Source organism: Paenibacillus helianthi (assembly GCF_001909055.1).
Lineage (GTDB): Bacteria > Bacillota > Bacilli > Paenibacillales > Paenibacillaceae > Paenibacillus_AQ > Paenibacillus_AQ helianthi.
The window spans coordinates 57,672-115,342 of the sequence record NZ_LVWI01000014.1; the positions used below are offsets into that span (position 1 = coordinate 57,672).

Here is a 57,671-nt window from a genome sequence, read left to right on the forward strand (position 1 = left end):
CGGGACTGGTCGTGCAGTCCGCTGCCTTGTCTTCCGATGCGCTGGAAGGAGCCGTCAGTCTGCTGCAAAGAGAACTGGCGGAAGAGCTTCAGGAGCCTGTTATTGTAATGGTCAGCGACCGGCTGACCGGTATGGCCGCCATCCGCGAGAGCTATCTGCAGACTCTTGAGGTGTGGAAGCTTAAGTACCAGAGAGAGCGCAGCGGGATTTTCCATTACAGTGATCTCAAGAAGTGCCGGCCGGAGAAAAGGATTCATGAAGAAGGGTTCACGGCACTTGTGAACAAGGTCAAGGCGGGTGAAGCAGCGAAGCTGCAGGTTTATGTCAAGGAGGCTTTTGCGGGGTTTGGTGGTAAGCTGTTCACGGTAGAAGAGGTCCAGGCAGAGGTTGCCCATCTGGAAATGACTCTATACCGCCATCTCAAGGAGATGAATGGTGATCCTGACATAGTGATGGGTAATCTCCAGGCTGAATTCGGAAATCTCGGAGGGCTTGGTGATTATTTTCTGCTGAGCAGTTATGTACACAGGCTGTGTACAGAGAGTACTGCCTATCTGGCGGAATTGAAGCAGGCCAACCAGGGAAACACCATATTTAACGTCATTCAGTATGTAGATCTTGAGTTCAGGGGGAAGCTGCAGCTTCAGGATCTGGCCAGGCAGTTTCACATGAATTCCACCTACCTGGGACAGTTGTTCCGCAAGGAGACCGGATGCAGTTTCAGCGAATATGTGAATGAGAAGCGGATTGAAGCAGCCAAGGGGCTGCTTAAGCGGACGCAGCTCAAAATATCGGATATCGCGCTGCAGGTCGGTTTTTCGAATACGGACTATTTCATCGAGAAATTTAAGGGAATGGTGGGGGTCCCGCCCTCCGTATACAAATATGCGGGCAACAATAAGCAGTTCTAAGAAAGCCGGTGCGTGCCATGGAGAAAAAAAGATTCCGGTTTGCTCATTTTGTGAATGATATTCCGCTGAACTATAAATTTTTTCTGATTTACTTCGTGGGTGTCCTGCTTCCCATCATGATCATCAACCTGGTCTTCCTGGACCGGATCACCGATCTGATCCGCTCAAGAGAGCAGCAGAATCTGGAGATCTCGCTGGAGCGGGCACGGAAGGATATTCATGATTATATCGAGGGCGGGGTCGCGGTGGCCTACACACTGTCCACGGACAAGAATCTGTATGAAATGCTGGACCGGGAGTACAAGGATTCCATCGACTTTTACGGTGCCTATGACGAACAACTCCGGGACCGCTTGAACAGCTATATGCCGGTGAACAACCAGATTGACCGGATCAGTATATTTACGGACAACCGCTCGATCGTATCCGGGGGCAACTATCAGGCCATGAACAATCGGGTCTGGAACAGTGATTGGTATAAGCAGCTGCAGTCTTCGCATAATCAGGTTGTTGTAACCGCTTACCGTACGATTGTGGAAGGAAATGCATCCGCTTCCATTCCAGCTCTCAGTGTGGTCCAGACTATGAACAACTTCAGGAATTACAATACATACGAGAAGCTGGTACGGATCGATCTGGATCTTACTGAAATCTATGATGTGATTGCCCGCGAAAAAGATTATCTCAGTCTGTATCTGGTCAACGAGCAGAATCAGATTGTCATGTCGGCGGACAGCGGCTATCAGCGGATCACCGACGAGCCCTACCCGCTGTTCAAACAGCTGGATGATGGATCCAAGGAGGATGTTCATATCGCACCCTTAGGCACAGCCGTCTACCTGAAGGGCTGGCGGATTGTCGGGATCACCCAGGGGGAGCGGATTACGCAGGCGGTGCTGGATATGCGGCTGTATGCCGCCTTTCTGGCGACCACGATTACCCTGCTGACCAGCGGTTTTATCTATGTGATGCTGAGATCGTATAACTACAGGGTTAAGCGGCTCTCCAGACATATGCAGAAGGTGACGAACGAGAAGTTTGAGCTGATCCGCATTGACGAAGGCCGCGACGAGATTGGAGGACTAATCCATAATTTCAACCGGATGACCACCCGGATCAATTCGCTGATCAATGACGTGTACAAGCTGGAAATTCAGAAAAAAAATCTGGAGATGGAACGTGTCAGGGCCGAACTCAATTTCCTCCAGAGTCAGATGAATCCCCATTTTCTGTTCAATACGCTGAATGCGATCCTGGTCGTCTGCACCAAAAACAATTACTCCGATGTGACGGATATTGTGAAAAGCCTGTCTAAGCTGCTCCGGAGGCTGCTGAGCTGGAAGGAGGATCTCGTGTCGCTGGAGGAAGAAATGTCGTTCATTGAGATGTACTTGAAGATCGAAAAATTCAGGTTCAGAGATAAATTCGACTATGTGTTCGAAATCGATGAGCAGTCGAAAAGGTACAAAATCCCCAAGCTGAGTATGCAGCCGCTGGTAGAGAATTCCTGCAAGCACGGGCTGCAGACCATTGAGGGCCTGGGTATTATTACGGTGAAAACAGCTGTTGAGGACAACCGCCTGCAAATTACAGTGTCCGATAACGGCAAAGGCATCGAGGCCGGGCGGCTCAAGGAACTGATGGGTGCCATAAGGAACGAGGATTCTTCGGGAGCAAATGTCGGACTGCGCAATGTATACCGCAGACTGGAGCTGTATTATCAGGATCAGGTCCGATTCGAGATGATCAGTACGCCGAACCAGGGGACCGTTGTGACCTTTGGGATTCCGCTTCGGCTACTGGAAAGGTTGTACCCGTTTGAAGGTGAGGGAGACGTATGAACTATAAAGTGCTTTTGATTGATGACGAACCGAGCAGCCTTGAGGGGCTGATGTTGTGGATCGACTGGGAGGCGCTTGGCTTCGATGTTTGCGGAACCTGCAGCAATGGCCGGGAGGGAATAGAGCAGATGCGGCGGCTGCAGCCGGATCTGGTGATTACGGATGTGAACATGCCTGTAATGAACGGTCTGGAGATGGTTGCTGCCTGGCGCCGGGAAGAGCCGGAGAAGATCAGATTCGCGATATTAAGCGGCTACAGTGAGTTCGAGTATGCACAGACGGCCATCCGGTACGGCATCCATCATTATTTGCTAAAACCGGTTTTTCCAGAGGAGACCGCGGAAGAGCTGAAGGCAATCCATCAGGAACTGGAAAGGAACAACCGCCAGCTGCTGATGAATCAGATGGCTTCCTCCGAAACGGTGGCTGCGGGAATGAAGAGGGTGCTCCTAAATAAGCCGGGTGATCAGCAGTTGCAAGAGCCTCCGGCGGGACTGCCCGAGGGAATGGACTGGTGGAATGTACTGCTGCTTCAAACCGTGAAGGAGCTGTATGCAGAGCTGAGGGGGAGAGTGGCGGCTCTTATCGCTGAGCAGCAAACGATGTATTTAATTGACCTGGAAGCAAGCAGCTTCGCTGTTGTGTACGGCTATGGAAGCCGCTTCCCGGCAACAGCGGCGGACGTGCTCGCCCCGCTGCAGCAGGAATATGCCGGCAAGCCCCTGTTGATTTCACTCGGAGCCGCAGGCAAATCCCCACTGTACCTGGCAGACAGCTACCGGACGGCGAAGGAAGCGGGGCTGCATTACTTTTACCGGACGCCGCCCGTCGGCCTTATATCCTATCAGGAAATTAACAACTATCCGTTTAACTATCACTATGACCATATCCGGCTGATGGATGCCATTCTGGCTCCGGTCAATACGCTGGATCCCGAGGGATTCAGGCAAGCGGTTGATTCGGCGGCCCATAGTTTTCTTGAACAGCATGTGGCACCTGAAGTGGTAAGGAAGCTGGTCATCCATCTCATGTACCAGATGATCGGGCTGACTCCGGAAGGCTGTGAACTCCGCGGGCCGTTCTTGCCGGGAAGCTGTGACGCTGCTGAAATGCCGCATGCCATGCTTAACTTAACGGGGTTAATGAAGCTGTTGTCCACCTGCGGCGAAGCCTGTATTGAACTGCTTGTACAGGTGCAGCGCCAGGGCTCCCATGGAATTGTCCAGGAGATTAATCAGTATATCGGAGAGCATTACCGCGAAACGCTGACGATACAAAAGCTGGCAGAGATTTTTTATCTGCATCCGGTGTATCTTGGACAGCTGCTCCGCAAAAAGAACGGTATTCCTTTCAATGAGCAGCTGCATACGCTACGGATTGAAAAGGCGGCGGCCCTGCTCCGGCAGAGTTCGCTGAAGCTCTCGGAGATTGCCGATCAGGTAGGGTATACGAATTATGGGCAGTTCCTGAAACAGTTTGAGAAGAAAATGGGCAGCGGTCCCGGGCAGTACCGCAATACAAAGTCCTAAACTTTTTGGGGGGTACACCTTTAGTTCGGTCGTATTTTCCACCCTGCAACACCTCTATAATTTAGGAATGTAAGTGCTTACAAGGTGGATATACAAAACCAATATGGAGGTGCCTTATGGGGGGCAAGTCGAAAAATATGTTCAAGCTATCCCTGATTGTCCTGTTATCCCTGAGCTTCACACTGACAGGCTGCGGTGGCAACAACAGCAACAACGGCAAGGATGCGGCGAAGAATGGCGGGGCTGCTGCAACAGAAACGGCAGCTAGCACGGATGGCAAGGTTGAGCCGTTTGACATCAGTGTCTTCATCGGTGAAGCGGGCCAGCCGCCGACACCGGATAACAAAATTTTCAAAAAGATTAAGAATGAAACGGGAGCCAAATTTAATTTCGAATATTTGGCCGGGGATATCAACCAGAAGCTCGGCGTTATGATCGCAGGGCAGGATTACCCGGATATGATGACAGGGAATACGAAGCTTACAGCGGCAGGAGCTTATATTCCGCTGGAAGATCTCATCGAGAAATACGCTCCTAATTTGAAAGCGCATTACGCAGATTATTGGAACATGATGAAGGACCCGAATGACGGACATATCTACATTTTGCCTAACTATGGTGTATATAACGGTGAAGTGAAGAGCTCCTGGTATTCAGGACCGGCCTTCTGGATTCAAAAAGCCGTGCTCAAGGAATTCGGTTATCCAAAAGTTAAAACACTGGATGAATATGTGGACCTGATTGCCAAATACAAAGAAAAATATCCGAAGATTGACGGAAGCCCGACTGTTGGCTTCGAAATACTTAACTATGACTGGAAAAACTGGGGTCTGCTCAACGCGCCTCAGCATTTGATCGGCCATCCGAACGATGGCGGTGTTGTTGTAACTGATGGAGTAGCGGAGATTTTTGCAGACAAGGATTATGCCAAGAAATATTATCAAAAGCTGAACGAAATGAACCAGCAAGGACTGATCGACAAAGAAACCTTCGTTCAGAACTATGACCAGTATATGGCAAAGCTGTCCAGCGGAACGGTTCTCGGAATGTTCGACCAACACTGGAACTTTAGTGCGGCGGAAGATTCCTTAACCACACAAGGGAAGATCGAGCGGACCTATGTTGGGCTTCCTCTGGTTTATGACGCATCCACCAAAGACTACTACCGGGATCTTGCAGTGCTGAACCTGAACAACGGACTCGGAATCAGCATTAATGCCAAGGACCCTGTGAAGATTATCAAGCTGCTCGAAACGCTGATCAGCGAGGATTGGCAGAAGACCTTCTCCTGGGGGATTGAGGGTGAAGATTACATTGTCAAGGACGGCAGATTTATGAAAACCCAGGAACAACGGGACAACGCCGCTGATCCGACGTGGCAAATGGCTAATAAAGCTAAGACTCTCTTCGGCTATCTCCCTAAGCTTGAGGGCAGCTACAGTGATGGCAACTCCACGGATGCGTCAGCACAGCCTGAAGAATATGCAGCCAGTGTGAAGCCTTACGACAAGGAAGTGCTTGCTGCATACGGATTTAACAGTTACGTGGATTTCTTCAGTAAACCGCCAGCGAACCCAGTCTATTACCCGGCCTGGTCCATTGACCTCGTGGAAGGCTCGGATGCGAAAATTGCCAACACTAAGCTGAATGAATTGTCCACCAAATACCTGCCGAAAGCCATTTTAGCTGATCCGGGTAAATTCGATTCCATCTGGAGCGATTATGTAGGGGACATCAAGAAGGCCAATGTGAAGGCTTATGAAGACAAGATCAATGAGCAGATCAAATGGAGAATTGATACCTGGAGTAAATAAGCTGCGGCGTTAAGAGGTTAGAATCACCAGGAGGTGCAGAGCCGTCAAGAGGGCCACTGCACCTCCTGAAATAAATGATTGTGTGGGGAGATAAACCTATATGGATGAGACCTTAGGGAAAGAAACCGTCGCCTTGCATCCAAAGAAAAGAAAGAAGCAGCCCATTACGTGGTCGCTGATCAAAAATCAGAATCAGCTGATTTGGATGTCTGTTCCCTTATTGCTGTATATTGTGCTTTTTGCGTATGTCCCTGTGTGGGGCTGGACCATGGCTTTCCAGAATTACCGGCCGGGCCGTTCCTTCAGTGAGCAGGAATGGGTGGGCTTCAAGCAATTTAAATTTCTGTTTACAGACGATAATTTCCTCCGTGTGCTGCGCAATACACTGGCGATGGGAATGATCAATCTGGTTCTCGGGTTTGTCACTGCCATTGTCCTGGCCCTGCTGCTGAATGAAATCCGCAAGATGTTCTGGAAAAGAATAGTGCAAACCATCTCCTACCTGCCCCATTTCCTGTCCTGGATTATCGTAACAGGTATTGTGGCTACGTCGCTCTCCATCAATGACGGGATTGTCAACATTGTTCTGATGAAGCTGCATATCATCAAGGACCCGATTCTGTGGCTCAGTGAGGGGAAATACTTCTGGGGCATCGTCGGAGCTTCGCATGTGTGGAAAGAGGTTGGCTGGAATACCATCATTTATTTGGCCGCTATTGCCTCCATTGACCCTGCATTGTATGAAGCCGCTGAAATCGACGGCGCCAGCCGATACAAAAAAATGAGATTTGTAACTCTCCCGGGGATTAAAGCGACAATTGTTATTCTGCTGATCATGTCTGTAGGACATGTACTCGAAGCGGGCTTTGAAGTACAGTATTTGCTCGGCAACGGGCTTGTAATGGATTGGTCGGAAACGATCGATATTTTTGTACTCAAATATGGGCTTGCCCAGGGCAACTATTCACTGGCCACTGCTGGCGGGATCTTCAAGACGGTCGTTAGCGTCACTTTGCTGCTGATGGCAAACTGGACAGCGAAACGGCTCGGGGAAGAGAGGTTATTATAGCATGGCGAACCAGCAAATTAGCCGAGGCACTACGCCAGGCCTATCCGTGAAAAAAAGCTTGAGACCCAGCGGACTGGAACCGGTTCTCTTCCATAGTTTTAATACGGTGTTCATGATCTGTCTGGTGCTCGTTACTTTATATCCATTCATAAATACGATTGCCGTTTCGTTCAATGCGGGGAATGATACTATCCGCGGCGGTATCTATCTGTGGCCGAGAGTGTGGACCACGCAGAATTACAAGGCCATCTTTGCTTCCGGTACCATCTATGATGCATTCTGGATCTCGGTGGCGCGGACCGTCATTTCGACAATCTTAAATATTTTTCTGACCACCATGCTTGCGTATACGCTCAGCCGAAAAGATTATGTTTTCCGCAAGCCGATCACCATTATCTTTGTGCTTACGATGTATTTCAGCGCCGGTCTGATTCCCAATTATTTTTTGATTAAGGATCTGAACCTGCTGGGCAGCTTCTGGGTCTACATTTTCCCTACGATGATCAGCGCATTCAACATGATCGTCATCCGCACCTATATTGGTACGATCCCGGAAAGCCTGCTGGAATCGGCCCGGATCGACGGTGCAGGCGACTTCAAAATTTTCATGCGTGTGGTACTCCCCCTGTGCAAGCCGGTGCTGGCGACCATCGCGCTATTTGTGGCTGTTGGGGCTTGGAACTCATGGTTCGACGCTTTTATCTACACCTCGTCCAAGCAGAGTCTTAGCACACTGCAGTATGAGCTGATGAAGCTGCTGTCTTCCACGATGAACTCCAACAGCAACCCGAACGTTGCCGCAGGTGTGGGGATGGACCGGGATTCCGCCAAAGCAATGGTAACCCCGCTATCCATCCGGGCAGCCATAACCATAGTGGCCTCCGTACCGATCCTGGTCGTATATCCGTTCATGCAGAAGTATTTTGTAGTGGGCCTGAACGTCGGCAGTGTAAAAGAATAAATTCGCCGCAAGTACAGCCGCCGAAAGACTTATGGAGCCTGCACTACAATCCTTATGCTTACACTACAGACATCGCTGATTTCGATCAGCGGTGTTTTTGTCATGGGTAGCTGGTATATCATTTTCAGATAATTGATGACACAGCGAAGAAAATACCTTATTATTTAAAGAGATTTTTAATAAAACAGTTTTTAAATAATGGTAATACACTTATTGGGAACAAGGGCTTTAGTCCAGGCGGCCTGAAAGGAGGGCTTCGTATTCTATCACTGAATGGAGTAAGCAAAGGCTTTGATCTGAAGGAAGGACGGTACCTTGCGGTGGATAAAGTCTCGCTCGAAGTTCGGGCTGGGGCCATCCATGGCGTCATCGGAGCCAGCGGGGCAGGGAAATCAACGCTGCTGCGGCTTATTAATCTGCTGGAGCGCCCGGATGAAGGTACCGTGTCCATAGACGGCAGACTGCTGACAGAACTGCCGGAGAAGCTGCTGCGTCAGGAGCGGCAGAAGACCGGCATGATCTTCCAGCAATTTAATCTGGTGGGCAATGCCTCCGTCAGCCGGAATGTCGCCATTCCGCTGGAGCTGGCCGGAGTGCCGCGGAGCGGACGGATAGAGCGGGTGCGGGAATGCCTGAAGTTCGTGGGGCTTGCGGACAAAGCAGAGCAGTACCCTGCCCAGCTTAGCGGAGGGCAGCGGCAGCGGGTGGCCATCGCCCGTGCGCTTGCGAACAGCCCGAAGCTGCTGCTGTGCGATGAGCCAACCTCCGCGCTGGACCCCGGGACCACAGCAGATATTCTGGGCGTGCTCCAGCATATTAATGACGTGCTGGGGGTAACTGTAATCATCGTTACGCATGAGCTGGATGTCGTCCGGAGGATCTGCACTGATGTTTCCGTGATGGAAGGCGGACGCATCGTCGATTCCTTTTCCCGGGAAGACGGCGGGTTCCTTGCACCGGAAGATCACATGGGCAGCTACCGTGAACGGATTACGGGCAAAGCGGGGGAAGCACATGTTTGAGGATATGCTGAAATACCAGGATCAGATGTGGTTGTCCATCGGGGAAACGTTTGTGATGGTGGGGATTTCGGTAGGCGCGGCAGTGCTGCTGGGGCTTCCACTTGGGACTGTTTTATACTTTTGCCGCAAGGGCCAGCTCTATGAGAACAAGACGTTGTCGCTAGTCCTGAACAGCATCGTCAACGTGGTCCGTTCCTTTCCGTTCCTGCTGCTGGTGGTTGCTCTGATTCCCTTCACCCGCTTTCTGGTGGGTACAGCCATCGGTACCATGGCAGCAACCGTGCCATTGTCCATTGTCGCTATCGCCTATTATTCGCGGCTGGTCGAGCAGTCTTTGCTGGAGGTTCCCAAGGGGACAATTGATGCTGCGTTGTCCATGGGAGCATCGAAGCCGGGCCTGATCTTCAAGTTCCTGTATGTGGAAGCCCGTTCGGGTCTGGTGCTGGGACTGACGGCTTCGACGATCAGCTTCATTTCATTCTCAACCGTGATGGGGGTGGTCGGCGGGGGAGGGGTTGGCGATTTCGCCATCCGCTACGGGTATCAGCGTTTTGAGACGGAGGTTATGGTCTATGCGATTCTCGTGATGATCCTCCTGGTGCAAATCATCCAGTTTGCAGGAAGCACGCTGGCAAGGCTGCTGGATAAACGCTGAGAGACCGTGGAGTTTCAGGAGCAAGATGATATCAAACTATAAAAATGGGGGTTCACTGCACCAATGAAAAAAACGTTGAAATATACATTTATTCTGCTCGTATTGGTCATGATTGCCGCAGGCTGCGGAAACAACAAGGAGGCCGAAGATACTCCGGCAGCAACCAGTTCCGAGCCTGTCAAAATTAAAGTAGCCTCGCTCATCCCGCCGATGACCGATATTCTTGACATCGTGAAACCGCTGCTCAAGGAAGACGGTGTGGATATGGAGATCGTCATCCTGTCTGACAATGTCCAGCCGAATGAGGCATTGGCGAATAAGGAAGTGGACGCGAACTTCTTCCAGCATGTGCCTTATATGGAGCAGTTCAATGCGAGCAAAGGCTCCAAGCTGGTAGCGGTTCAACCGGTATATGATGCGATCTACGGCGGTTACTCCAAGCGTTACAAGGCTATTGCTGATCTGCCGGAAGGTGCAACACTGGTTATGGCGAATGATCCATCCAATATCGGGCGTTCGCTGCAAATGTTCGCCAAAGCCGGAATGATTAAGCTGAAGGAAGGCGTGGGCATTCAAGCGACCCAGGCTGATATCACAGAGAACGCCAAAAACTTCAAGTTCAAGGAAGTTGACCTGCTGATGCTGGCCCGCACGCTGGATGATGCCGATCTGGTGGCTATGACTCCTGCTTATGCAAGTCCGCTTGGACTGACACCGAAGAAGGATGCGCTGATCACCGAAGGTAAGGATTCCGAATTCACCATTACACTGGTGGCACGTGAGGACAACAAGAACTCCGACGCTATTCAAAAGCTGGCGAAACGCATCAGCGGCCCGGAAGTGAAAAAGTTCCTTGAGGACAAATACGCAGATATTGCTCTGCCTGCGTTTTAAAGCAGTTAGCTGCGGCTTGCTCGTCGTATCTGTCTGCTTGTGATAATTGCATAGTATCCAATAAGCAAAGCAGCGCTCTCCATGGATGGGAGAACGCTGCTTTTGTTATAGCGGTAACGCTGCTTTTGTTATAGCGCTTTGACAGTGCAACAGGCTGTTCTAGGACATGAAAGTCCATGTCTGGATAAGTAAGCCTAGATCAATAAAGATGTCAGCCCAATACTTTACCGGACATAGCAACCTCATACTGCGCCGATTCGATCCAGCTGCCCGTGGTGAAATCCCGTCCCTTTACAAGTACTTTGTCGGGGTAGACTTCCACATAGAAACCTTGACTGCCGTTCTTGTGCTCATCTGCATTTGTCCAGAGGTAGGCCACAGAAGCGCTATTGAACATGGTAGCCTTCTCCCCGTTGCCGGGATACATTGTATTGTCTACTTCCAGTTCCCAGTGGGTATGTCCTGTAAAGAGCAGGGTCTGCGGATATTTGGACAGGATGGAGCGCAGCTCCTTGTCCTGTGTGACGCCATACCATTCCTGAGACTCCAATGATCCGGCTACAGTATCCTTGAGCGGCTGATGCAGGAAGAGAAAAACAGGCTGATCCAGCTTCGGGCAGCCGCTCACCGGCTGTTCCTTCAACAACTCTCCAGCTGGCGGCTGCCCGCTTGATGGTTGTCCAACCATTTGCCAGTTGTCCTTTGACGATCCCCCCGTCAGTTTTTCCCCGAGCTTCTGGTCCAGCCAGCGGAGCTGCTCGTCCGACAGATTGCAGAACGTTGGGAGGCCTTCCTCCGTCCCCATGAAAATAAAATGATAACCGCCGATCCAGTGGTCGTGGTAGGGGCCGGGCATTCCCATACGGGAGGTGTACATCGCCAGGCGCGATTCCCAGTGGCCGAGGCCGACGTCATGGTTCCCTAATGTGTAGCGGATCTCCGGGAGTGCTGCCTGGTGCAGCTTCAGGATACGGTGCACTTCATCGTACTCTTCCCGGAAGCCGTGATCTGTAATGTCCCCGATATGCATGATCCCGCTGCTGCCCTGAGCATGGTCCGCCAGATCTTGCAGCGCCCGCCCGAAATTCTGATTGTACTCATGGGAGGGATCGGCAGTAACATGGGTATCCGTGATGATCTGAAAAGTAAGCAGTGGCTGTTGTCCGCCCGGCAGGTTTGTACTCATTTACAAGAGCGCCTCCTTGGATGATGTATGGCTGCAAGCTGATTCTGATGCTTAAGAGAATGGCATACCTTCAATTCTATCGCGGCTGGCCTCCCTAGTGCCCTTTAGTGCTGATGTTCAAGCCCACAATTCCGGCTACAATAACGGTCACCCACAAGAGGGAGGACAGGGTCAGCCGCTCTTCAAAATACACCGCCCCCACCACGGAAATCAGGATAATTCCTGCACCCGACCACACCGCATAAGCTACTCCGACCTTAATGGAGGTGAGCGCCACATTGAGTGAGGTGAAGCTGATCCCGTAGAACAGGAACATCAGCACAGAGGGCCAGGGCCGGGTGAAGCCTTGGGATATCTTCATGGAGATGGTTCCGGAGAGCTCGAACAGAATCGCCATCGTGAGAAAAAACCAAGCCCACACCCCTTCGGCCCTCACCTTGCGTTCCTTCTAATACTGAGTTCTGTATAGGACTGCACAAGGATATCGGCATCCGGCAAAATAACGCCCACGTCTGCATCGCTATCCACGCCTGCTGCGTCCGCCTCGCCGGTAATCCCGATGGCTACGGCCGCGCCTGCTGCCTTGGACATTCTCATATCCCCGTTCGTATCGCCGATGACCGCGGCCGCGGCAGGCTGAACCCCAAGCCGTGTGCAGGCGAGCAGCACCATATCAGGGAACGGCTTGCCACGTTCTGCCTGATCGGTGCCGATCACAACGGAGAAATAATCGCGGATACCGAGCCAGCGGAGGTGGTTCTCCGCCGCTGCTGTTTCATCGGCGGTCACTACGGCCAGGAGAATGCCGCTGGCTGCGCAGTCATCAAGGAAGCGCAGCAGGCCGGGGAGAGGGAGCACCGGGCGGCTGCGCTCCAGCATGGCATCTGCTTCCCTGCGGCAGTGATCCACAAGTTCCATGGATTCAGCCCAGGACAAGCCAAGCAGATAGCCCTGCCAGCACAGAATGGCATACAGGTCGCTCATCGTTCCCATAGCCAGGGGGCCATTGCGGTCATAATCAGTAATTCTGCCTTCTGCATCGTGAATCGTCCCCAGCAGGGACGGCCGGTGCTGTGCCGGGAATTCAAGACCACGTTGTTGCAACTGACGGGTGAACTGTCCCAGGAAACATTCGCTCCAGCTTCCCCAGAGGGAGACAAACTGCAGAAGGGTGCCATCCTTGTCGAACAGGATCGCCGATATGGATTGATTCCCTTGCGGAGTAATGAGCTCAGGCATGCTGCCGCCCCCTTAGAGTAAATAATTCATGTTTTTGAATACGATAGTTGCCGCTTATTTTACTTTATCCAGTGCCGCCTGGGCGGTTTGCTGTGCCTCTTTCAGAGCCTCTGCCGCCGGAATATTCTCAATCTGCACCTTGTCCGCAGCGATGGTCAGCGCATCGTTGATTTTGCCGCCGGTAGGGTCCTGGAAGGGGGCAGAGGCGTGCGAGGCCTGCATCAATGGAATTTTGATCTGCGGATGGGTCTTACTGAACGAGATGAATGCCGGATCTTTGAGCGCAGACTGGCGGACGGAAATATATCCGGTGTTAATCGACCAGAAGGCAGTATTCTCGGAGTTCGTGAAGTAGCTCAGCCATTTCATCGCTGCTTGTCTCTCGGCATCTCCGGCCTTGGCGGGAATACCGACCATAATCGCCTGTGCCACCGGCTTGCCTTCGCCAGCCCCGGCCCAGCCCGGCTGCTCCATGGCTGAGACGATGCTGAAATCGAGATCGCCCTGGTCGCCGCTGGAGCCGATGTATCCGGCTGCTTGGCCCTTCATTACATCGTCAATGGTCTTGTACCAGTACTCCCAGCCTTGGCCGCCAGAGTGAATGCGCATGGTCTTGTCCTCATGAATCCATTTGCGGAACAGGTCCCAGGTTTCGATCCACTCAGGCGAGTCGATGGTTACCTTTGTGCCGTCTTCACTAAGAATGCTCCCGCCTTTGCTGAGTACGGCATCGATCATATTGCCCGAGCCCCACATGGGCTCCCAGCCGAAGAAGGTGGTTTTGCCGCCTTCTTTGACAGCCATTTTCTCAGCGGCTGCGGCCAGATCCTCCCAGGTTTTCAGCTGGCTGGCGTCGATGCCGCTTTTCTCGAAGGCATCCTTGCGGTAGTACATAACCTGGGTCGTTCCATACATGGGGAGGAAGTATTGCTTACCGTCAACCTGGCCCTGGTTCAGGAAGGTCTGGACAAAATCCTCTTTATGAAAATCCGGCTGCCGGGCGATCAGCTCATCCATCGGTGCGAAATAACCTTTGCGGGCCCAATCTATATTGGAGGAGAGCACAGCCGCAGGGACCTGACCGGTGGCAATAGCCGCCTGGAGCTTCCGCTCGGTTTCAGTGTAGTCTGCCTGCACAATACCTTTGACAATGACCTCCTGCTGCGAGGCGTTGAATTTCTGAATGAGCGATTCCATATTTTCACCGAGCTTGCCGCCCAGTCCATACCAGAATTCAATGGTTACCGGTTTGCTTTGGGCTGGAGGGGCTTCTACGGCAGGGGCTGCGGATGCTCCGCTTGCCTCCGTAACCTTATCTGAAGCAGTATTTCCGCTGCAAGCCGTGAGTAATGAGAAACCGGCAATCATGGATACCCAAGGCAACCTTTTTAATACGTTCATCATCATTCTCCTCTTTGTTTGGAAATGTAAGATTTCAGCCTTTACTTGCGCCTGCGGTCATATTGACACTTTGCATAATCGTTTTTTGCGCCAGCAGGAAGACAAGCAGCAGCGGGGCGATGGTGAAGGCGCTGGCGGCCATGATTAGCGGCCATTGTAATCCGTATGCACCCCCTTCCACGAAAAAGCTGCGCAGGCCGGCCGAGACCAGCTGGAGGTCAGGGTCTTTGGTAATCAGCATTGGCCAGAAATAATTGTTGTATTGTTCAATGAAGGTAATCAGTGCCAGCACGGCAAAGGAAGATCTCGTAACCGGTACAAGCACCGTCCACAGAATCCGCATATGCGAGGCGCCATCCACTTCACCAGCCTCCACCAGCTCATGGGATACTTGAAGGAAAGCCTGTCTAATCAGAAAGATCGAGAAGATACTTACACAATTGGAAAGAATCAGACCGGCATACGAATTCAGCAGATGCAGCTCGGACAGCACCAGGTAGCCGGGCAGGTACACTGCTGTAGCCGGCACCATATATCCAAACAGAATTATGCCGGCAAAAAGCCCCTTTAGGCGGAATTTCATATGCGTCAGCGCATAAGCCATCATACCGGAATTGATGATCTGCAGAATGACGATGGAAGTGGCGACAACAATGCTGTTGCCCATGTACCTTGCGAACGGCGCTTCATTCCATGCTGCGGCAAAATTGCCCCAGAGCGGCACTTCGGGCCAGAGCGTAGGCGGAGTGCGCCAGATTTCATCATTTGTTTTCAGCGCGCTGGTAGCCATCCAGTAGAACGGGAAAGCCATCAGCAAGGCAAGCGCGGCAAAAAAAAGATGGCGGGCCGGTCCGCCCAGCCGTGTGAGCATACGCAAGCGTTGTGACCTCCTTTTCGGGTACATTTGGATTATTGATAGTGCGTAGTCCGCTTACTGACGCCAAAAGAAAATACGGATAGCAGCATGCAGATGACGATAAGAACGACAGCTACAGAGGAAGCCTCACCGATTTGGAAGGATTCGAAGGCGGACTGATAATACAGATACAGCAGCGTACGGGTGGAGCCGGAAGGGCCGCCCTGGGTCAGGACGTTGATCTGATCGTAGGCCTGAAGCGCCTGGATCAGCTGCACCACGAACAGAAACAGGGTAGTTGGGGAGATCAGCGGCAGCGTGATGCGAAAGAACTTTTGCGCCGCGCTTGCGCCATCAAGCTCCCCGGCTTCAAGCAGGTCTGAAGGCACATTTCTTAGCGCCACCAGATAGAAAATCATCGCCCAGCCTACCGATTTCCAGATGGTTACAAGCAGCACACCAATTAGCGCCCATTTGGGGTCCTGCAGCCAGCCTATTTGTTCTAGTCCAAGGAAATCCAGCACCGTATTGGCAAGTCCGACCTCAGGCTCATAGATCCACGACCACACAATAGATACGGCAACGGTCGGCGTGACCCATGGGGAGAACAGCAGTACCTGATAGAGCGAGGAGCCCTTCAGCTTGCGGTTCATCAGCAGCGCAAGACCAAGCCCCAGCAGGATGATCGGCAACACACTGCCAGCACAGAACAGCACGGTAACTCTCAGCGCTTTGTAAAAGGCCGGGTTGCTAAAGAGATCGAGGTAATTTTGCAGTCCGACAAAGGTTTTCTCCGGGCTCATAAAGTCCCATTCCGTGAAGCTGAGATACAGCACATACAGCAGCGGCGCCAGCCAGAATAGAACGAAGGGTACCATCGCCGGCAGCGTGAACAGTACGGGCTTCAAACCATTAACAACCTTTGAGCGTGTCATTGTTGTTCCAATACCCCATTCCATCACTTATGTTTTGCGGTATAATGCAGAGGAAAGCTCCTCTGTTCAAAAAAAATTGTACACTCAGAAGCGAAGCTTGTGGTCAAGCGGAAGTAAAGTTCGTTCGGAAATTGTGTAAAATTTGCAGAAAGGCTGCCGTGAAGCTTCAGTTTTGTGTAATGTAGAGAGAACAATTCTAATAAGAGTGAAGGTGCAGCGAGATGAAACAGGCCGCATTTGGCGAGGATAACCCGCATTTATCCCCACGGGAGCAATTGTTGCGCGGGGTGATTGATGCGATAGCACAAACGATGGATTTGTATGGAGCAAATTATTCTTTCGGGCAGCTCTACGGGATTATGTTCTTTGAGGACAAGCCGATGACGCTGGAGGAAATGAAGCAGGTCATGAATATGAGCAAAAGCAATATGAGCTACGGCGTCCGCTCCCTGATCGCTTCACGGATGGTGACTAAGCTGGACGAGAAACGCGAGCGGAAGGATCTTTACGCCGCTGAGACAGATTTCTTTCAGGCGTTCAAAAACTTTTTCACCCTGAAGCTTCAGCGGGAGATCGATGTGATGCAGCAGGCGATGGGTTCAGCGATGCCTGAGCTCCAGGCGCTGATTGACGCAGCAGACACTCCCGAAGAAGAGCGGGAAGCTTGCCTGCGGGATCTGGACAAGCTACGGCATGCAGTAGAGTATTACGCCTGGCTGCAGCGGTTTGTGTCCGGGCTGGAGGAAGGTGAACTCTTTGGCGGGGCCGGACTGCCCGGCAGGGAGTAGGGGCTGAGGCGGTTCCATTGGATGGACTGGATATCTAAATTCTGAAGCTGCTGGAAGAGAACGGAAGACTGCCCCACGAAGAGGTTGGCAAGCTGCTGCATATCCCGTGGCCCTAGGTGCGTCAACGAGCCGGCAAGCTGGATCGAAAATCTACTATATATGAAGATGGGTTTCATATATATGAAGAGAGGATGGTGGAGTGTGCAGCAGAAACCTGGTGTGAATTCGGGGTATATGATCGGCGTTGCGTTGTGGTCTGTGTGGAAAGTCGGTGACACATTCATGATTCAAATATCTGTGACCATGTAAGCAATCGGCTACACGGCCTATATCTGGTTGCTAAAAAACGCGTCCCTGGCTTCGACCTACGCCTTTGTCAACCCGGTAGTCGCTGTCATCTTGGGCTGGGCTATGGGGGGTGAACAACTTACCGTGAACACGTTGGCTGCTGCCGTTATCATTATCGCGGCCGTAGTTTTGGTGACCCTATTCCGCGGCAGGCCGCAAAAGACAGGAACTCAAGCAGCGCTTGATATACAAAATCAGCAGCAGTCGATACACTGAGGACATCACAGCCGAAGGGGTGGTAGCATGTTCGATATGCTAAAGACAGGCAGGAATATCGTTAGATTAAGAGGAGCCGCAGGACTTACGCAAATGGGGCTCGCGGATAAGCTGGGGATTAGCTATCAGGCGGTCAGCAATTGGGAGAGAGGCGCAAGCATGCCTGATATCTCCAAGCTCCCGGAGCTGGCGGAAATCTTCAATGTCGGCATCGACGAGATTCTGGGTGAAGGGAAGGGAACCCGGTTCATCGGGAGTGTGCTGGACAACACAACGGAGGATTATTTCCAGCAGAATGCCGTATCCGCCGTAGAGCTTTCGGAGATTGCGCCGTTACTTCAATCAGAGCAGATCGGTGAGGCTTTTGAGCATGTAAAAGAGAGTGCGGCTGTCAGCGATCTCCTCGCACTCGCTCCTTTTCTCAGTGAGGAATTACTAGATGAATGTGCGAAGCAGGCTTTTGAAAAAGAAGGCGCAGGAGCGCTGCCGCCGCTCGCTCCGTTTATCAGCGAGGAGATGCTGGATGAACTCGCCAAGGAGATTCTGGCTAAAGAGGGATCAAAAGCGCTGCCGCCACTCGCTCCGTTTATCAGCGAGGAGACGCTGGATGAACTCGCCAAGGAGATTCTGGCTAAAGAGGGATCAAAAGCGCTGCCGCCGCTCGCTCCGTTTATCAGCGAGGAGATGCTGGATGAACTCGCCAAGGAGGTCCTCGCCAAAGAAGGCGCAAAAGCGCTGCCGCCCTTGGCTCCATTTATCAGCGAGGGGATACTCAGCGAATGGAGTGCCCGAGCGTTCGCCAAATGACCGATGTCCGCTGCAGTGCAGGGGGTGCCCGATATCGCCTCCGCATCGTCTAACAGCCCCAACCCAAAACCGGCTATGCTGTCCCGATAAGGACGGCATAGCCGGTTTTGGGTTTCACCAATAATATACTTTTCTGTACCTGTTATTCTTCCACAGCCACAAAGTGGAACAGCTTGCTCTGGAAGTCGCCGTGCAGCTCCGGCAGGAGCAGTCCGGCATACATCAGCCGGTCGCCGCCATATACGTCGCCGGTTTCCTTCAACATATAGTCCTTCTCCGGGTCCAGCCCCTGAAGGCGTAGGCGCGGGCGGTTCGTATTCGGACTGGCCAGTACGCGGAAGTAGCCTGCCAGTGCTTCGGTCCGGCCTTCATTTACGAACATCCAGGCCGTTTCATTACCTTCAAACGGCGATAGGAGCCGGTACATGTCGCCTTGCTGGACAAGGGAACGGATTTCCTTGTAAAAGGCGACCTGGGCAGCCGCTTCCGCCTGTTCCTCTGGCGTGAATTGGGTCAGATCCAGCTCATAACCGAAGTTACCGGACATCGCCACGTCGCCGCGCATCGCAAGCGAGGTGTTGCGGTGCACCTGATGGTTCGGAACTGCCGAGATATGGGAGCCCATGCTGCTGGCCGGATAGACGATGCTGGTACCGTACTGGATTTTGAGGCGTTCCACGGCATCGGTGTCATCGCTGGTCCAGGTCTGCGGCATGTAATGAAAAATGCCGGGATCAAATCTGCCGCCGCCGCCGGAGCAGCTCTCGAACAATACATGCGGGAATTTGGAGGTGATTTCCTCCATTACCCGGTACAGCCCCAGCATATAGCGGTGAGCCGTTTCTCCCTGGCGCTCAGGCGGCAGGGCAGCGGAGCCGATCTCAGTCATATGCCGGTTCATATCCCATTTGACATAGGTGATTGGGGCTGATGCCAGCACAGTGCTGACCGATTCGATGATATAATCGCATACCTCCTGGCGCGACAGATCCAGAATCAGCTGATTTCGGGCCTGACTGCGTCTGCGGTCTTGTACATGCAGGCACCAGTCCGGGTGAGCACGGTACAGATCGCTGTCCGGCGATACCATCTCCGGCTCGAACCAGAGGCCGAACTGCATCCCGAGCCGCCGGACCCGTTCCACCAGATCGGGCAGACCCTGCGGCAGCTTGCGGGTATCCACGAACCAGTCGCCCAGTGATGTAGTGTCGTCGTCGCGGCGGCCGAACCAGCCGTCATCCAGCACGAACAGCTCGATGCCCAGCGCTTTGCCGGCACGGGCGATATCTTCGATTTTGTCAGCATCGAAGTCAAAATAAGTAGCTTCCCAGTTGTTAATCAGCACTGGACGGGGCTCGTCGCGGTACAGTCCCCGCGCCAGGCGGGTCCGGTACAGCCGATGGTAGGTCCGGGACATGCCGCCGATGCCCTGGTCGGAATAGACGAGCACCGCTTCGGGCGTCTGGAAGCTCTCGCCGGGCGCAAGCAGCCAGCGGAATCCAAACGGGTTGATGCCCATCGTTACGCGTGTAGTTCCATATTGGTCCACATCGGCATTCGCGCTGAAGCTGCCGCTGTAGACCAGGCTGAAACCGTAAGCCTCTCCGCTGTCCTCCACAGTCTGCGGGGACAGCAGGGCCAGGAACGGATTCTGCTGATGGCTGCTGGCGCCGCGTTTGCTGTCAATGCCCTGCCGTCCATTGTGCAGAGGGGCGCGAACGAGATGGCGTTCGCGGGCCCAGGACCCGGACAGCTGGATCAGCTCATAATTGTCATGCGGGAAATCGAGCGCTACCGATAAGGCGCGGTTCAGCTTCAGCGGTCCGCTGCCGGTATTTGTGAGCTGTGCAGAGCGGATGATGGAATCGAAGCCCTTCAGTATGCTATAGGACAGCACGGCACGCACGCCTGCTGCGGTATCCTCCAGTACAAGCTGCAGCGTTTCCGCTTCATCGCCGCTTTCCGCATATACGGCTGGCAACCCCTCCAGTGCAGGTTTACCCTTGAGAATGCTATGGGATACATAGGTGAGTTCCGTTACAGTCGAGCCGTTCAGCAGCTCAGTCTCATAGGCAGGCTCCCGGAAGTCCCCTGAGCCATACCCGGGATATTCCTGGGGGAGCGTGTCCAGGGAGAAAGCTGGCTCCTTGGGATCAACCGTACTGCTGAAGCCCATGGCTCCGGGACCGTACAAATCGGATAGGGCAGCGCCACGGATTTTTCGGCCCCAGTGCAGATGCACGGGATAGGCGCCGCGGACAAGGCCGAATACATAGCTGGTATTTGCAGTTTGCAGATGAAAGACTTGATGCTCGGCATCGTAAATGATGGACAAGGTAACAACCTCCTGGGATGTCTGCAGATTTAGAGTGGCGGATGCAGGGACGCATGATATACGCATCAGAATATAGATCATAATGTAAGCATGCCCACTGTCCGTCATAAGCCGCCATTACTGCACGCGGACAGTGGAGAGTCAGCCTCAGTATAAGTCGGTTCAGCACCTAAATCTATGGAGAAAAGCAGAGTCCATATGGACGAATGTCGTTTGTTTATAAAAGAACACTACCTCTTCTTGAGAACACTGAAGCCGTTTCTGCTCAAAAAAGCTACCTGCTAGGCCGTTTGCCGCAGTCGTTCCACAACCGTGGCCTTGCTAAGCATTCTATAGGAGAATAAGGTAACGGTATACGCAATCGCAGCCAGGACCGGAACGACCAGAATAAAGGGCAGCCAGCCCATATGGAAGACAGTAAAGGCCATGTTGTCCGCAATACTTTTGGAAATCCGGTAAGTCAGAAATACGCCTAAGGTCGAGGTGACCGACACGGTTAATAGCACATTGAACACCCCTTCGTACACCAGAACTTTTTTCAGTTGCCGCTTGGTCATGCCAATGCTCTCCAGCAGAGCGAATTCATTTTTTCGCGCAATGACTCCGGTAATCACCGTGTTGATATAATTAAGGACGCCAATGAGAGCAATGACGAAGCTGAGGCCGTAACCGATCGTCTGAAAAATACGGATAAATCCGCCAAGCTCCTGCCGATAGTCCTCTCTAGATTTGTAGGACAGTTCATCGCTTGATGCTGCAATAGATTTGGCGGTCTGCATAGCACTGTCGAGCTTGGCCGGGTCGACGTGGAGCGTTGCCGATAGAGCCATAGGCGGATCGCTTCCCGCAGGCAGCTCCCTGGTCAATTCTGAGGAAGGAAAAAAAGCATTATAGCCACAGGCTGTGAAGGATTGGGTAGTTGCGGCATAAAGAGCATCATTATGTAGAACAGCCATGACCTCATAGCTTTTGCCCAGACCCTCATACTTCACCTGGTCACCGGGATGGTAATAAGACTTGTAAGTATCCTCTGCCATGTTGGATTCGGTGATCAGCACATAGTTTCCGGAGGCGAATTTCTGCGGGTCAAAGCTGCCTTCAATGATATCCTTCTGCACCAGGTCATACCAGCCGGCATCCATGCCGTAGAGATTGAGCTGAATGAAGTTATTCTTAAGAACCGCTGCAAGAGCCGGGTCTGATGGAGCAGTCTCTGCCAAAGGCTTCAGCGCTCCAAGTATAGTGTCATCCATAGTATAGTTCTCAACTTTGAAATAGACACTGTCCACACGTTCAACAACGTCAATCTTCCCTAATGCGTCTATGAACGGCTTCGAAAGCTTATAGGGATCACCGGGCCGCTCGCCCGCGCTCTGCACGATAGCTCTGTTGCGGATAACTGCGTCACCGTTTATAAATGTGCTGAGGTACTTATTGACATCCAGCGATGAGATGACGGTAAAAATAATGCTGAACAAGATCATGCTTAAGGAGAGCGAGGTCAGCATAAGGAACAGCTTCCTTTTGTTGCGGAACAGGTTGGCGAAGGCCATGGCGTACAGCTGTGCCCCGCGTTTCGAACGTTTGTGCATCTTGCGCTTAGCGCTTACGCCTGCGAACCGTACAGCTTCTACAGGGGCAATCCGTGCAGCCATCCGGCCCGGCTTGCTTGCCGCGATCCATACCGTCAGGTAGGCGAACACGGCAGCCCCGACAAAGATCCACGGACTGGACGAATAAGCCGTTTCGGTGGGTTCGTCTGAAAAGCTGCCCAGCAGCGGAGACAACAACCGGCCCATCCCGTATCCGGAAGCGAGCCCGAAGGGCAGGCCGATCAGATACAGCACTTGGGACTGGATCGTAATGATTCTCTTGAGCTGCCTCGGCGTAGTTCCGATCGCCTTCAGCAGGCCGTAAAACTTGACATCCCGTACAACCGATATGTAAAAGATATTATAAATCAGCAAATATCCGCTTAGCATGATGATCAGAATGACCGCCAGATAAGGGACCAGATTGATGATATTTTCCGAGAGAGATGAAGCGGTGTAGGCCCAATTGATCCCAATTGGCACATCCAGGCCGGTATCCGCGAGCACTTTGTTCAGTTTTTTTTCGATATCCACGGCATTGTTGAACATTACGCTCAGTTCTGCGGTGTTCACATAGGTGTTGTTGGCCTTGTACTTTACCGGATCAATAGAGGACAGATTCTTCTGCACCCAAGCCTCAGAGACGAAAGCCAGTCCTGCCATCGACAAATTTTTGTCTGCCTCATAATATCCCGATACGATAAAATCCTGATGAATCACGCGCTCCCCGATATTAATATCCAGAGTCACCTGCTGGTCCAGCGCATGCTTGATGCCGAGCTTGTCCATCACCCAGGTATTCAGTACAACTTCATTCTCAGCGGCAGGCAGCCCGCCTTCGATAAAGTTAATAAATCCGTGCCTGGCGTAAGCCTCGTCGATCCGCTTAACCTCAACCGGGCTATCCTTGAAAACCCCATCCTCCAGGTCCCCTGCATTCAGGGAAACACCGTATTCCCGTATAGAGGGATGCTTCTTCAGGATCTCCACCTGGGCTGGGGTAAGATATTTGAAGCCTCCGTGAAAATCAGAGCCAACGGTTTTCATCTGGGTCAATTCCATGGATTTGTTAATGCTCAGGACCATGGTGAAAATGGAGGTGATGAGCAGGGTAGTCAGGATGACAGCGCAGATCACGGCCAGATTGCGCATCGGATTAGCTTTGAGGCTTTTCAGGGAGAGTCGGGTTACAATTTTACGGTTGTTTGTGCTGATCATAGCGGACTTGCTCCGCTGGAGGCAGCATGCCCTGAAACAATACGCCCGTCTTCAATGCGGATAATGCGGTCTGCGGTCTGGGCGATAGACTCGTTATGGGTAATCATGACAATGGTCTGATTGAATTTTTCACTCATCTGCTTCAGCAGAATCAGTACCTCCTGGCTGGTTTTGCTGTCAAGATTGCCCGTAGGCTCGTCCGCCAGAATGATCGAAGGTTTGGTGGCTAGGGCTCTGGCAATAGCTACCCGCTGCTGCTGGCCGCCGGAAAGATTGGAGGGCAGATTGTGGATTTTCTCCTGCAGGCCCAAAGCCCGGATCACTTCGTCCAGATAGGTCTGATCGATGCTGCCGCCGTCGAGTTCTATAGGAAGCAGAATATTTTCGAGTACATTCAGGATCGGTACCAGGTTGTAGCTCTGAAAGACGAATCCGACCGACCGGCGTCTAAAAATCGTCAATTTCTCGTCGCTCATCGCAAAAATATCGTTCCCGTCCACAAAAACCTTGCCTGCCGTAGCCCGGTCGAGACCGCCTAGCATATGCAGCAGCGTGCTTTTTCCGCTCCCGCTGGTGCCGACAATGGCCACAAACTCCCCTTTCTCCACGGACAGCGACACATCATCCAGCGCTTTTACAGTGGTCTGCGGGTCTTTTCCATAATATTTCTTCAGATGTTCGATTCTCAAAATAGGCATGAGTAGGTCATTCCTCCATCATCTTGGGTTATTCCTTAAGATATCAGACCAATCTAACCGGGCAGTGTCTGAAATCTGTCAGGATTGACACCATTAGATCTGGGGGAGGAAGATCGAGAGCTTCGTACCTGTGCCGACCCCGGAGGCCGCTGTAATAAAACCTCCCTGGAGGCTGATAATTTTCTGCGTTAAATAGAGCCCGATTCCGATGCCTTCGTATTCCCTGGCGCTGTGTCCCCGGTAGAACCGTTTGAAGATATGTTCAAGCTCATTCCCCGGAATCCCCATGCCTGTATCAGAGATATCAATACGAGTGAACATTTCATTGCCTCCGGCCGCAATCCGGATACTGCCGCCTGCTTCCGAATACTTCACCGCATTCTCCAGCAGGTTGAACAGTGCTTCGCTGGTCCACTTATGATCGTGGCGTGCTTTTGTCAGCGGATCACATGCAATTTGGACACTGATCCCCTTATTTTCCGCACGGGTATAGATGTGGGATACAGCGCTGGTAATCGTCGCAATAACAGGGGTGACCTCGCTCTGCAGGGTAATCATCCCCGTTTCCAGTCTGGATAATTTGACCAGTGAGGTGATCAGCCATTCGAGCTTTTCCGATTGCGACTCGATCTGGTTCAGCAGAAGCCGCGTATCTCCACCGAGTTCAGGCGTTTCCGCAAGCAGCTGGCTGTAGAGCAGGATATTGGAGAGAGGGGTCTTGGTCTGATGGGAGATATCCGAGATGAGCTCCTTGATGGTGTTTTTTTCGGTTTCCAGATTCTGCTCATTCGCTTGGTTAATCTCAATGTAACGTAACAATTTATGCTCCAGGGAAGAGAGACTGGTCTCGTCAAAATGGGTCAGCTTCTCCCGTCCATGAATCGCCCGGTCCACCATTTCATCTACTGAATTCATAAAGGCTGTAACCTGCCGCCGCAGCATCCAGTTCCACAAGGCTCCCAGGATCAGCATACAGGATACGAAGAGGACCGTCAGTTCCGTGAGTGCCGGCTGCTTCCCTTCCAGAAACACGACCCTTCCAGCGTAACCCGATACCAGAAGCACTAAAATTGCCGAAAAAATAAAGTTCCCCCGTTTGGAGCTCCGTACATCATTACGGCTGGTCATAGATTCGGTCTTTCCGCCCACATATACCCCAGGCCGTAGACGGTTTTGATGTGTTTCGGAGCCGAAGGCTCGTCCTCGATCTTGGCGCGCAGCCGTTTGATAGCTACCGTAAGTGCGTTCTCATCCACAAACTCAGCCTCCTGCGACCAGATCTTGTCGATTAACTGTTCTCTGCCCAGAATCATGCCGGGGTTCGTGACCAGTATTTTCAGCAGCTTCAGTTCGGTTTTGCTAAGGATTAAGGGTTCTGAATTCTTATAAAATTCCAGCCGTCCAAAATCAAAGCTCAAGGGGCCGAGTGTGAACTTATCCCCGCCGCGGGAGGAAGCCCGTTTGAGAACGGCCATGACTCTGGCCCGCAGGATCATCAGGCTGAAAGGCTTGGTAATATAGTCATCGCCTCCAAGCTCAAATCCAGTAACGATATCCGGCTCCAGGTCATTTGCGGTCAAGAAGATAATCGGTACCTGAGAGGTTCTACGGATTTTCTCACAGTAGTCTAATCCGCTTCCGTCAGGGAGATTGATGTCCAGAATGATCAGATCTATCTTAATAGAAGAAACGATTTGCTCCGCTGAGGCAATATCGTAGGCTTGCTGTATCGCAAAATCATTCTGGGCAAGGGTTAAGGCGATCCCTTTGTTCAGGCTTCGGTCATCTTCAACGATGAGTAGTGTCTTCATGGGTTATGCTCCTTTGCTGTGCCGCTTGCAAACAATAGCCAGATAAGGATGATTTCATGCTCCAGGCTGTTTACTTCCATATTATGTACAACGCTGCAGGATTACGCAATCCGAAGTTGGGGGTGCCGGAGAGTACGCTGTCCCCGCCCAGGCATCCTGCAGTCGCATAGCCTCCCCGACTAAGGTCCAGTACACAAAACCGTCCACGGTCTGTTTTGAAAGTCTGCGGTTTGCCCTAGAATAAGGCTATAAGGTTCAAGGTTAACGAAAGGCGGTGAGAAAAAATGCAAAGAAGACAAGGTAATGGACTTGCGGTTGTTCTGATCGTACTTGGAGCGATTATGCTGATGGGAATTGCCCTTCCGCTGATCCATGGAATGTTCAGACTCCTGTTCCCGGTATTGCTGGTTGTTCTCGGGTACTATGGAATTAAAAGCGGACGCAAGATTATCGGCTGGGTGGTGCTGTTCATCGGTGTCATGTCCCTGATCGCGAAGCTTTCCTGGATCATCGGACCGCTGCTCGGTATCGCGCTGGTGGTTTGGGGCATCTCGGTGCTGAAGGGTAGAAAAAACGGAACATATTAAGCATTCAAGGTTACTTAATAAGAAGCAGGGAGGGAGCCGAAAATCATGAGTGTTTTTCGCCGCATGAGGGATATTACCGTAGCTAACTTAAATGAACGACTGGAACAGAGCCAGGATCCGGTGAAGCTGATCGATCAATTTCTACATTCAACCCGTGAGGAAATCGCCGAAGCCGAGAGGCTGTACCAGCAATATGCAGCCCATACGAAGCAGCTGCAGCAGCAAGTAAATCAGGCGACGGCCATGAGGAACAAACGTGAAGAGCAGGCGCTGCTGGCGCTCAAGGCTGGCGAGGATAACCTGGCTAAGCTGGCGCTTCAGGAAAAGATTATTCACGAGGAAAAGCTGGAGCAGTACAGCGGTCTGCTGGAGCAGAGCCAGCAATCACTTTTTGAGCTTGAAGGCCAGCTGAACGAGCTGAAAATGGAGTATCAGACGGTATACAGCAAACGCCAGTATTATGCAGCACGGATGGAGTCGCTGCGGTTGCAGCAGCGCATGAACCAAAGAGCCACGGCCTATGGCAATGGCGGTGACGTTCCCAAAATGTTCGGCCGGCTGGAAGACCGGATGAGCGATTGGGAGCTGGAAGCGAAGAGTCTGCGCGATCTGCGCCGCATGGGCCAGGAATACGCCATTCAGGCAGGAGAAACCGTGGCGACTGTACTCGAAAGAGAGATGGCCCGCCTGAAGGAGAAGCTGAACAACGATGGAAAGGAGTAGTTCTATGACCCGATTGTATCGTTCAACCCAAGATAAGGTGATGACAGGGCTGGCAGGTGGATTGTCCGAAACGCTCGGCATCGACTCCACCCTGTTCCGGATTCTGCTGGTGGTTAGTATTCCTTTTACCGGCGGAGCTACCATTCTTGCTTATTTTGTCGCAGCGCTTATTATACCCAAAGAGCCGACCCAGTATAATCCTTTCGGACCTGGACCCGGCGCGCCGGGTGGCCCTTATGGCGGCCCTTACTCAGGAAGACCTGAGCATGGACGCGGACCGCAGGGCCCTCACGGACAGGGCGGATACGGCCCTTACGGCAGCCAGCCGGGCTACAACCCCGGTTATGATAAAGCGGGTGCCTACTCGGCACAAGACTCCGGTATTGATGCCATGATGAAGGATATTGAGAAGAAAGCCCTGCAAAAAGAAGTCGAAGAACTCAAACAAAAACTTGCCAAATACGAGAAGGGAGAAGTGTAAATTATGGGAGTATTTCAACGGATTAAGGATATGACAAAGGCGTCGGTAAATGACTTGCTGGATAAGGTAGAGGACCCAATCGTAATGCTGAATCAATATCTGCGCGATATGGAGGCTGAAATTCACGAAGCTGAGGTAACTGTAGCGAAGCAGATGGCCAATGAACGCCGCATGAAGCAGCGTGTAGAGGAAGCTGCGAAGGTATCCGGACAACGTGCAGCCCAGGCTGAACTGGCACTGAAGAATGGCCAGGAGGAAGTTACACGCAAGCTGCTGGAAGAAAAAATCTACTTCGACCAGAAGCAAGCCGAATACAGCGAGCTTCACGCTCAGGCGGAAGTGCAGGCCAAGGAATTGGTGCAGCAGCTTCATGATATGAAGGACGAATTCTACAAGCTCCGCAACAAACGCAATGAGCTGGTATCCCGTGCACAAATGGCCAAGGCCAAGAAGCAAATGTCGCAAATCAGCAGTGTTCATGCCATCGAGAGCGGCAGCGCATCTCTGGGCTTCCACCGGATGGAAGAAAAAATCATGCAGCTTGAAGCGGAAGCTGATGTCATGCGTGCCCCTTACAGCCCTTCGGCAACAGCATACAGCAAACCGGTTGATGCTGAAAAGCAACTGAAAGTGGAAGAGCAGCTCGCTGCATTGAAGAGCAAGCTGAACACCTCACCATCATCCCCTTCTTTGGATAAAAAAGAAGAATAAAGCCTGTTCCTAAATCATAGGCGGATATGATATGCTGATCAAGGTAAAGCCATACGGTATGGATCTTCCATACCGGTATGGCTTTTGTAGCGGGATGCGGGAAACATAAGGATACTGCTTACAAGAGAGTTGCTCCGCAAAACTTAAGGCTTATGCTTACGAAGAGAGTTGCTCCGCAAAACTTAAGGCTTATGCTTACGAAGAGAGTTTTGCTCCGCAAAACTTATAGGAGGTGCGAAATGGATAAACGGAACCGTATGCTTGCCATAGGACTGATCGGCGTCGGCTGCTTAATGATATTTGGCAGATGGCTCGGCTTTTTTTCCATTGTCGCGCTTCTGTTCCTGCTGCTCGGGATTTACCGGACAACGTCGGGCAAAGTCAAGCAAGGCTATAAGCTACTGGGAGTTGGCGCAGTACTGCTGCTGCTGGATCACCTGCTGCTGGTGCTCGGGATTTGCCTGATCTCTCTGGGGATGTTTTTTGTCAAATCCAGACGGATACAGCGCAGGGGCGGGTTTATGCAGAAGCAAAGCTTCTCCTCCAGATTTGACTGGGATCTGTCACCTTGGGTGATGAGCAGCCTGAGCGCCTGGCATGTGCTGGGTGAGGCGGATATTGACCTGTCGCTGGCGATGGCAGAAGACCGGGAGACCGTGATGCTGTTCCAGGGGATCTTTGGCGATACGGACATACACCTGTCCGAGGATTATGGCGTGGAGATCGAGGCATTTGTGCTGTTCGGCTCCATTGAATTCGGCAGCCACCGCGACGCGGGCATGCTAAACCGGCTGAATTGGAAGTCAGCTAACTACGATAGCTGTGAGCAGAAAGTGAAGTTTAATATTTCTTATATTATGGGTGACCTGGATGTGCGGGCAGATTGAGTGGTCTGACACGGAACCATGGAGGAGGGCTTCCCGGCATGGGCAAAAAAAGCAGTAATATGGTTACGCGCAGCATGGGGGAGGGAGCTCTTTTCTCTTTGGTCATGCTGCTCGTTTTCCTGTACATCATGTATACATATGGATATCTGCAGCCGTTTGAGAATTGGGAAATCGGTGTCCGGACAGCGGTATCACTAATATTGCTGCCGGTGGTGTTTGGTATCGTTTTCGGCTTTTACCAAGGATTCCGGACCAAGCGGAAGTTAGAGCTCCTGCGGGCGACACTGGTGGCTTGGGAGAAAGGGAATCTGACCCCGGCCATGCCGGAGCTGGGCAATGATGAGCTGGGCCGGCTTAGTGAGCAGCTTAGCCGGATCAGCGGCAAATGGGAGAACCAGGTGAATACGCTGCAGCGGCTCTCGACGAACAACGCCAAGCTGGCCGAGCAGGCCCGCGTCACAGCGATTATGGAAGAACGGCAGCGGCTCGCCCGGGAACTGCACGACGCCGTGTCACAACAGCTGTTCGCGATCTCCATGACGGCTACGGCAGTAGGGCGGACGCTGGAAAAGGACTTTGACAAGGCGCAGCGGCAAATTGCGCTGATTGAGGAAATGTCTGCCGTCGCCCAGTCCGAGATGAGGGCACTGCTGCTGCATTTGCGCCCGGTCTACCTGGAAGGCAAAGGGCTGCGGCAGGGGCTGCAGGAGCTGATTAAGGAGCTGGAGATCAAGGTCCCAATTGACATTGTGTTCGAGATGGACCCGGATGTACAACTGATGAAGGGCATTGAGAATCATTTGTTCCGCATCGTGCAGGAAGCTATTTCCAACACCCTGCGGCACGCCAAGGCGGAGAAGATGGAGATCCGTCTGCACCGCCGGGGCGACACTGTCCGCCTGACGCTGCGCGACGATGGAGTCGGGTTCGAGATGGATGAGAGCAAGCAGACATCCTACGGCTTGTCGAACATGCAGGAGCGGATTATTGAGACCGGAGGCTCGATCCAGTTCATTACCGCTCCGGGCAAAGGTATGCGAATTGAGATTACCGTACCATTAGTCAATGAATAGGAGGCAAGGGTACCATGGAGATGGAAGAAGCGCAGGCGATTAAAGTACTGCTTGTAGACGATCACGAAATGGTCCGGATTGGACTTGCTGCGGTGCTCGGCACCGAGGATGGGATCGAAGTGGTGGGTGAGGCAGGAAGTGGAGAAGAAGGCATACGGCTAGCTCAGGAATACAATCCTGAGGTGGTCCTGATGGACCTGGTTATGGATGGCATGGATGGGATTGAAACGACGAGACAGCTTCTGAAGCTGTACCCCGATTGTAAAGTGATTGTGCTCACCAGCTACCTGGATGACGAAAAGATGTATCCGGTCATTGAAGCCGGCGCGTTCAGCTATTTGCTAAAAACCTCGCGGGCCAGTGAAGTGGCGGATGCCATCCGCGCTGCTGCAAGAGGCCAATCGGTGCTGGAGTCGCAGGTTGCCTCCAAGATGATGAACCGGTTCCGCTCCAATGCCAAAGGCGGAGAAGCGCCGGCCTATAAGGAGCTTACCGAACGCGAGATGGAAGTACTGAAGCTGCTGGCTCAGGGCAAATCCAACCAGGATATCGCGGACCAGCTCATTATCGGGATTAAGACCGTGAAATTCCACGTGACGAATATACTGGCCAAGCTGGGTGTAGAGGACCGTACCCAGGCGGCCATTTATGCTTATAAGAACGGACTTGCGGAATAACCGCAGGTATATAATCTCTCTTCCTGGATATCCTGTTTAGTAGATTACTAGACCGGATAGAGAGGAAGATTGACGATGGGGAACCAAGGGATAAGAAGAGGTGCTGGCAAAGGGACACTGCTGCTGACCGGATTATGCTTGGCGGCTGTACTGCTGGCCGGATTCCGCAGTGCAGGAGTTGCCGGAGGTGAAGGTTCAGCCGGGGTGACAACATCGGCTGAAGACACCGCGTCATCCCATCGGTTTGCTCCCGCGGCAGTTGTACATACGCCCTCACAAGCTGCCTATTCCATCAGCTCAGCCCAGACTACATCTCAGGCCACGGCCGACAAGGGTACAGGCAGTCTCGCGGATTCTCTCGAACGTATAACCAGCCTTGGCGGTATAGCCACTCTGCCGGACTCACCGCTCCGGCTTGTCCTGAAGTGGCAAGGCGATTACAGTACCGGTACATCCGGCGTATCTGCTGCTGAGGCTGCACGGAACCTGGCGGCCCAGCTTGGGCTTGGAGCTGTCAGCCGGTCCGACGAAGACGGGCATATGACCTCCCGTGCGGGTGCCGCTCTGGACGGTGCACAGGTCACGCTGTTCTGGAGTGAGCTGGGAGGCGCACGCAGCTACGTCATTGTGACCTTTGAGACGGCGGATCTGCGGAAAGCGCCGGAGCTTCCGGCCGCTGCGGAGTCGGCCGGACAGCAGATGCTTCAGGCGGGCATTGCTGCTGAATGGAATGCTTCGCTGCAAGGGACTGCTAAGGCTCAGAGCGGGCCGGAAGCTGCACTATTTTCAATAGAACAATCGATCCAAGAACAGCTCCCCGGAATGACCCCGGAAGAGAGCTACGAAGACGACACTACATACAGCCGCTCCTACAGTGTGCCGGGCCTTGAGCGCGCGGTCAGCAGCGGAAGCCATTCCATTGCGCTACAGCTGGCGGTTCATAAGAACGGCAACAACAACACCAACCGGGTAACGCTCGGATTGCCTTTAATTACTATTGAATACTGAGCAGGGGGTTCTATACGAACTCCTTGCTAAACTATATTTTCCAGAAAAGCCGTTACACGGATATTATATCCTGAAGCCGGCTTTTTGTTATGCTTGAAGGCTGGCGGCCAAAACCTCTGATGCAGGCCTGCGTTTGCGGAGCTTTTGGCATGAGGGTATAATATGTTTGTGAATGCCGGACTGCACTGTCCTATAAGCGGGAGCACAAAAACAAATAAGAAAGAGTAATGGAAATTTGCGAAATCCCGAGAAAAACTGTCAGGAATGTGATAGCATCCTTTTCACAGATATGATAAAATGACATCACGCCGTAGATGTATTTCATAAACTATCTGGCGATGAGAATGATTGTCAACTATATTACATACAGAGAGATGAGGAGCCATGGCTGAAAATCAAACCCTTGATGCACTGCATACACCCGGTGCTGTATTCTTTATCTTTGGGGCAACCGGAGATCTAGCCCGCCGCAAGCTTTTCCCGGCGATTTACAGTTTGTACCGTGAGGGCAAGCTGACCCATGATTTCGCGGTCATTGGCGTGGCTCGGCGTCCCCGTACCCTAGATGAATTCCGTGAAGATGTGAAGGAGTCCATTTATGAATTCTGCCGCTACCAGGCTTCAGACGCAGACGAATGGAATGAGTTCGTTCAGCATTTTGAATACAAGTCTCTGGACATCAACAATATTGACGGCTTCCGTGAACTGAACGCGCAGACCGAAGTGCTGGAAGAGAAGTTCCATATTCCGGGAAACCGGATGTTCTATCTCGCCCTCGCTCCCGAGCTGTTCGGCAGTGTCTCGTTCAACCTCAAGGCTGGCGGCATGCTGCAGACCCGGGGCTGGAACCGTCTTGTGATCGAGAAGCCATTTGGCTATAATCTGGAATCTGCTGAACAGCTGAACGAGCAGATCCGCCAGGTGTTCAAGGAAGAAGAGATCTACCGGATCGACCATTACCTCGGTAAGGAAATGGTGCAGAACATTGAAGTGATCCGTTTTGCCAATGCCTTCTTCGAGCCGCTCTGGAACAACAAGCATATTGCCAACATCCAGATTACGCTCGGTGAAACCGTTGGGGTAGAGGAACGCGGCGGATACTATGACCATGCCGGTGCGCTGCGTGATATGGGCCAGAATCATATTTTGCAGCTGCTGACGATGATTGCGATGGAACCGCCAAGCCGTCTCCTGGCCGAAGATATCCGTGATGAGAAGGTTAAAGTGCTGCGCTCGCTGCGGCCTTACGCTTCCTCCGAGGAAGTACATGAGAATGTGGTACGCGGACAGTATACACAAGGACTCCACAAAGGCAAAACCCTTCCGGCTTACCGCCAGGAGGACAAGGTAGATCCGGAGTCGAATACTGAGACGTATTTTGCGGCCCGTGTATTTGTCGATAATTTCCGCTGGGCGGGTGTACCGTTCTATATCCGTACTGGTAAACGTCTCCCTGTGAAGACAACGGAAGTGGTTGTGGAGTTCAAAGGTATGCCGACCAACGTCTATTTGGGTCAAAAGCATAAACTGGAGCCGAACCTCCTCGTCATCCGCGTCAATCCGATGGAAGGCATCTATGTGAAGATCAATGCCAAGAAGCCGGGCTCGGAATCGGAAATCCAGCCGCTCGCTATGGATTTCTGCCAGAGCTGCATGGTCGGCATCAACTCGCCGGAGGCTTATGAGCGTCTGCTGCATGATGCCGCGCGCGGCGATTCAACCTACTTCACCCGCTGGGATGAAGTGTCATCGGCATGGTCCTTCGTAGACCGTATTGCGAAGGCCTGGAAGGAAGGCACAGGTGATCTGGCATCCTATCCGGCAGGTTCCTGGGGTCCGGTTGAAGCTGATCAGCTGCTGGCTCGTGAAGGCTTCCACTGGTGGCCGGTCAATGGACAGGATGAAGACAACGTGGTGTGGCAGACTAACAGCTAGTTCATCGCGTAAATGATTTATGGTATGAAGAGTTTCCCCCTGCAGTTGCCTTTGATGGCTGCAGGGGGATTTTTGCATGGTTACCACTTTGCTCAGATAATCATTCCCCCGACAATTTACCAACAACTTTGCCTTCTGCCGCGTATTATGTAGATAATCTCCACCGGATTTTGTTATACTGAGAAGGATGCTTTCACCAGAAGCGGAAATGTAACAATAACGGTATGTGACAACGGCAAATTCACCGATAAAGGGGTTTGTACCAATGAGCAGAGCACCGATTTGATGGGCACCCGGTAATTGAAGCAGAAGCATGAATTTATATATGAAGGGATACGTGCAAACCATATGGCACCGGATCAGAAGCTGCAAAAGGAAGTGGACAAACGCAGAACGTTTGCGATCATTTCCCACCCGGATGCGGGGAAAACAACATTAACGGAGAAGCTGCTGCTGTTCGGCGGCGCGATCCGATTGGCGGGTTCGGTTAAGGCCCGTAAAGCGAGTAAGCATGCGACAAGTGACTGGATGGAAATTGAGAAGCAGCGCGGAATCTCTGTTACTTCCTCCGTGATGCAATTTGATTATCTGGATCACCGGGTGAATATTTTGGATACCCCGGGTCACCAGGATTTCAGTGAGGACACCTATCGTACCTTAACGGCTGCGGACAGCGCAGTTATGCTGATTGACGTAGCCAAGGGTGTGGAAACACAGACGATCAAGCTGTTCCAGGTCTGCGCCAAACGGGGCATTCCGATCTTTACGTTCATCAACAAGCTGGACCGCGAAGGTCAAAGTCCGTTCGAGCTGATGGAAGAGCTGGAGAATGTGCTGGGCATCCGCTCTGTACCGATGAACTGGCCGATTGGCGGAGGGCGCGAGCTCTGCGGCGTATATGACCGGATGAAGAATCAGGTGGAGCTGTTCCAGGGCGACGACCATTCTGTAATCAATGTGCAAAAGGTTGAAAGTTACCGTGACCCGATCATCCGCGAGATGGCTGGAGATTACCTGCATGACCAGCTGTGTCAGGATCTGGAGCTGCTTGACGTGGCAGGGGATGCTTTTGACTATGAAAAAGTACTGCGCGGTGAGCTGACACCGGTATTCTTCGGCAGTGCGATTAATAATTTCGGCGTGCAGACCTTCCTGGACAACTTTCTGGAGCTGGCACCGAAGCCGGAGCCGCGCCGCAGTACTGTCGGTTCCATAGAGCCGACGAACGAGAAATTCACCGGCTATGTCTTCAAAATCCAGGCGAACATGAACCCGGCCCACCGTGACCGGATCGCCTTCTTGCGGATCGTGTCCGGCAAGTTCGAGCGCGGTATGAGTGTGAAGCATGTGCGTGCCGGCAAGGATATTAAGCTGTCCCAGCCGCAGCAATTCCTGGCTCAGGACCGTGATATTGTTGAGGAAGCTTTTCCGGGGGATATTATCGGGCTGTTCGATCCGGGCATTTTCCGCATTGGGGATACGCTGAGCCAGGCCGGAGATATCGAATTCGACGAGCTGCCGACGTTCTCGCCGGAGATTTTCTCCAAAGTAAGTATCAAAAACGCCCTCAAATCAAAGCAGTTCCAGAAAGGGATCGACCAGCTGACCGAGGAGGGCATGATTCAGGTGTTCCGCACGGTCAACTTCGATGATATTCTGCTGGGTGTCGTTGGACAGCTGCAATTCGAGGTGTTCGAATACCGCATGAAAGGCGAGTATGGCGTAGATGTTCAGCTGCAGCGGATGAGCTATCAGTTCGCACGCTGGATTGTGGATGAGAACAAGCCGGACGCAAGCAAGTTCCGCATCAACTCCACGCTGGTCACGGACAAGAAAGGCAACTATGTGGTGCTCTTCGAGAACGAATACGCGATGCGTACGGCCATGGAAAAGAATCCGACTGCAAAGTTCCTGGAGACTGCTCCTTGAGTGAGCGATTTGTGTAACGGGTCTTAGTACCAGAGAGAGGCTCTCTGTCAAAAAACCTCCGCCTCCACATGCGCAGCTGCACTGTGGAACGCGGAGGTTTTTGTGCTGGAACTAGCGTCACTGCTGGGAGGTGATGGAACCTGGAGTGATCTTCTCCAAATGGTTGTGCAGCATCGAGACCAGTGCATCCTGCTTGGCGTGGTCCAGATCCTTCCACATCATTTCGAATACAGCACCTAATCCAGGCAGTGCCGTTTCGGGCCCGTCCACGGAGCCTTCAATCATCTGCCGCAGGTCGGCTTCGGACTGACCGTGCACTTTATGGATAATCGCCTGGCGCAAATCAATGGTAATCGGCATGAATAGAGCCCCCTTAGGTTTTTTGGGTATTCCAAAGTTCAACTAATATTTGCCTCGTTATAATGTGCCCTGAAAGTGCACTGGAAATTCAAGTTTGGGGCTCCTTATGCTATACTGTGTGAGATGCAAATTGCTACGGGAGGTACAGAAATGGCTGCAAAAAAACAATATGCCGTAATCGGTATGGGGCGTTTCGGATCAAGTGTCGCCAAGGCGCTCAGCGGCATGGGATTCGATGTGCTGGCGATCGATGCTGACGAGCAGCGCACGCAAGAAATCTCAAGCATTGTAACCCATGCCGTATCCGCTGATTCCACAGATGAAGAGGCGCTGCGCGCGCTGGGCATCCGCAACTTCGATGTGGTGGTGGTGGCGATTGGTGAAGATATTCAGGCCAGCATTCTGACGACACTGATTCTGAAGGACCTTGGCGTTCCGGCGATTCTGGTCAAGGCCAAAAGCGAGCTGCACGGCAAGGTGCTAAGCAAGATTGGCGCAGACAAAGTGATTTATCCTGAACGGGATATGGGCATGAGGGTGGCACATCACCTGGCTTCGCCTAATATCCTTGATTATATCGAGCTGTCGCCGGATTACAGCATCCTCGATATGAAGGTGTCTGGACCGATGCTGGGCAAGAACCTGCAGGAGCTGAACATCCGCGCCAAATACGGCTGCAACGTTATGGCTATCCGCCGGGGCGAGGAAATGAACATTTCCCCCAGAGCGGAAGACCGCCTGGTCGAAGGTGATGTACTCGTCATCGTTGGCCGGAAGGACAATCTGACGAAGCTGGAAATAGCGTATCAATAGGCGCAGCACGGAACAGAAAGGTAGGACCCCTATGGAAATTATGTCTCCCCAAAATACGCGGGTGAAGGAATGGGCCAGTCTTCAGGAGAAGAAGCACCGTGACAAAACCAGCAAATATATTATAGAAGGAATCCATCTGGTACAGGAGGCGTTGTTTGCTGAAGCCGATGTGGAATGCCTGGCCTTTGACCTGGATACAGGCATGCCTTCTGAGCTGAAGCCTCTGCTCCAATCGGTGCAGGGGATGGAGGTCATCGGTGTATCAGCGGCGGTTATCGCCAAGTGCAGCAGCACCGGGACACCGCAGCCGGTATTTGCCATTGTGCGCAAGGAGCAACAGGGCCTGGAAGCCATCCTCGCGAAGCAGGACAGCTGGGTTATGGTGCTTGATGGTGTTCAGGACCCTGGCAACGTAGGGACGATCATCCGCAGTGCCGATGCCGCAGGTGCGGACGGCGTGATCCTCGGCAAAGGCTGCGCCGATCTCTACAATCCGAAGACCATCCGCTCTACGATGGGCTCGATGTTCCATCTCCCGGTTGTGGAGGGGGACTTGAGCGCCATTCTGCCGCAGGCCCGGGAACGCGGTGCACTGCTGGTCAGCACTTCACTGACGGGAACGGACTCCTGCTACACCCATGATTTTCACGGCAGCCAGTGGCTGCTGATCGGCAGCGAAGGACAGGGCATCTCGCCACAGACGGCCGCCCACGTTGACAAAAGCATCATTATCCCGATGGCCGGCCGTGCCGAATCGCTTAATGCGGCGATGGCCGCGACGATCCTGCTGTTTGAGGGAATGCGGCAGCGGGGGTTTAACTAAACAATAATTCCTGTCCTGTGAGTTGAAACTCACCTTGTCACCGTTTGGAACGTAGTTTGGCATAGGCTTGTAACGATTTTTGGCACAACAATTAAGTCCTGATGATCAAGAAACCCTTGATTTATCAGGGCTTTTTTTGAGGCGGACATTATATTGAAAATAGGCTGTAAGGCTTTAAAAATTAGACTTATGGGAGCGATGGTCCGGCTAATCCGAGTCGTTATGCAAAAGAAGATAATAATTGGTTGAATCTATCGCGCTCCTCTAAAAAAGCGCAATGACCGCTGTAATGGAACGGAACCAGCTTCGAATTTTTGATGAGCTTATTTGTTTCCTCAGCTTTGGTAAACGGAACGACCTTATCATGAATTCCGTGAATAATTAATGTGGGTACATTGATCTGACCGAGATCGTTGTAAACATTCTCATCTCTAAGCGTGGCCATAATGGCGGAAGTTGCCCAATTCGCCGCTTGTAATCCCATTGAAACGAACCAATCGGATTTCGGTACGGAAATATACTGAAAGAAGAAAATTCCGGTTTGGTCCTGCAGCATTTGCGGCCGGTCATGATTTGTATCTTCGATGATTTTATTTGTAAATTCTTTCGGAACGCTAGATGGAGAGGCAGCGTCCATCAGGACGAGTTTAGATACCCCATACTCTTTGTGACGGGCCATATAACGAATCGATATCGCGCCTCCGGTAGAGTGTCCTGCAAGTGTTATGTTTCTTAACTGTAACGCCTCGATGACCATGCGGACATCATCCGCTAATCTATCGAAATTGTACCCGGCAAATGGTTTATCCGAATTCCCGTATCCTCTCCAGTCCATTCCGATACAACGATATCCGAGCTTAGGAAGGAAATTGAACTGATATTCGAACTGGTTATGGTTTAGCGGCCATCCATGAATAAAAAGTATCGTTTTGTTTCCCTTCGGATTGATGTCCTCTATAAATACTCTTACGCCCGGTTCCACAGTAACAAAGTATCCCAAGTGAATCGCCTCATTTTTATAAAAATGTACTCTCCCTTTAAGATATTCGCCCTAGGCAAGGTGAATGCGTAATTTCGGCGTCAAATTGGGTTTAGCTAGGAATTGGCGGTGAGGGGGCGTGGACAGGACTTTTTCTTTTTTATAAGAGGGAGCCGGTCAATAACTCCTGGCCATGTAATTTGCTGCTGACTGTTCAATCGAGCAGAGCCGGGACAGATTGTTTACAGCTGCCGCTTTCATGTTCCCAGACAGGAGCAAGCAAATAAGGTTCAAGACAGCATCAGAGCAAAGTCCAAGCCTTGTTACGGCTTGCTTTGCTCTTTTTACTCTCCGGCATCAAAACTTTCAACCCTGATGTCATTTTTTTCAACCCTAATCGGGCGGCGATTAATTATATAATCAATTCAAGGCAACAAGCTATAAACACTGGAAGGAGGACGGCGGCTAGGTCAACACTAATGACAGGGGGAATAATGATGAAGAAAAAAACTTCGGTACTGGCATTGTTTTTAGTGCTTCTGATAGCGGTTACAGGATGCGGCGGAGGAGCTGGTAATGCAGGCACGACAGAAGCGGCCAGTACATCCGAAGGCTCTGGTTCATCCGGGAAATCTGGAGACGGAAAAATTGTAATCGGTTTCTCGCAGACGGTCATGAATCACCCGTTCCGGATTGCCAACGTAGATACGGCCAAGAAGGCAGCCGCCGATCTCGGGGTTGAGATCATTGTGACAGATGGACAAGGGGACGCAAACAAGGAAATCGCCAATATCGAGAGCCTGATCGCCCGCAATGTCGATGCCCTTATCGTGAGCAGCCTGTCGGGCAACGCGATCTACCCCGCATACAAGGAAGCGGAAAGAGCGGGCATCCCGCTGATTATCGCGGCCTCCGGCGTACCGGACGATGACAGCATTCCCTATACGACATTCGTTGCTTCGGATGAGGTAACGATGGGCCAGCAGGCGGCGAAGTACATTGCTGACAAGATGGGCCAAAAGGGCAATCTGGTCATCCTCAACGGTGTCGTCGAGTCGACCAACTCCCAGCTTCGTACGCAGGGATTCATGCCGGAGATTCAAAAGTATCCGGATATCAAGATCGTGGCGGAGCAATCCGGAGAATGGCTGCGGCTGCCGGCGATGCAGGTGATGACGAATATTTTGCAGGCCAACAGCAAGATTGACTTCGTGTTCGCCCAGAATGACGAGATGGCGCTCGGCGCAATTGAAGCCATTAAGAAAGCAAACCGGATGAGCGAGATCAAGGTGGTCAGCATGGACTCCCAGAAGGAAGCGCTGGAGAAGATCAAGAACACGGATGAGCTGATGATGACCGTGAAAAATGAATGGAGCTTCGAGACGGCTGTGAAGCTGGCAATCGATGCGGCGAACGGCAAAGAGATTCAGAAGAGAGTGATTCTGGACTCTCCTGTAATCGACAAGTCGAATGTCGATAACTTCTACGATCCGAATTCAACGTTCTAAAAGAAACATATCAGACAACACCAATCCAATTATAAATTCAGGAGGAATTCATCATGGGTTTTGAAGACGTATTGCAGGAAATTCCGGTAACCGAGTACAAGGAACGTTTGCAGAAGGCAAGAGTGAAAATGGAAGCTGAAGGTCTGGACGGGCTGCTGGTTTATTCAGACTCGTACCGTATGAGCAATGTCCGCTGGTTAGCCAACTATCGCGCATTTGACGGGGTATTCCCGTATCCGGCTATGGTGTTTATCCCGCTTGACGGCGAACCTACGCTGTTCGCGGAAGGCAGTCTGGTATCCTATGCCGCCGACGAGACATGGTTCTCCGATGTAAGAGGCATCCGCCAGGAGCTCGGCAATGTGCTGAAGGATTTCCAGAAAGGCAGAAATTCCGCCAAGATCGGCCTCAGCGGCTCGAAATACTGCGCGCTTGAATTCTATGAGACGATCCGCGACAGCCTGAATCCAACCTCGGTGCTGCAGAAGACCAATATTATCGAGTACCTGAAGTCGATTAAGAGCGAAACGGAAATCCGTAATATGAAAGTAGCCGGCCGACTGGCGGACATGGGGATTGAAAAAATCCACGAGCTGCTCGCCACCGAACGCCTGACCGAGAGAGAAGTGACGCGTCAAGCGATGGCGCACATGTTCGCGAGCGGTGCGGACACCGTCTCGTTCGACATGATGGTCCAATCAGGACCGAACTCCGGGGACTACTTCCTGGCCCGCCCGCGTGACCGCGAAATTGTCAAAGGCGACACGATCCTCATCGATATCGGCTGCCGTTATAACGGATATTCGTCCGATATGGCGCGTGGTGTAGCTTACGGCAAGGTGGATGCGGAGAAACAGCGCCTGCTCGATACCTGCCTGGAAGCATGGAGAGCGGGAATGTCCGCTCTGAGACCGGGCATGACCGGCGCGGAGGCCGATGTGGCCGCCAACGAAGTGCTGAAGCGCGAAGGCTATCCGCATATGGCCGGTGAAGGCCGCGGTTGCGCCCACTCCACAGGCATGGATCCGGAGGAGGAAATTCCGGTAGTAGGCCCGGACAGCCAGGATATTCTGGTCGAGAACCAGACGATCGCTTTTGAAATTACTCTGCTCATTCCCGGATATGCCGGTACCCGTGTAGAAGATACGGTTGTAATCCGCAAAGACGGACCGGAATCGCTAACCAATCATCCATATGTCTGCAACTGGTACCAGGATTAAAATTTGAATTAGCAATGATGGCTTTGCTTCAGTAAGCAAAGCCATCATTGTCCCATTAAAAAAAGGGGAATCAGGCAGATGGAAACCATTCAGAAAGCCCGTACGCTCTTGAAACAGGAAGAGACGCTGCTGCTGCTGTTTATCGTAATCGTCACATTAATCTCTCCGATCTTCTCACCGGAGTTTTTCACTTCCTATAACTTCTCAAATCTGCTACGGCAGATCTCCTATCCGGCCATCGTGTCGATCGGGATGCTGCTGACAGTACTGATCGGCGGCATTGACCTGTCGGTGGGTTCCGTGATGCAGGCGGTCAGTTTAACGGCTATTATGCTCGTTCAGCTGCAGGCGCCAACCGGCGTAATTGTGATTGTTGTCCTGGCACTGGGTTTGTTCCTCGGTCTCATGAATGGCATGCTGATTACCTTCGGGAAGCTGCAGCCATTCATCGTAACGCTAGGAACCAAGGTAATTATCGACGGAACCACGCTGTTTATGACGAAAGGCAAAGGCATCAGCGGAGATGCGAGCGACAGCTTCCTTTCCATTGGCGGTGGGTACATGGGGGCTATTCCTAATCCTGTCATTATCATGCTGGTGTTGTACATTATCGGGTTCATTCTGCTGAACAAAACGATCTTTGGGCGGCAGATATACAGTGTAGGGTCCAACCGGGTGGCGGCTTATAACTCGGGCATCAACGTTAAAAAAGTACAGCTGAGCGTTTATGCGCTGTCCGGATTGTTCGCTGCGATAGCGGGCCTGCTGATTGCCTCCAGAACCGGCGCTTATCAGCCGATGTCCGGCAACAGCGGAGCAACAGGCATGGAGCTGAGCGCTATCGCCGCCGTCGTAGTGGGCGGAGCCAGCTTATCCGGCGGAAAAGGCACAATCTGGGGTGCATTTTTAGGTGCTCTGCTCGCCGGGCTGCTGTTTAATCTGCTCGTATTCCTGAACATGAATCCTTATATTCAGCAGTTCATTCTGGGCATCATCATTCTGGCTGCCGTCATCTTTTCCGCTTCCAAGAACCGCAAGTAATTACAAATCCATGTATATGACAAAGAGGGAACGATATGGATAATGTCATCCTTAAATTAGACGGAATCTCCAAGCAGTTCGGCAATCATTATGCGCTGAAAGATATTAACGTGAACATTAGCGAAGGGGAATTCCACGCGATTGTCGGCGAGAACGGGGCCGGCAAATCCACCCTGATCAAAATATTGTCCGGCGTTCATTTGCCTTCGGAAGGCAACGTTCATTTTAAAGGCCAGTCCGTCAAGTTCCTGTCGCCTTATATGGCGCAGAAGAGCGGGGTTAGCACGTTGTTTCAGGAAATTCAGGAGATTCCCGCGCTGTCGGTGGCGGAGAATATTTATCTTGGGAGAGAACCGCAAAAGGGTTCCCTGTTGCAGTGGAAGACGCTGTATAAGGAAGCGGGAGAGCTGCTGAACAATCTCGACATCAAGATTGACCCATATAAGAAAATGGAAGAGCTGAGCATCTCGGAACGGAAGATGGTCGAGATCGCCAGAGCCGTCTCGTTCAACGCGGAGCTGCTGATTATGGATGAACCTTCCGCGAACCTGAATGAAGACGAGCTGGCTGTGCTGTTCAAGACGATTGCCGAGCTCAGAAAAAGAAAGGTAACGATCATCTATATTTCGCACCGGCTGCGGGAAATCTTCGCTATGGCTGACCGGGTTACCGTTCTGAGGGACGGACAGCATGTAAAAACGATGGATATCAAGGATACGGATGAAGCGCGGCTCGTCCAGCTGATGATCGGGCGGGAGCTGAATGAATATTATCCTGTGAACACGGAACAGATTGGTGCCAAAGTGCTGGAGATTTCTGATTTGAATGTGCCGGAGCTGCTGCATAATGTGAGCTTAAGCCTGAACAAACGCGAAATTCTCGGCATTGCCGGATTAGCGGGCTCGGGCGGTAATATTTTGACTAAAGTGCTGTTCGGGCTGGTCAAAGGCTATTCGGGCAAGATGGTGCTGGACGGCAAGCCATTCGTTCCGAGAAATCCGCGGCAGTGCATTGCGGACGGGATTGCATTTGTGCCGGAGGACCGTAAGACGCAGGGGTTATTTCTGAATTTAAGTGTGCGGACCAATATGTCCATTACTTCGCTGCGCAAGTTCAGAACATTCGGTCTGATCAGTGAGCCGAAGGAAAGCAGGCAGGCCAATGAATTGGTGCAGCAGCTGTCGGTGAGACCGAAGAACATTAAGGCGCCGATCCGCTCTCTCAGCGGAGGCAACCAGCAGAAGGCGCTTATCGGACGCTGGCTCCTGGACAAGTATAAAATTCTTATTCTCGAAGAGCCTACCCGGGGGGTGGATGTCGGGGCCAAGATGGAAATTTACCAGGAAATCAACAAACTGCTGAGCCAGGGCCTGTCCCTGATCATGGTCTCCTCCGAGCTTCCCGAGCTTCTGGGAATGTGTGACCGGATTCTTGTCTTCTCCGGCGGAACGATTACCGGCGAGCTACAGCGGGACGAAGCATCCGAAGAGAAGATTATGGAATACGCACTGCAGGAGGTGAAATGAAATGAATATGGCGAAATGGAGAAGTTATCTTCCGCTGGCAACCCTCATCCTGTTAATGATCGTAGGCTCACTCCTGTCCGATAAGTTCCTGACGTACGCCAATCTGATGAATTTGCTGCAATACAGTGCGGAAAGTGCGCTCATTGCCGTTGGTATGACACTTGTAATTCTTACGGGAGGGATCGATCTTTCGGTCGGATCCGTTGTGGCTTTAACGGCGGTCGTCAGCGCCAATACGCAGCATTTGGGCGTGTGGGGCATTCTGGCGGTGGTGATCCTGATCGGCGCTCTTGTCGGTGCGCTCAACGGAGTCGTGCTGACGAAATTCCGGGTCGAGCCGTTTATGGCGACGCTGGCTACGATGGCGATCTTCCGGGCCGTTGCTCTCTGGTACACGAACGGCGGGCCAATTATCGGAACGGTGACACCTGCGTTTTCGAATATAGCGAACGGAAGTTTACTGGGCATTCCGCTTCCCGCCGTCTATGTCGTAGTGGTGTTCATCCTCGGATATTTCGTGCTGAACCGTACGCCGTTTGGCAGACATGTGCTGGCTGTCGGCGGCGGGGAAGAGACATCCCGGCTGTTCGGGATCAAGGTTGAGCGCGTCAAGGTGATCGTGTATATCATCAGCGGCGTTCTTGCCGCCCTGGCCGGGCTGCTGATTACTTCCCGGATCGGCATGGGTGAACCGCGCTCGGGTTTTCAATTTGAGCTGGTGGCCATCGCCGTCGTGATTGTCGGGGGAACCAGCCTTACCGGGGGCCGCGGCACGATCGGCGGAAGTTTTATCGGACTGCTCATTTTCGCTGTTGTCATGAACATCATGAATCTGCTGAACATCTCATCCTTTGTCCAACCGATCGTGCGGGGACTGATCATTATCCTGGCCGCCCTGGCGATTTCCCGGATGGTAAAATCGAAATCCGCAGCTGCGGAAGCTTCGTGAGCAAAAGGCGCATAGCGAATATGCAAAAGAGTAAAGGCCGGATGGTCCGCATTATGGGGCGTCCGGCTGTTTTCACTATGTGGAGAATAAAGGCGATCCCTGTGGGATACGCGGCAGACAGGTTAATTTTGTTTATTAACATGTAAAAGGATTCTTGGTAATATAGGTACAACCTATGTTTGAAGGAGCTGCTGGATATTGAAGCGCGCACTGCTGACCTACCTGTCTTCCAGCGTAAAGCGCAAGATGATTCTGATGGTGGTAGTCATGCTGATTCTTGTAATCGCTATCATCGAGATTGTCACTTACGCCGTTTCCATTAATTTTCATCTGAACGACGCCAAGGCAAATGATACCCAGAAGGTGCAATTTATCAGCGAGAATATGGACGATGCCATTTCGTATATGGGCAAGCTGATGGACAGCATTACCGAGGATTCAGAAATCCAGTCTATGCTGCTGCAGACGAACCAGCTTACCTATGAGAAGTTAAGCGCGCTGGAACAGCTGGTCGTTTCCAAAATCCTGTACTCCACTGATAAGCTGGAAACCGTCTATCTCTTCAATACGCAGCAGTTCCTGGTCAAGCTGAACTATAATACTTCCGGGAGTGTGAATAATAAGGACGATGTGCAGTCCGAGCTGAAGAAACAGCGTTATGACACGGTGGGAAGAATCACCTGGAGGGTTAACAAAGGGGTTATTTATATCGAAAGAGCCATCCGGGAACTGGATTCGCTCAAGATGCTCGGTTATATAACTATTTCGCTCAAGGACGATTATTTAAAGCAACGCCTGCAGTCCGAGCCTTACCGCTACAGCTATGTGTTTGATGAGCAGGATCGTATCGTTGTCAGCAGCAGCGAGGTTCCCGATATCCACGTGGATGATCTGCTCCGCCGCGCGAAATTGCAATCCGCCGAGGGGCCTTCTGTATTGAATATGGAGCCGTACGGAAAAATGCTGTTCACAACCTTCATATCCGCCCAGGAAGGGTGGAGAGTAGTCTCGCTTGTGCCGCTTAAGGAAATCTCCAAAGGCACGGAACTGATCGGACGCTGGATCACCGCGATCGGAGTGATCGGCGTGCTGTTGGGCATCCTCTTGACCTGGTTCACGACCAGCCGCATAATCGCTCCGCTCCACGCGCTTAAGCAGGTTATGGATCAGGTGGAGACAGACCGTTTCGATCAGCAGGTCAGAATCAACCGGAGGGATGAGTTCGGGCGGCTCGGGCGCAGCTTCAACCAGATGATGGGCAAGATCAATTATTTGATCTCCGAGGTGTACCAGAAGGAGCTGGCCCAGCGTGAATCAGAATACCGGGCACTTAAGGCCCAGATTAATCCCCATTTTCTGTACAATACGCTGGATACGATCCGCTGGCTGTCCATGTACGGTGAGAATGACAAGATCGAGAATGTGACCATCTCCCTGGCGCAGCTGTTGAAGGCCAATCTGGCCGATCACCGGGAAATGGTGCCGGTCCGCTCGGAGCTGGAATATATCAATGCTTATTTAGCTATTCAGAAGACCCGTTTTGAGAGCCGGATCACGGTTTCAATCCACATGGACGACGACATTGCGGAGCTATGGATTCCCAGGTTTATTTTGCAGCCGATTGTGGAAAATTCGTTCGTGCACGGGCTGGAGAATAAAGTCGGTCCGGGCAACCTGAGCATAATCGGGATCATGGATGGAAGGAGAGTAAGATTCCGGGTGATTGACGACGGTGTCGGAATCGAGGAACAGAAACGGGCCCGGCTGCTGGAATTCACGGGCGAGGTGGACTTCGGCAGCGCCAAAGGGACAGGCAACGGAATGAGAAACGTACACAAACGGATTCAAATGCTGTTCGGCGAAGGCTACGGTCTGACGATCAACGGCATGCCAGGCAGCGGTACCATTGTCGATATTATAGTGCCTGTAATGGAGAATGTAACTGCGTCTCCCAATACTGCGGATAAAGGTGGGAAGCATATTGTATAAAATCGTGATTGTGGATGATGAAGACATCGTAAGCCGGGGACTGAGCGAGAAGGTAGACTGGAGCAAGCTGAACTGCACAGTATGCGGGACGGCCGCCAACGGACTGGAAGGCATAGAAGTCATTGAACGTTTCAAGCCGGATATCGTCATTACCGACATCAAGATGCCCGGGATGAACGGGCTGGAGCTGGCCGAGCATATCAAGCGTCATTATCCGGGGATGATCACGATTCTCCTGAGCGGATACAGTGAATTCGACTATGCCCGTACCGCAGTAAGACATCAAGTATTCGATTATCTGCTCAAACCGATCAAGATTCCGGACCTGAATGCCTGCATTCTTAAGGCGGTGGACAGGATCAACGGCAAGAGAGCTTCTCTGCTGCAGGCGGCCAGTGACTCCAAGCGGGAGAACGCGGACATCGTGGAGGCGGGCATCCTCATGAATGTGATTGTGAACGGCAATAAGGATATTGCCGCTATGCGTACAAAGCTGAAGGATTACGGTATCCAGCTCGGCTGCGGTGTGGTCGTGGTGTTTGAGATGTATAATCCCTCGGATCTTTCTTATGAAGACTATGCCTCCCTGTACCAGTATGCCGTCAACAATATAGTGAATGAAACGTACCACCGTTTCCAAATGGCGACCTCCATCGTGGATATGGAAGGGAAGAGTGTTGTCGTCGTCAAGTCTGATCCCGCCTTGCAGCAGGTGATTATCCGCAAAAGAGTGGTGGAAGCGACAACCGAATGTCTGGAGAACATCGAAATGTATTTAAAAAAGCAAATCAGCGTCGGCATCGGCACGGGCTTCCAGGAGATCAGCGAGCTGTACAGCTCCTTCCAGCATGCGCTTAAGCTGCTCGAGACTCAATTGTTCTGGGGAAGTCTGATGCCAAAGCTGCAGGATGTACTTCAGTGCAGCTCTGGCAAGCCGGCCCTGGGCCGTATGGATGCGGAATGGTTTGAGGCAATTTGTGACGGCGACGAACCGAAAGCGAAACGGTATTTGGACAAATTCACGGCCGACATTAGAGCCGGCAGGAATAAAAGTATCGCCCTGAACTGTTGTCTTGACTTCCTGCTCGGCCTGTCCAAGCATGTACCGGAGTGGAGGATAAAGGACCAAATCACCGAAGCCATTGCGGGAATCACCGGACTGCGGACCTTCGGGGAATATACGGACCTGTTAAGCCGGATTACAGCCCTGGCCTGCGAGGAGGCCTTATGGAGGAAGGAAGAATCGATGGGAAGAAGCCTGGCGGAGCGGATCGCCCGGTATCTGGATGATCATTATGCCGAAGCCGAGCTGAATCTTCAATTGGTTGCAGACTTGTTCCATGTGAGCGCCAGCCATCTCAGCAGAATTTTTAAAAAAGAGCTGGGGACTAACTTTAACGAGTACCTGTCGCTCAAACGGGTGGAAAAGGCCAAGCAATTACTCACCGGCAGCCGGCGTTTGACCGTACTGGAAGTTGCCCGCCGGGTCGGGTTCGCGGACGGCAAATACTTCGGGCAGGTGTACAAAAAATATTATGGAATAACACCTTCGGAATATAAAGAAACCTTGTTCGGCCCCCGCTGCAATGCGTTATAACGCCAGGAGGGCGCACAGCAAAAATCTCTATCCCCGGCCGGTTTGGCAAAACAAGCGGGGATAGAGATTTTTTATTTGATGCCCTTCTTTTCGATTTCCGCCTTGGCTTCATCCAGCGCCTGCCTGGCCGTCTTCCTGCCGGTGAGCGCCGAGGTGATGGCATCCTGCAGCACACCCGACCACTCCACATAAGATGACATGCTCGGCCTGTTGATCGCATATTCAAATTGTTCGGTCATCAGGTTCCGGTTCAGGTATTTTTCCTCATTCTCGAATTGGTCGATCTGCTCGTTCCAGACTGAAAGGCCTCCAATTTGGTCCTTGGCAGACACTTCATTTCTCATGCTGATCGTCAAATCAATAAATTTCCAGGCCCAGTCTTTATGACGTGAAGTTCGGGTAATGCCGAGTGCGCCGCCCCCGGTAACGGTGGAGCTTCTTTGATATCCCTGGAAACCGGGCACGAGCGCCATTTTAAAGCCGGGTTTGCGGCTGAGGATCGGATCGGCATAAGCCCAGCTGATCAAAAAAGGCGTCTTGCCCTCCGCGAAGGTCTCAATAGACGACATATCGCCTGCAGTCAGGGAAGCGGGATCGGATAAACCGCTGCTCCGCAGGGTGTTCACCATGAATTCCAGCGCTTGCACGCCGCCGCCCTCATTGAATACCCAGCGGCCGTTGGCATCCTTCGCCTGCACGCCAAGGGCGTTGGCCAGCAGCGTATAATCGGTGATCAGGCCTTCGCCCGGCTTCCAGCTCCAGATCAGGCCGTACTTGGCAAGTCCCTTATCCTGAATGTACTTTGCCATGTCCTTCAGTTCCTCCCAGGTGGCTGGAGGAGCATAAATGCCGGCGCTTCTCAGCATCGATTCATTATAGTAGAGGAACTTCTCTTCCATGATGACCGGGAAGGCATATAAATCAGGAAGCGCATATAAATCATTGCTGATGACCCGCTGGTTATAAGCAATGGGTACCAATTTATCAATTACACTTCCTGTGACATAGTTCCGCAGAGGCTCAAGCAAGCCGGTTCTGGCAAATCCGGTGGTCCAGACCGTATCGACCAGGATAATATCCAAATCTGAGCCTCCCCGCAGGATGCTGTCTTCTATCTGGTCATGCAGCGAGTTGATATCGGTGGAGCGGATATCGACTTTAATCCCATATTGCTCTTCATACCGCGCGGCAATTTTCCTGATATAAGGCAGATAGGAGTTTTCGATCAGAATGCTGATCTGGTCAGGACGGCCGGAGACCGGAGATGTTGATTGGGCTGCTTCATTTCCGGATCCGCGTTCATTCGAACGGGTGTTGAAGATGAAGATGAAGATGAAGATGGCTGCCAGGGTCAGGAGAGACAGTAATAACAGATAATAAAAAGGCTTGGATCTGAGCATAGACTTGTCCACACACCCCCAAAGCAAAGTCGGGTTATCTTTCTCTAATAGTATAGTGGGATTATTTGATTAAATCGACTGAAATGTTTTTTTCGAAACAATCGACTATTCAGTAATGGTTCTTTGAAGACAAGTCTCACCTATGTTTAGGTGTATTCAATGTCGGGAACTCTTTGGCCCACACATTGTGACAGGTGTTATTACAGGAATCAACGGTTTGTGCCAAGAATAGATACAAAATGTGCCAAAAGAACGTTACAAAACTGCTCGAATTAACCCTATTTAGTGACAAGATGAATTACAACTCACATCCATTTTCAAAAAAACTGTACAGGAATAAAAATTAGCGTCCACAAGAAGACCAAAGACTGGAGAAGATCGATCTGTACTCGATCATCCCCAGTCTTTTTGTCGTTGCGACAATGCTCGTTTCATCGCTGTTTTCCTGAGTGAAACGAGATTAGAGAGAATAAAAATGATTTCTGAGGAATAATATGGTAATTACCACGGGGAATGAAGGTTTTTAGGAATGTATTTATTTCACAAAATGCAGAGCACAGAGTATGATTCTATCCATTAAAAACCAAAGTATAGTTAATGATAGATAATTTGACAACAGCCGGAATTATATTCCATAATAAGTAACGGGAGGCATAAGAAAGGTATAAGGTAATAAAATTTATTACTTATGTTGATTTATATTCACTCATGAATTTACAAGGGAGGGTGCATACATGATTCAAATTGATCATTTAACCAAAAAATTCCCAAATCAAAAAGGTTTGTTTGATGTCAGCATCCAAGTGGATATGGGGCAGATCTTTGGTTATCTTGGACCGAATGGAGCTGGTAAATCTACCACGATCCGTCACTTAATGGGATATATGCAGCCTGACACCGGTAAAGCGACTATCAACGGATATGATTGCTGGGAAGAATCAGACAAGATACATAGCATATTAGGTTATGTCCCAGGTGAAATCGCCTTTGTTGAAGGCATGACTGCCGTGGACTTTTTGGATGCTATGGCAGGTATGAGGAATCTAAAGTCAAACACGCGGCGTAAGGAATTAATTGAAACCTTTGATTTAGATATGAGAGTGCCCATCCGGAAAATGTCCAAAGGCATGAAACAAAAGTTGGCAATTATTAACGCTTTTATGCACGATCCTGAGGTTATTATTCTAGATGAACCCAGCTCAGGTCTGGACCCTCTGATGCAAAAGACATTTGTAGATCTGTTGCATAAGGAGAAAAGTAAAGGGAAAACCATTCTCATTTCCTCCCATATTTTCAGTGAACTAGAGGATACTGCGGATACTATAGCTATCATCCGTAAAGGCCGGATAATAACCGTTCAGGAACTGTCCCTATTAAAAGGTGAGATGGCTGCTAATAGATATGAGGTGGAGTTCTACCGTCAGGAAGATCTTCAGACGATTGTTCATTCCGGACTTGTCGTACAAAGCCACTCCGGGAATAAGGCGGTTATTTCTGTCGATAGGGAGATTAGCGAAATTTTGGAACAAATTAGTCAATATCCGATCAAGGCGTTGGATATACCACGGCAGCGCCTGGAAGACGTATTCATGAAATATTATTATGACGAGGAGGCTTAAGTTATGAACTTCTCCTTATATAAAGCGATGATGAAAGGACACGGGAAGTTCCTCTTTACTTGTGCTTTCACGGGCTTTCTCTGTTTGTATTTACTCGTTATGACATTCCCGTTACTGTCCGATTCACAGCAATTTAATGATGTTATCAAAAGCTTGCCCAAGAGTGTAATGGATGCATTCGGAATCCAAGGGAATTTGACCAATGCAGTGGAATATATGGCTATGAATTTTTACAATTCTATCTACCTGTATTTACTGATGGCGTACACGATTCTGACAGCTTGCCAGTTAGTCAGTAGATTTGTAGATCGAGGATCAATGGCTTATCTATTATCGACCCCAGTGACGAGAAGAAAGGTGATTAATACTCAAGCAGCAGTTCTTGTAACCGGGCTTGTTGTAATGTGTCTATTCACCTATCTTGGAGGGTATTTCGGAGTACTTTCATTCGTTAATAACAGTGAATTTGATTTGGGTGTTTTTACGGAATTAAATCTAATAGTCATGCTGATATTTCTTCTAATTGGATCTTATTCTTTCTTGTTCTCCTGTATATTCGATGAAGAGAAGACAGCCCTCGGAGCAGGTTTTGGGGTTACTTTATTATTCTATGGACTTGATATGGTCAGCAAATTGTCTGAGAAGCTGTCATGGCTCAAATATTGTACGATATTCACTTTGTATCAGCCCGAGAAAATTATCCAGGGTACGTATGATACGGTGAGCATAAGCCTTGTGTTAGTTGTTGTATCCATTCTTATTTTTGCAGCAGCATCCTTTATATTTCAAAAAAGGGATCTTTCTTTGTGAATGAATCGACTAATTTGTCAGCGGGGAGAGAGAACATGTGAAATTATTTTGTATACCGTATGCAGGAGGTTCTGCAACTTACTATTTGAAGTGGAGGAGGCATTTGGACCAAGATATCAAACTGATTCCCTTGGAGCTCTCTGGTCGAGGAGAACGGTTCGGAGAACCTCTATACCAAAACTTTCAGGAGGCGGTAGAGGATCTTTACAGCCGCTTATTGAGGGAACTGGACACGGGGGAACCTTACGCTATCTTCGGCCATAGTATGGGGGCTTTACTTGCTTTTGAATTGTATCAGAAACTGCAGTTTAACAAGAAGTTTCTTCCCAGACATATGTTTTTTTCAGGTAAAGAAGCACCCCATATTAACTTGTTTTTGTCCCGCAGGGAAGAAATTCATCTGCTGCCGGATGATCGGTTTTTAGAAAAACTAAAAGAATACAATGGGGTTACAGAGGATTTTCTGGATAGCCGGGAGCTGATTGAAATGTTCCTGCCAGTGATTCGGGCTGATTTCCGTATGGTCGAGACCTACAGCTTCATTCCTGTCCGTAACAAAATGAATTGCCCCATAACTGTTTTACAAGGCAGACGGGATTATATGACAGATGAGGAAGTTCAAGCGTGGGAGATGCACACAACGGGTACCTGTGTTGTAGTTCCTTTTGAGGGCGCACATTTTTTTATTAATGAGCATTTATCTCAGGTAATCCATATTATTCATTCCAGTGTAAAGGGTTGAGCATGACTAATATTATAACCGAGGTGGACAATGAATTCTTCCATTAATAAAGAGATACAAGAGGTTGTAATAGAGCTGGAGAAAACCATTCAGAGTATTCCGTTCATTGAGAAGTCCGGAATCATAGTAACTGAAACGGAATATTCGATTCCCCCCGTGCATCTGAACGATCTTTTCCCCGATGGCAGTATTGAAGCGGTACGTAATCCTTATATTCAAGATACCATCCTCCCAAAATCTGCGGTTATTGAGCAAGAAGCCATTGATCGGCAAAAACCAGCAATTAGTTATGGAGCTCCTCTAAACATTGAGCCACACTACCCTGCAACCTTGCAGCAACTGTTAAAGAATGCGGCTGACAAGCATGGAAGTCAGGGTATTCACTTTATTTATATGGATGGAACGGAGAGCTTCTGTAGTTATACTGAACTTTTGCACGAAGCACAGTGCCTACTGTATGGATTGAAGAAGCTAGGCCTGCAGCCTGGAGACTCTGTTATCTTCCAGTTTAAAGACAACAAAAAGATTATTATTTCCTTCTGGGCTTGTGTATTGGGCGGATTTTTGCCGACTCCAATAGCCATAGCGCCTATCTATTCCGAGATGAACGCCTTGTTGACCAAAATTTATAATTCGTGGAGTTTGCTGGATCATCCTGTGATTTTATCTGAGCTTGAGCTTGAACCAAAGCTGGCAGAACTCGAAGTTCTCTGGAATGAAAATGAAGTGCGAATAGCCTGTTACGAAAATATAAAAGCAGACTTTCCCGACACGAATGGGTTTGAAGCTGCAGAGGACAGCTTTGTTCTCAACCTGCTTACTTCTGGAAGCACCGGTAAACCCAAATGCGTACAGCATCGTAACAGCTCGATTATTTGGAGATCAATGGCTACTTCCGTTCATAATCAGTTTGATCATCGCGATATTTCGCTAAACTGGATGCCCTTGGATCATGTGGGCGGTATTGTGATGTTTCATGTAAGGGATGTTTGTTTGGGCTGTACCCAAGTGATAGGCCATATTGACAGCATTGTGAATAATCCCTTACTGTGGCTGGACTGGATCGATTATTATAAAGCAACTTTGACCTGGGCGCCGAACTTTGCTTTTTCCATGTTAAACGATGCAGTAGCTGCAGCCGGTGAACGAAGCTGGAACTTGTCCTCCATGCGGTATGTCCTGAACGGAGGAGAAGCAGTTGTAGGTAAAGTGGCACACCGTTTTCTCAATCTGCTGAAGCCGTTTCACCTTCCAGCCAATGCGCTAATTCCGGCTTACGGTATGTCAGAAACCTCATCAGGTATTGTTGAATCCCATCTTCTAATGCGAGACACGCCCTCGGGGATCCATTACATAGACAAAAATTCACTAAGTGGTACAATCAGACACGTTTCCGCTGATGATCCGAATCACGTAGTTTTCACAGAATCGGGTACGCCGATACCCGGTGTGGCATTACGGATTGTTGACAGCGCCAATGCCCTTCTGAATGAGGGCAATATCGGCCGTCTGCAAGTCAAAAGCCCTTCAGTTATGAATGGTTATTACAAGAATGACGATGCTAATCAGGAATCCTTTATTGATGGGTGGTTTGAAACCGGGGATTTGGGATTTTTGATCGACGGGAGACTTACGGTTACCGGTAGGGCAAAGGACGTTATCATCATTAACGGAAACAATCATTATAACTACGATATTGAAGCAGCTATTGAGGAAATTGACGGAATTGAAGTCACCTATGTAGCCGCGTGTGCCATTCCGGATGAACAGAATGTAGATCAGCTTGCAGTATTTTTTGTTCTGGACGAGGATTCCGGTTCCCGCCTGCCGCAAATGATAGACCAAATTAAATATGACGTCAGCAGAAAATTTGGCCTTTATCCTGCCATAATCATACCCCTCTCCCAAGATGAGTTCCCTAAAACCAACAGCGGCAAAATTCAACGCAATGAGCTGATTCAAAAGTATAAAAACGGAGCCTTCGTCCCGATCAAAAAACAAATCGACATATTGCTCAGCAATGAATATACGCTTCCAGACTGGAGCTATAAACAGAAGTGGATAAGCTGCGAACTTGATGAAACGGAGCCTAGCAAGATTAAAGCCGAGAATACAGTAGTTTTTGCCAACTCGGTAGAAGATACACCTTCTGAACTTCAGGAAGGGATACTGGTATTGAAGGGTGAGCATTTCCGGAAAGCGGATTCCAGACAGTATTATATCAACCCTTCTAATCCGGATGATTATCAGAATCTTATGGAATGCTTAGCGGAAGAAGCCTTTTGGATGGAGTACGTAGTTCATCTTTGGAACATAGGATCTGTGAAAAAGATTGGCTCGGTTCAGGATCTTAAGGATGCCCAACTGGACGCAAGTATTAGTCTGCTGTATTTAACCAAAGCACTGAAGAGATATGAAGATCGGGATATTTATCTCTTTATGGTGACCTCCCAGGCTATAGGGGCATTAGGAAATGAGGTTGTTCATTATGAACAGGCAACCATCCCTGGCTTCATTAAAACTATTTCCCATGAATTACCCCATGTTTTTTCTAAGCTGATAGATATACCAGACAATGAGAATATTGAATTAATGGAAATTCTGAGCAGGGAATCTATTGCACAGGATCAATACCGGGTTGTTGCCTACAGAAATCACTGTCGGCTGGTTCCTGTTATCGAGAAGATGGACATGCTGGCTACAGCGAGTCGCCGACTTCCTTTGAAGAAGCAAGGATTATACATAGTGACCGGTGGATTAGGCGGAATCGGTATACTTGTATGCGAGCAGCTCATGGAGCAATATGCAGCTAATATTCTGGTTATCGGCAGGACGCAATTGACTGTCCCTCAGAAAAAAGAAGCTTTCGAGCGTCTAAAGAATAAAGAAGCCGCTGGCGGAACGATCCGGTATGAGACAGCTCTCCTGACAGATCAATTGCGATTATCCAACCTGATTACCGAATTTGAAGCAGAGCAGCAGCAATCCCTAAGCGGTGTTATTCATCTTGCAGGTATTATTCAGGAGTACCTTATGGAAGATCAGACTCAAGAGCAGCTGGATGAAATGTATGAAGCCAAGGTTTACGGCACTTGGGTGCTCCATCAGCTTGTTAAAGATAAGAAAGATATCCTGTTTATTTCGTCGTCCTCGGCAAGAACCTTACATTCCGGGATGACAGTAGGAGCGTATTGCTCCGCGAATCAATTCATGGAGATCTTCACGGTCTACCAGAATCAATCTGCTCTTATGCAGGCTTACTGCTTCTCCTGGAGTTTGTGGGATGAGCTGGGTATGGGAAGCGGTTTAATCATTAAGAATCAATTGGGCAGCAGAGGGTATAGTCCCATTACCAAACAAAACGGAATTTTGTCCTTGTGGGCGGGGTTGAGGTCTGGGGAACCTGTACAATTCATTGGTCTGAACGGCGCTAAGAAGGAAATCCAGGAATTAAGCCATGCGGATGTCCCTCCCGTTCACCGGGTAACGATATTTATTCAGACAGCAGTTGAGCCTAATCAGCTTAAAAAGATTAACGATTTATTTAAAGAAATAGCTGCAGCTTCTGCAGGCACGGAAGCCCCGCAGATTGAACTGAAGCAGATTGAACAGATGCCTCTTGATGAGGCTGGGGAAGTTGATCTGAGAATGCTGGCGGAGCTTTCAGCGCCTGCTAAGCCCTTGGAGAGCAGTCCCAGAAATGAATTGGACCAGGTCCTTATTATGTGCTGGAAAAAAATCCTCAACGATTCCCGTATCACCATTAATGACCATTTCTTTGAACTCGGCGGAAATTCATTACAAGCGACTCAATTGGTCTCAATTTTGCGCAGCGAAATTAAGGTTCAGGTGGAACTCGAAGATTTGTTTAACTTTCCAGAATTAAAGCGGCTGTCTGATGTTCTGAATGAAAGACTGTACAAAGAAGAAAGAGGCAAGATGGAACCAGTTGTCCCCAGAGTTAGAGGTTCAAAGGTTCAAATGTCGTCCGCACAGAAACGGCAATGGGTTTTGTATGAGCTGGAGCCGGATAATCCCTTCTACAATAACACTGTGGTAATACAAATAAAGGGCCATATCCACGCCGGATATATGGAGCAGGCCATTCAGGAAATTATCCGGCGGCACGAAATTTTGAGAACGACCTTTGACGTTATT

The 57,671-nt window shown here is 50.9% G+C and carries 49 protein-coding genes (2 of these 49 cut by a window edge); 35 read left to right on the plus strand and 14 right to left on the minus strand.

All coding sequences use genetic code 11. From position 1 onward, the window contains the following. From A3844_RS06335 to A3844_RS06375, 9 genes are all read left to right on the plus strand, one after another. Window positions 1-911: the 3' portion of a helix-turn-helix domain-containing protein gene (locus A3844_RS06335; RefSeq protein ID WP_083606725.1), read on the plus strand. 631 nt of this gene lie to the left of the window's left edge; the window shows 911 of its 1,542 coding nt (coding positions 632-1,542); its start codon lies beyond the left edge, outside the window; the stop codon is at window positions 909-911. Between the two features lie 17 nt (window positions 912-928). After that, a complete protein-coding gene (locus A3844_RS06340) occupies window positions 929-2,752 on the plus strand; it encodes a sensor histidine kinase (protein ID WP_074106944.1) in 1,824 nt (607 codons plus the stop codon). Further along, window positions 2,749-4,281, plus strand: coding sequence for a response regulator transcription factor (locus A3844_RS06345; protein ID WP_074106945.1), 1,533 nt, complete (start codon window positions 2,749-2,751; stop codon window positions 4,279-4,281). The genes A3844_RS06340 and A3844_RS06345 overlap by 4 nt, the downstream gene beginning before the upstream one ends. A 116-nt stretch (window positions 4,282-4,397) precedes the next feature. Further along, entirely contained in the window at window positions 4,398-6,095 is a 1,698-nt protein-coding gene (locus tag A3844_RS06350; RefSeq protein ID WP_074106946.1) for a type 2 periplasmic-binding domain-containing protein, read from the plus strand. A gap of 100 nt (window positions 6,096-6,195) precedes the next feature. Continuing rightward, the gene (locus A3844_RS06355; RefSeq protein WP_074106947.1) at window positions 6,196-7,164 is read left to right on the plus strand and encodes an ABC transporter permease; all 969 of its coding nucleotides are present in this window, start codon (window positions 6,196-6,198) and stop codon (window positions 7,162-7,164) included. 1 nt (window position 7,165) lies between these two features. Beyond that, window positions 7,166-8,125, plus strand: coding sequence for a carbohydrate ABC transporter permease (locus A3844_RS06360; protein WP_083606726.1), 960 nt, complete (start codon window positions 7,166-7,168; stop codon window positions 8,123-8,125). Window positions 8,126-8,385: 260 nt separating this feature from the next. Further along, window positions 8,386-9,147: a methionine ABC transporter ATP-binding protein gene (locus A3844_RS06365; RefSeq protein WP_083606727.1), complete on the plus strand. Its 762-nt coding sequence runs from the start codon at window positions 8,386-8,388 to the stop codon at window positions 9,145-9,147. After that, complete coding sequence (locus A3844_RS06370; protein WP_074083737.1) at window positions 9,140-9,802, plus strand: methionine ABC transporter permease; 663 nt, start codon at window positions 9,140-9,142, stop codon at window positions 9,800-9,802. Before A3844_RS06365 ends, A3844_RS06370 begins: the two co-directional genes overlap by 8 nt. A gap of 63 nt (window positions 9,803-9,865) precedes the next feature. Next, window positions 9,866-10,696: a MetQ/NlpA family ABC transporter substrate-binding protein gene (locus tag A3844_RS06375; protein WP_074106949.1), complete on the plus strand. Its 831-nt coding sequence runs from the start codon at window positions 9,866-9,868 to the stop codon at window positions 10,694-10,696. A 211-nt stretch (window positions 10,697-10,907) separates the two neighbouring features. Here the strand turns inward: A3844_RS06375 and A3844_RS06380 are convergent, their stop codons facing one another. The 6 genes from A3844_RS06380 to A3844_RS06405 form a co-directional block, all read right to left on the minus strand. Next, window positions 10,908-11,882 (minus strand): metallophosphoesterase family protein, encoded by a 975-nt coding sequence (locus tag A3844_RS06380; protein WP_074106950.1) that lies wholly within the window; start codon window positions 11,880-11,882, stop codon window positions 10,908-10,910. A gap of 94 nt (window positions 11,883-11,976) precedes the next feature. Then, a complete protein-coding gene (locus A3844_RS06385) occupies window positions 11,977-12,318 on the minus strand; it encodes a DMT family transporter (protein ID WP_074083740.1) in 342 nt (113 codons plus the stop codon). Next, window positions 12,315-13,121: an HAD family hydrolase gene (locus tag A3844_RS06390; protein ID WP_074106951.1), complete on the minus strand. Its 807-nt coding sequence runs from the start codon at window positions 13,119-13,121 to the stop codon at window positions 12,315-12,317. The genes A3844_RS06385 and A3844_RS06390 overlap by 4 nt, the downstream gene beginning before the upstream one ends. A gap of 54 nt (window positions 13,122-13,175) precedes the next feature. Further along, entirely contained in the window at window positions 13,176-14,522 is a 1,347-nt protein-coding gene (locus A3844_RS06395; RefSeq protein WP_074106952.1) for an ABC transporter substrate-binding protein, read from the minus strand. Between the two features lie 34 nt (window positions 14,523-14,556). Continuing rightward, entirely contained in the window at window positions 14,557-15,393 is an 837-nt protein-coding gene (locus A3844_RS06400; protein ID WP_074083861.1) for a carbohydrate ABC transporter permease, read from the minus strand. 38 nt (window positions 15,394-15,431) lie between these two features. After that, window positions 15,432-16,313 carry a carbohydrate ABC transporter permease gene (locus A3844_RS06405; RefSeq protein ID WP_074083862.1) on the minus strand — a complete coding sequence of 294 codons (882 nt, stop codon included), beginning with the start codon at window positions 16,311-16,313 and terminating at the stop codon, window positions 15,432-15,434. A gap of 221 nt (window positions 16,314-16,534) precedes the next feature. Between A3844_RS06405 and A3844_RS06410 the strand changes: the two genes are divergently transcribed. The 3 genes from A3844_RS06410 (at window position 16,535) to A3844_RS06420 (ending at window position 18,472) form a co-directional block, all read left to right on the plus strand. Further along, the gene (locus A3844_RS06410) at window positions 16,535-17,101 is read left to right on the plus strand and encodes a GbsR/MarR family transcriptional regulator (RefSeq protein WP_074083743.1); all 567 of its coding nucleotides are present in this window, start codon (window positions 16,535-16,537) and stop codon (window positions 17,099-17,101) included. 336 nt (window positions 17,102-17,437) lie between these two features. Continuing rightward, complete coding sequence (locus tag A3844_RS06415) at window positions 17,438-17,665, plus strand: EamA family transporter (RefSeq protein WP_244169709.1); 228 nt, start codon at window positions 17,438-17,440, stop codon at window positions 17,663-17,665. A gap of 27 nt (window positions 17,666-17,692) precedes the next feature. Next, the gene (locus A3844_RS06420) at window positions 17,693-18,472 is read left to right on the plus strand and encodes a helix-turn-helix domain-containing protein (protein WP_074083744.1); all 780 of its coding nucleotides are present in this window, start codon (window positions 17,693-17,695) and stop codon (window positions 18,470-18,472) included. A gap of 142 nt (window positions 18,473-18,614) precedes the next feature. Here A3844_RS06420 and A3844_RS06425 read toward each other — a convergent pair whose 3' ends face one another. From A3844_RS06425 to A3844_RS06445, 5 genes are all read right to left on the minus strand, one after another. Then, entirely contained in the window at window positions 18,615-20,807 is a 2,193-nt protein-coding gene (locus tag A3844_RS06425; RefSeq protein WP_074106953.1) for an alpha-galactosidase, read from the minus strand. 281 nt (window positions 20,808-21,088) lie between these two features. Next, a complete protein-coding gene (locus A3844_RS06430) occupies window positions 21,089-23,617 on the minus strand; it encodes an ABC transporter permease (protein WP_074106954.1) in 2,529 nt (842 codons plus the stop codon). Next, window positions 23,614-24,315, minus strand: a complete 702-nt coding sequence (locus A3844_RS06435; RefSeq protein ID WP_074083747.1) for an ABC transporter ATP-binding protein — start codon at window positions 24,313-24,315, stop codon at window positions 23,614-23,616. The genes A3844_RS06430 and A3844_RS06435 overlap by 4 nt, the downstream gene beginning before the upstream one ends. A gap of 93 nt (window positions 24,316-24,408) precedes the next feature. Beyond that, window positions 24,409-25,443 carry a sensor histidine kinase gene (locus A3844_RS06440; protein ID WP_074106955.1) on the minus strand — a complete coding sequence of 345 codons (1,035 nt, stop codon included), beginning with the start codon at window positions 25,441-25,443 and terminating at the stop codon, window positions 24,409-24,411. Beyond that, entirely contained in the window at window positions 25,440-26,126 is a 687-nt protein-coding gene (locus tag A3844_RS06445) for a response regulator transcription factor (protein ID WP_074106956.1), read from the minus strand. The genes A3844_RS06440 and A3844_RS06445 overlap by 4 nt, the downstream gene beginning before the upstream one ends. Before the next feature lie 284 nt (window positions 26,127-26,410). On the opposite strand from A3844_RS06445, the gene A3844_RS06450 reads away from it, so the two are divergent. The 10 genes from A3844_RS06450 (at window position 26,411) to A3844_RS06495 (ending at window position 36,137) form a co-directional block, all read left to right on the plus strand. Next, window positions 26,411-26,713 (plus strand): hypothetical protein, encoded by a 303-nt coding sequence (locus A3844_RS06450; RefSeq protein WP_074083750.1) that lies wholly within the window; start codon window positions 26,411-26,413, stop codon window positions 26,711-26,713. A gap of 45 nt (window positions 26,714-26,758) precedes the next feature. Further along, window positions 26,759-27,436 carry a PspA/IM30 family protein gene (locus tag A3844_RS06455; RefSeq protein ID WP_074083751.1) on the plus strand — a complete coding sequence of 226 codons (678 nt, stop codon included), beginning with the start codon at window positions 26,759-26,761 and terminating at the stop codon, window positions 27,434-27,436. Window positions 27,437-27,440: 4 nt separating this feature from the next. After that, on the plus strand, window positions 27,441-27,917 hold the full coding sequence (locus A3844_RS06460; RefSeq protein WP_074106957.1) for a PspC domain-containing protein: 477 nt from the start codon (window positions 27,441-27,443) through the stop codon (window positions 27,915-27,917). Between the two features lie 3 nt (window positions 27,918-27,920). Then, window positions 27,921-28,628, plus strand: coding sequence for a PspA/IM30 family protein (locus A3844_RS06465; protein WP_074106958.1), 708 nt, complete (start codon window positions 27,921-27,923; stop codon window positions 28,626-28,628). 239 nt (window positions 28,629-28,867) lie between these two features. Then, window positions 28,868-29,515: a cell wall-active antibiotics response protein LiaF gene (gene liaF / locus A3844_RS06470; protein ID WP_074106959.1), complete on the plus strand. Its 648-nt coding sequence runs from the start codon at window positions 28,868-28,870 to the stop codon at window positions 29,513-29,515. A gap of 38 nt (window positions 29,516-29,553) precedes the next feature. Beyond that, window positions 29,554-30,588: a sensor histidine kinase gene (locus tag A3844_RS06475; RefSeq protein ID WP_074083755.1), complete on the plus strand. Its 1,035-nt coding sequence runs from the start codon at window positions 29,554-29,556 to the stop codon at window positions 30,586-30,588. A 20-nt stretch (window positions 30,589-30,608) separates the two neighbouring features. Further along, window positions 30,609-31,265 carry a response regulator gene (locus tag A3844_RS06480; protein WP_074083863.1) on the plus strand — a complete coding sequence of 219 codons (657 nt, stop codon included), beginning with the start codon at window positions 30,609-30,611 and terminating at the stop codon, window positions 31,263-31,265. 75 nt (window positions 31,266-31,340) lie between these two features. After that, window positions 31,341-32,273: a YwmB family TATA-box binding protein gene (locus A3844_RS06485; protein WP_074106960.1), complete on the plus strand. Its 933-nt coding sequence runs from the start codon at window positions 31,341-31,343 to the stop codon at window positions 32,271-32,273. Between the two features lie 384 nt (window positions 32,274-32,657). Next, window positions 32,658-34,208, plus strand: a complete 1,551-nt coding sequence (gene zwf / locus A3844_RS06490; protein WP_074083757.1) for a glucose-6-phosphate dehydrogenase — start codon at window positions 32,658-32,660, stop codon at window positions 34,206-34,208. Between the two features lie 348 nt (window positions 34,209-34,556). Continuing rightward, the gene (locus A3844_RS06495; RefSeq protein WP_074106974.1) at window positions 34,557-36,137 is read left to right on the plus strand and encodes a peptide chain release factor 3; all 1,581 of its coding nucleotides are present in this window, start codon (window positions 34,557-34,559) and stop codon (window positions 36,135-36,137) included. Window positions 36,138-36,254: 117 nt separating this feature from the next. On the opposite strand, the gene sspI is transcribed toward A3844_RS06495, so the two are convergent. Then, window positions 36,255-36,497: a small acid-soluble spore protein SspI gene (gene sspI / locus A3844_RS06500; RefSeq protein WP_074083758.1), complete on the minus strand. Its 243-nt coding sequence runs from the start codon at window positions 36,495-36,497 to the stop codon at window positions 36,255-36,257. A 123-nt stretch (window positions 36,498-36,620) separates the two neighbouring features. On the opposite strand from sspI, the gene A3844_RS06505 reads away from it, so the two are divergent. Both A3844_RS06505 and A3844_RS06510 read left to right on the plus strand, forming a co-directional pair. After that, a complete protein-coding gene (locus A3844_RS06505) occupies window positions 36,621-37,310 on the plus strand; it encodes a potassium channel family protein (protein ID WP_074083759.1) in 690 nt (229 codons plus the stop codon). 31 nt (window positions 37,311-37,341) lie between these two features. Continuing rightward, on the plus strand, window positions 37,342-38,133 hold the full coding sequence (locus A3844_RS06510) for a TrmH family RNA methyltransferase (protein ID WP_074106961.1): 792 nt from the start codon (window positions 37,342-37,344) through the stop codon (window positions 38,131-38,133). A 220-nt stretch (window positions 38,134-38,353) separates the two neighbouring features. On the opposite strand, the gene A3844_RS06515 is transcribed toward A3844_RS06510, so the two are convergent. Beyond that, a complete protein-coding gene (locus A3844_RS06515; protein ID WP_074083761.1) occupies window positions 38,354-39,133 on the minus strand; it encodes an alpha/beta fold hydrolase in 780 nt (259 codons plus the stop codon). Between the two features lie 473 nt (window positions 39,134-39,606). On the opposite strand from A3844_RS06515, the gene A3844_RS06520 reads away from it, so the two are divergent. The 7 genes from A3844_RS06520 to A3844_RS06550 all read left to right on the plus strand — a co-directional run bounded on the left by A3844_RS06520 (window position 39,607) and on the right by A3844_RS06550 (window position 48,942). Next, window positions 39,607-40,620, plus strand: coding sequence for a substrate-binding domain-containing protein (locus A3844_RS06520; protein ID WP_167374641.1), 1,014 nt, complete (start codon window positions 39,607-39,609; stop codon window positions 40,618-40,620). 53 nt (window positions 40,621-40,673) lie between these two features. After that, a complete protein-coding gene (locus A3844_RS06525; RefSeq protein WP_074100834.1) occupies window positions 40,674-41,840 on the plus strand; it encodes a M24 family metallopeptidase in 1,167 nt (388 codons plus the stop codon). Window positions 41,841-41,918: 78 nt separating this feature from the next. Then, window positions 41,919-42,881 carry an ABC transporter permease gene (locus tag A3844_RS06530; protein WP_074106962.1) on the plus strand — a complete coding sequence of 321 codons (963 nt, stop codon included), beginning with the start codon at window positions 41,919-41,921 and terminating at the stop codon, window positions 42,879-42,881. A gap of 35 nt (window positions 42,882-42,916) precedes the next feature. Next, window positions 42,917-44,407, plus strand: coding sequence for a sugar ABC transporter ATP-binding protein (locus tag A3844_RS06535; protein ID WP_074083764.1), 1,491 nt, complete (start codon window positions 42,917-42,919; stop codon window positions 44,405-44,407). 1 nt (window position 44,408) lies between these two features. Beyond that, the gene (locus A3844_RS06540) at window positions 44,409-45,356 is read left to right on the plus strand and encodes an ABC transporter permease (protein WP_074083765.1); all 948 of its coding nucleotides are present in this window, start codon (window positions 44,409-44,411) and stop codon (window positions 45,354-45,356) included. A 198-nt stretch (window positions 45,357-45,554) separates the two neighbouring features. After that, a complete protein-coding gene (locus A3844_RS06545; RefSeq protein WP_074100837.1) occupies window positions 45,555-47,345 on the plus strand; it encodes a cache domain-containing sensor histidine kinase in 1,791 nt (596 codons plus the stop codon). Then, a complete protein-coding gene (locus A3844_RS06550) occupies window positions 47,338-48,942 on the plus strand; it encodes a response regulator (RefSeq protein WP_074083767.1) in 1,605 nt (534 codons plus the stop codon). The genes A3844_RS06545 and A3844_RS06550 overlap by 8 nt, the downstream gene beginning before the upstream one ends. A gap of 71 nt (window positions 48,943-49,013) precedes the next feature. Here the strand turns inward: A3844_RS06550 and A3844_RS06555 are convergent, their stop codons facing one another. Next, entirely contained in the window at window positions 49,014-50,342 is a 1,329-nt protein-coding gene (locus tag A3844_RS06555) for an extracellular solute-binding protein (RefSeq protein ID WP_074106963.1), read from the minus strand. A gap of 734 nt (window positions 50,343-51,076) precedes the next feature. Here A3844_RS06555 and A3844_RS06560 point away from each other — a divergent pair. The 4 genes in view from A3844_RS06560 to A3844_RS06580 are tightly spaced (at most 37 nt apart) and all read left to right on the plus strand, a layout consistent with a single transcriptional unit that may run on beyond the window. Beyond that, entirely contained in the window at window positions 51,077-51,961 is an 885-nt protein-coding gene (locus tag A3844_RS06560) for an ABC transporter ATP-binding protein (RefSeq protein WP_074083769.1), read from the plus strand. A gap of 3 nt (window positions 51,962-51,964) precedes the next feature. Further along, window positions 51,965-52,771: an ABC transporter permease subunit gene (locus A3844_RS06565; RefSeq protein WP_074106964.1), complete on the plus strand. Its 807-nt coding sequence runs from the start codon at window positions 51,965-51,967 to the stop codon at window positions 52,769-52,771. A gap of 37 nt (window positions 52,772-52,808) precedes the next feature. Continuing rightward, a complete protein-coding gene (locus A3844_RS06570) occupies window positions 52,809-53,513 on the plus strand; it encodes a thioesterase II family protein (RefSeq protein WP_074106965.1) in 705 nt (234 codons plus the stop codon). A gap of 30 nt (window positions 53,514-53,543) precedes the next feature. Then, a protein-coding gene (locus A3844_RS06580; protein ID WP_083606731.1) for a non-ribosomal peptide synthetase crosses the window boundary here: on the plus strand, window positions 53,544-57,671 show its start. Its footprint extends 6,003 nt past the window's final position; 4,128 of the gene's 10,131 nt are visible here — the first part of the coding sequence; it begins with the start codon at window positions 53,544-53,546; its stop codon lies beyond the right edge, outside the window.

Bases quoted from the DNA above. Each gene is read 5' to 3' on its own strand.
- A3844_RS06340 (WP_074106944.1), top strand. From the start codon at position 929: ATGGAGAAAAAAAGATTCCGGTTTGCTCATTTTGTGAATGATATTCCG.
- A3844_RS06345 (WP_074106945.1), top strand. From the start codon at position 2,749: ATGAACTATAAAGTGCTTTTGATTGATGACGAACCGAGCAGCCTTGAG.
- A3844_RS06350 (WP_074106946.1), top strand. From the start codon at position 4,398: ATGGGGGGCAAGTCGAAAAATATGTTCAAGCTATCCCTGATTGTCCTG.
- A3844_RS06355 (WP_074106947.1), top strand. From the start codon at position 6,196: ATGGATGAGACCTTAGGGAAAGAAACCGTCGCCTTGCATCCAAAGAAA.
- A3844_RS06360 (WP_083606726.1), top strand. From the start codon at position 7,166: ATGGCGAACCAGCAAATTAGCCGAGGCACTACGCCAGGCCTATCCGTG.
- A3844_RS06370 (WP_074083737.1), top strand. From the start codon at position 9,140: ATGTTTGAGGATATGCTGAAATACCAGGATCAGATGTGGTTGTCCATC.
- A3844_RS06375 (WP_074106949.1), top strand. From the start codon at position 9,866: ATGAAAAAAACGTTGAAATATACATTTATTCTGCTCGTATTGGTCATG.
- A3844_RS06380 (WP_074106950.1), bottom strand. From the start codon at position 11,882: ATGAGTACAAACCTGCCGGGCGGACAACAGCCACTGCTTACTTTTCAG.
- A3844_RS06390 (WP_074106951.1), bottom strand. From the start codon at position 13,121: ATGCCTGAGCTCATTACTCCGCAAGGGAATCAATCCATATCGGCGATC.
- A3844_RS06395 (WP_074106952.1), bottom strand. From the start codon at position 14,522: ATGAACGTATTAAAAAGGTTGCCTTGGGTATCCATGATTGCCGGTTTC.
- A3844_RS06400 (WP_074083861.1), bottom strand. From the start codon at position 15,393: ATGCTCACACGGCTGGGCGGACCGGCCCGCCATCTTTTTTTTGCCGCG.
- A3844_RS06405 (WP_074083862.1), bottom strand. From the start codon at position 16,313: ATGACACGCTCAAAGGTTGTTAATGGTTTGAAGCCCGTACTGTTCACG.
- A3844_RS06410 (WP_074083743.1), top strand. From the start codon at position 16,535: ATGAAACAGGCCGCATTTGGCGAGGATAACCCGCATTTATCCCCACGG.
- A3844_RS06420 (WP_074083744.1), top strand. From the start codon at position 17,693: ATGTTCGATATGCTAAAGACAGGCAGGAATATCGTTAGATTAAGAGGA.
- A3844_RS06430 (WP_074106954.1), bottom strand. From the start codon at position 23,617: ATGATCAGCACAAACAACCGTAAAATTGTAACCCGACTCTCCCTGAAA.
- A3844_RS06435 (WP_074083747.1), bottom strand. From the start codon at position 24,315: ATGCCTATTTTGAGAATCGAACATCTGAAGAAATATTATGGAAAAGAC.
- A3844_RS06440 (WP_074106955.1), bottom strand. From the start codon at position 25,443: ATGACCAGCCGTAATGATGTACGGAGCTCCAAACGGGGGAACTTTATT.
- A3844_RS06445 (WP_074106956.1), bottom strand. From the start codon at position 26,126: ATGAAGACACTACTCATCGTTGAAGATGACCGAAGCCTGAACAAAGGG.
- A3844_RS06450 (WP_074083750.1), top strand. From the start codon at position 26,411: ATGCAAAGAAGACAAGGTAATGGACTTGCGGTTGTTCTGATCGTACTT.
- A3844_RS06455 (WP_074083751.1), top strand. From the start codon at position 26,759: ATGAGTGTTTTTCGCCGCATGAGGGATATTACCGTAGCTAACTTAAAT.
- A3844_RS06460 (WP_074106957.1), top strand. From the start codon at position 27,441: ATGACCCGATTGTATCGTTCAACCCAAGATAAGGTGATGACAGGGCTG.
- A3844_RS06465 (WP_074106958.1), top strand. From the start codon at position 27,921: ATGGGAGTATTTCAACGGATTAAGGATATGACAAAGGCGTCGGTAAAT.
- liaF (WP_074106959.1), top strand. From the start codon at position 28,868: ATGGATAAACGGAACCGTATGCTTGCCATAGGACTGATCGGCGTCGGC.
- A3844_RS06475 (WP_074083755.1), top strand. From the start codon at position 29,554: ATGGGCAAAAAAAGCAGTAATATGGTTACGCGCAGCATGGGGGAGGGA.
- A3844_RS06480 (WP_074083863.1), top strand. From the start codon at position 30,609: ATGGAAGAAGCGCAGGCGATTAAAGTACTGCTTGTAGACGATCACGAA.
- A3844_RS06485 (WP_074106960.1), top strand. From the start codon at position 31,341: ATGGGGAACCAAGGGATAAGAAGAGGTGCTGGCAAAGGGACACTGCTG.
- zwf (WP_074083757.1), top strand. From the start codon at position 32,658: ATGGCTGAAAATCAAACCCTTGATGCACTGCATACACCCGGTGCTGTA.
- A3844_RS06495 (WP_074106974.1), top strand. From the start codon at position 34,557: ATGGCACCGGATCAGAAGCTGCAAAAGGAAGTGGACAAACGCAGAACG.
- sspI (WP_074083758.1), bottom strand. From the start codon at position 36,497: ATGCCGATTACCATTGATTTGCGCCAGGCGATTATCCATAAAGTGCAC.
- A3844_RS06505 (WP_074083759.1), top strand. From the start codon at position 36,621: ATGCAAATTGCTACGGGAGGTACAGAAATGGCTGCAAAAAAACAATAT.
- A3844_RS06510 (WP_074106961.1), top strand. From the start codon at position 37,342: ATGGAAATTATGTCTCCCCAAAATACGCGGGTGAAGGAATGGGCCAGT.
- A3844_RS06520 (WP_167374641.1), top strand. From the start codon at position 39,607: ATGATGAAGAAAAAAACTTCGGTACTGGCATTGTTTTTAGTGCTTCTG.
- A3844_RS06525 (WP_074100834.1), top strand. From the start codon at position 40,674: ATGGGTTTTGAAGACGTATTGCAGGAAATTCCGGTAACCGAGTACAAG.
- A3844_RS06530 (WP_074106962.1), top strand. From the start codon at position 41,919: ATGGAAACCATTCAGAAAGCCCGTACGCTCTTGAAACAGGAAGAGACG.
- A3844_RS06535 (WP_074083764.1), top strand. From the start codon at position 42,917: ATGGATAATGTCATCCTTAAATTAGACGGAATCTCCAAGCAGTTCGGC.
- A3844_RS06540 (WP_074083765.1), top strand. From the start codon at position 44,409: ATGAATATGGCGAAATGGAGAAGTTATCTTCCGCTGGCAACCCTCATC.
- A3844_RS06555 (WP_074106963.1), bottom strand. From the start codon at position 50,342: ATGCTCAGATCCAAGCCTTTTTATTATCTGTTATTACTGTCTCTCCTG.
- A3844_RS06560 (WP_074083769.1), top strand. From the start codon at position 51,077: ATGATTCAAATTGATCATTTAACCAAAAAATTCCCAAATCAAAAAGGT.
- A3844_RS06565 (WP_074106964.1), top strand. From the start codon at position 51,965: ATGAACTTCTCCTTATATAAAGCGATGATGAAAGGACACGGGAAGTTC.